Source organism: Streptomyces sp. NPDC002817 (assembly GCF_053592055.1).
This window is the reverse complement of record NZ_JBSFUY010000020.1, coordinates 113718-170519: the sequence shown is the minus strand read 5'-3', so window position 1 is coordinate 170519 and position 56802 is coordinate 113718. Positions and strand designations below refer to the sequence as shown.

Sequence of the window (56802 nt, the reverse complement as noted above, 5' to 3'; positions counted from 1 at the left end):
GAAGGCACACCTCGCGCGCGCGGTGCTGGAGGCGACGAGCTGGCAGACGCGGGAGGTCGTGGACGCCATGTTCCAGGACTCCGGGGTGCACATCACGACCCTGAAGGTCGACGGCGGCATGACCAAGAACAACCTGCTGATGCAGCACCAGGCGGACGTACTCGATGTGCCGGTGGTCCGCCCGAAGGTCTCCGAGACGACCTGCCTGGGCGCCGCCTACGCGGCCGGGCTGGCCACGGGTGTGTGGAACGACCTGGACCAGCTCAAGTCGCACTGGCAGAAGGACGTCGAGTGGACGCCCGCCATGGAGTCCTCGGTGCGGGACCGTGAGTACCACAACTGGCGCAAGGCCGTGGAGAAGAGCTTCGGCTGGCAGGAGGACGGGGAGAACTAGCGGCACGCGTGCGTGCGCTGCAACGACCGCACGCGCGCGTGGTGCTCATGAAACGCGGCCCGTACCCCGGTCGGCGGGGGTACGGGCCGTATCCGTGGGTCAGGTCGTGACCGCGGTCTGGCGACGCTCCGCCGCGTAGGCCATCGCGTGCCGGACCACGCCGATGAGGACCTCCTTGACCGACGCGCGGTCGCGGGCGTCGGTCAGCAGGAGCGGTACGTCCTCATCGAGGTCGAGGGCCTGGCGGACCTCCTCGACGGGGTAACGGGCAGAGCCCTCGAAGCAGTTGACGCCGATCACGAAGGGGATGGAGCGCCGCTCGAAGTAGTCGACGGCGGCGAAGCAGTCCTCCAGGCGGCGGGTGTCGGCGAGCACGACGGCACCGAGCGCACCCTCGGAGAGCTCGTCCCACATGAACCAGAACCGTTCCTGCCCGGGCGTCCCGAAGAGGTACAGCACCAGGTCCTCGCGGAGCGTGATGCGCCCGAAGTCCATGGCCACGGTGGTGGTGCTCTTGCTCTCGACACCGCTGATGTCGTCGACCGGGCGTCCTGCCTCGGTGAGCAGTTCCTCGGTGCGCAGCGGCCGGATCTCGCTGACCGCGCCCACGAGCGTGGTCTTGCCCACGCCGAAGCCGCCGGCCACCAGGATCTTGAACGTGACGGGCTCGACCGGGGGCTTGCCGCGCTCAGAACGCCCGAAGATCATCGGTCTCTTCTCCTGCTTGGTGGGGGTGGGGCGACGGTGGGCCGTAGCCTCCGCCGCCGGGGGTTTCGATGACGAGTACGTCGCCGGGGCCGACGTCGGCCGCGCCGCTCCCGCCGAGGTCGGTGACCGTGCCGTCCGCGCGCTCCACGCGGTTGGCGCCCAGCGCGCCGGGTGCGCCGCCCGCCATGCCGTACGGCGGTACCCGGCGGTGCTGGGAGAGGGTGGAGACGGTCATGGGCTCCAGGAACCGGATACGGCGCACCGCTCCGTCCCCACCGCGCCACCGCCCGGCGCCTCCGCTGTCCTGCCGTACGGCGAACTCGTCGAGCCGGACCGGCAGTCGCCACTCCAGGACCTCGGGGTCGGTGAGGCGCGAGTTGGTCATATGGGTCTGGACGACGGGCGCGCCGGGAAAGCCGTCGCCCGCTCCGGATCCGGAGGCGACGGTCTCGTAGTACTGGTGGCTGGCGTTGCCGAAGGTGACGTTGTTCATGGTGCCGGAGCCCTCGGCCTGGACGCCGAGCGCCGCGTAGAGGGCGCCGGTGATGGCCTGGGAGGTCTCGACGTTGCCGGCGACGACGGCGGCCGGCGGCTGCGGCGCGAGCATGGAGCCGGGCGGCACGACGATCCTCAGGGGTCGCAGACAGCCGTCGTTGAGGGGGATGTCGTCGGCGACGAGGGTCCGGAAGACGTACAGGACAGCCGCGTTGACCACCGCGAAGGGGGCGTTGAAGTTGCTGTCCAGCTGGCCCGAGGTGCCGGTGAAGTCGACAGTGGCGGAGCGGTTGTCGCGGTCCACGCGCACGCGTACGCGGATGACGGCGCCCGAGTCGGTCTCGTAGGCGTACTCGCCGTCGTCGAGGGCGTCGATGACCCGGCGTACGGCTTCCTCGGCGTTGTCCTGGACGTGGCGCATGTACGCCTGGACGACATCGAGGCCGAAGTTCTCGATCATGCGGGCGACTTCGTCGACGCCCTTCTGGTTGGCGGCGATCTGGGCGCGCAGGTCGGCGAGGTTGGTCCGCGGGTTACGGGAGGGATGGCGCGCCTCGGTGAGGAGGCGGCGGGTCTCGTCCTCGCGGAAGCGGCCGTTCTCGGCCAGCAGCCAGTTGTCGAAGAGGACTCCCTCCTCCTCGATGGTGCGGCTGTTCGCGGGCATGGAGCCCGGTGCGATACCGCCGATCTCGGCGTGGTGACCGCGGGAGGCGACGTAGAAGAGGAGCTCCCGGTCACTCTCCGTGCTTTCGGTGTCGAAGACCGGGGTGATCACCGTGACGTCGGGCAGATGGGTGCCGCCGTGGTACGGGTCGTTGACCGCGTAGGTGTCCCCCGGCCGCATCCCGGCGGCGCGCCGCCGGATGACCTCCTTGACGCTGGTGCCCATCGAGCCCAGGTGGACGGGGATGTGCGGGGCGTTGGCCACCAGGTTTCCGTCCGGGTCGAAGAGGGCGCAGGAGAAGTCCAGGCGCTCCTTGATGTTGACGGACTGGGCCGTGGATTCGAGGCGGGCGCCCATCTGTTCGGCGATGGACATGAAGAGGTTGTTGAAGACCTCGAGACGAACCGGGTCGGCTTTCGTGTCGAGATCGGAACTCTCCGTAACCGCCGTGCGTTCCATGACCAGATGCCCGTCGTCTCGCGAAACGGTCTGCCAGCCGTCGTCGACGACGGTCGTCGCACCGGCCTCGGTGATGATCGCGGGGCCGGTGACCATCTCGCCGGGCGGCAGGTCCTCGCGGCGGTGGAGGGGTACGTCGCGCCAGGTTCCGCCCGTGTGGAGGCGGACGGTTCCGGGAGCGGCGGTGCGGCCCTGGTAGGGGGTCAGGGCCGAGAGATCGGGGGGTTGTGTGATGCCGGTGGCTTCGACGGAGAGGGCTTCGACGACGATCGGGCGGTCGAGCGTGAAGGAGTACGTGGCGCGATGACGTGCTTCGAAGATCTGGCGCATCTCGCCGGGCTCGGTCAGCTCGACGGTGAGAGTGGTGTCGGTGCCGTCGTAGCGGAGTTGGGCGCGTCGGGTGATGCGGATGCGGTCGTCGGGGACGTCCTCGGCGAGGAGTTCGGCGCGGGCGGCGCTCTCCAGGTCGTCGGCGGTCTTGAGGACGCCCGGCATCGCGGCGGCCTCCAGGGGGGCCTCGACGGACTGTTCCCTCATGGCGGTGGTGTCGGCGAGGCCGATGCCGAGTGCGGACAGAACACCGGCCATGGGCGGCACCAGGACGGTCCGGATGCCCAGCGACTCGGCCACCATGCACGCGTGCTGCCCGCCGGCACCACCGAAGGTGGTGAGGGCGTAGCGGGTGACGTCGTGGCCCTTCTGGACGGAGATCCGCTTCACGGCGTTGGCGATGTTGGCGACCGCGATCTGGAGGTACCCCTCTGCGACCTGCTCAGGCGTGCGCTCGTCGCCGGTCCGCTCTCCGATCTCGCGCGCGAGGGCGGCGAAGCGGTCGCGGACGAGTTCCGCGTCGAGGGGCTGGTCGCCGTCGGGCCCGAACACCTTGGGGAAGTGGGCGGGTTGGATGCGGCCGAGCATGACGTTGGCGTCGGTGACGGCCAGCGGGCCGCCTCCGCGGTAGCAGGCGGGGCCCGGGTCCGCGCCCGCCGAGTCCGGCCCTACGCGGTAGCGGGAGCCGTCGAAGTGGAGGACCGAGCCGCCGCCCGCCGCGACGGTGTGGATGTCGAGCATGGGGGCGCGCAGCCGGACGCCGGCGATCTGTGTGGTGAAGACGCGTTCGTACTCGCCGGCGAAGTGGGAGACGTCGGTGGAGGTGCCGCCCATGTCGAAGCCGATGACGCGGTCGAAGCCGGCGAGTTGCGACATCCGGGCCATGCCGACGATCCCGCCGGCGGGACCGGACAGGATGGCGTCCTTGCCGCGGAACTGGCCGGCCTCGGCGAGACCGCCGTTGGACTGCATGAACATCAGCCGTACGCCGTGGAGTTCGTCGGCGACGTGCTGCACGTACCGGCGCAGCACGGGCGAGAGGTAGGCGTCGACGACGGCGGTGTCCCCGCGCGGGATCAGCTTCATCAGCGGGCTGACCTCGCTGGACAGCGAGATCTGCGGGAAGCCGATCCGGGCGGCCAGCTGTCCCACGGCCTGTTCGTGGGCGGGGTGGAGGTGGCTGTGCATGCACACGACGGCGACCGCGCGGATCCCGTCGTCGTACGCCTCCTGGAGAGGACCGGTGAGGGCGTCCAGGTCGGGGGCGCGCAGGACGGTGCCGTCGGCGGCGATGCGCTCGTCGACCTCCACGACCCGCTCATGGAGCAGCGCGGGGAGTTCGATGCGGCGGGCGAAGATGTGGGGGCGGTTCTGGTAGGCGATGCGCAGGGCGTCGCGGAAACCGCGGGTGACGATCAGGAGGGTCCGCTCGCCCTTGCGTTCCAGGAGGGCGTTGGTGGCGACGGTGGTGCCCATGCGGACGGCTTCCACGGGGTCCTGGGAGCCGTTCAGCAGTTCACGGACTCCGGTGACCGCCGCGTCGGAATAGCGGGCCGGGTTGTCGGAGAGCAGTTTGTGCGTGAGCAGTCGGCCGTCCGGGCGACGCGCGACGATGTCCGTGAAGGTGCCGCCCCGGTCGACCCAGAACTGCCAGCCTGTCGTCACGTCCGTCTCCCCGATCGCGCTGTTCGGCACCGTATCCGCAGAGTGGCGGCAGACCGTCTGCGGATGGTCGTCGACGATCGGTCAGATCATATCGGGAGCACTGTTGCGACGCCGGTCCGCTCGGCCGGAAGGCGGGCGTGCGGCCGCGTTCCCCCAGGGCCGTCCGTGAGCGGTCGGCGGCGCCGGGGGAACGGCCGCCTCAGTGGGCGGGGCACTCGGTCAGAGCGCCCGGAGGCCGTTGATCACATCGCGCAGAATGCTCTCGTCCGGCAGCTCGGCGGGCGGCACAGGTCGGTTCACATGGACGAACTCCGCGTCCACGAGGTCGCCCACGAGGACCCGTACCACGCCGATGGGCAGGTCGAGTTCGGAGGACAGCTCGGCGACCGACTGCGGGGCGTCGCGGCACAGGTCGACGATGTCCACGTGCTCCGGGGACAGCGTGTGGTCGCCTTCAGGGTCGTCCGCCTGAACCTCCGCGACGACCACCGCGATGAGGTCGAGGCGGTGCTGGGCCGCACTGGTGGTGCGGCCACGCGTCATGGCGTACGGACGGACGACCGGTCCGGCCTCGTCGTCGAACCAGTGACTTCTTCCCTGACCGTCTGTGCTCATGTCATCTCACTACCCGCCCTGAGGCAGATCGGTGCGCGGAGTGGATGCCAGATGTACACCGACCCGCTTGACGAGGAGCGTCATCTCGTAGGCGACCAGACCGACGTCGGAGTCCGCGTCGGAGAGGACGGCGAGGCAGCTGCCGTCGCCGGCGGCCGTCACGAACAGGAAGGCGTCGTCGAGCTCGACGACCGTCTGCCGGACGTTGCCCGCCTCGAAGTGGCGGCCCACGCCCTTGGCGAGGCTGTGGAAGCCGGAGGCGACAGCGGCGAGGTGTTCGCCGTCCTCCCGCGTCAGGTCCTTGGACACCCCCGTCGCCAGCCCGTCGCCGGAGAGCACGACGGCCTTGCGGATGCTTGCGACGCGGTCGACCAGGTCGTCCAGGAGCCAGTTCAGCTCGCCGGAGTTGGTTGTGCTGTGGCCGGTCATCGACCGTCCCCCTTAGTTCCTCGTGGTGCTGTGCCGCTGTGGGTGTCATCGCCCGCGGCGTCGTTCTCCGCACGGCCGCGCTGCCAGCCGCGCTGGAGCGATGCCATACGGCTGCGTACCTGGTCGGCGTCCCGCTCGTCGACCCCCGTGTTGTCGTCGGTGCGGCGCCCGGCCGGACTCTGCTTCAGCTGCGGGGCCAGGTTGGCCTGGCGTACGCGGCGGGGCAGCGGGCCGGTGCCCGGGGCGGTCTCCCGTGGCGTGGCGCCGCGTCCGATCGGCTGGGGCGTGGCCTCGGCACCGCTCTCCTGTGGCACGGGGCGGGAGCCGGTCCGCTCCAGGGCGGCGCCGGGGCCGCTCTGGTGGGGTGCGACGCCTTCTGGAGCGACTTTGAAGGTCTCGCTCGCGCCGCTCGACGCGATCTCGGCGCGCCGGGTGCGTCTGGGGAGGGCGGGAGTGCCGTACGGCGCTCCGCCGAGTTCACGCCCCGTGGTCGTCGGGGCATCGGCGCGCTGCTCGTCCAGGCGGTCGGCGACGCCGGTGGCGCGCCGCTGCGGCCCCGTCGTGCGCCTGCGGGCGGGCAGCGGCGGAGCTTCTTGGGGGAGCGACCGGTTCGGGCCGGCAGGGGCCCCGTCGTCGCTCTGCTCCCGCTGCTCGGTCACCGGGCGGCCGTGCGAGCTGACCAGCTTGGGGGTGTGGCGGCGGGGCAGCGGCACCGGGGCGTTCAGGTCGTGGTCGGGGGCGTCGTGGCGGTCCTCGCCCTGGGTGGCGTCCGGGCGGACCAGGGAGCGGCGCGGGCGGAACAGACCGCCGCGTTCGCTGTCCTCGTCGTCGAGGGCGCCGGGGAAGTCGTCGATGGCGTCCAGGTCGACGGGCGCCTCCAGCTCGACGGGACCGTCCAGGAGCCCTCCCGTGAGACCGGGCAGCGGCACCGCCACGTGGGCGAGCTGGGCCCGGCGGGCCTCCTCCAGCTCGGCCTCCTTGGAGGGCTGGGGGCGGTCCAGGCGGAAGCCGAGGCCGTTGGTGTCCGGGATGTCGTCGGTCAGCAGGGTGTTCGGGATGAACACGACGGCCGTCGTGCCGCCGTAGGGCGACGGCTGGAGCGAGACCCGGACGTTCTGCCGCTGGGCGAGCCGGCTGACCACGAACAGGCCCAGCCGGTCGGTGTCGGACAGCTCGAACTCCGGTGTCTCCGCGAGCCGCAGGTTGGCGTCCAGGAGGGCGTCGGCCGCCATGCCGAGGCCGCGGTCGTGGATCTCCAGCGTGAAGCCGTTGGCGACGCGCTCGCCCAGCACCTGGACGGCGGTGTGCGGCGGGGAGAACACCGTGGCGTTCTCCAGGAGTTCGGCGACCAGATGCGTGAGGTCCGCGACGGCCGGACCGGTGACGGCGACCCGCGGCAGCCGGCGGACCTCGATGCGCTCGTAGTCCTCGACCTCGGCGACGGCGGCGCGTACGACGTCCATGAGCTGGACGGGCTTGCGCCACTGCCGGGAGGGGGCGGCGCCGGAGAGGATCACCAGGCCCTCGGCATGGCGGCGCATACGCGTGGTCAGGTGGTCGAGGCGGAACAGGTCGGCGAGTTCGTCGGTGTCCTCGGTCCGGCGCTCCATCGTGTCGAGCAGGGTGAGCTGCTTGTGCAGGAGCACCTGGCTGCGGCGGGCGAGGTTCACGAAGACCTCGGAGACCCCGGCGCGGAGTTCGGCCTGCTTGACGGCGGCCTCGACGGCGGCGCGCTGCAGGGTGTTGAGGGCCTGACCGACCTCGCCCATCTCGTTCTTGTCGTACTCCAGACGCGGGACCTCGGTCTCCACGTCGACCTGTTCACCCGCGGACAGCCTGCGCATGACGCTCGGGAGCCGTACGCCGGACGCCTCGTGGGCCTCTAGGCGCAGCTGTCGCAGGTCGCGGATGAGACCGCGGCCGATGCGCACGGAGAGGACGACCGAGAAGAGCAGGGCGAGCAGCCCGAGGACGCCGGCGACGGCCGCCTTCACGATGACGCCCATCGCCACGGGCTGCACCCGGTCCTGATAGCGGTCGCCCGCCTGGTCGTTGAGGGTGGCGAGTGATTCGAGCACGCTGGCGGCGGTGGCGTCCCAGCTCTTGGCGGTGATGAAGCGGGGGGCGCCGGGATCGGAGTCGACGACGATCTTCTCGGCGGAGCGCAGCGACGCGGTGGACGCGTTCTTCCAGAACCGGTCGTAGCGCTCGCGTTCCGCCGCGGGCAGCACCGGCAGGCTGACGTCGTACAGCACAGTGCGCTGCGCGATGAGGTCGGAGACCTCGCGAATCTCTCCATGCGTCAGATCGCCGACCACGAGGGCGGAGCCGAGCAGGGCGTCCTCGCGGGAGAGGAGTTCGCGAGCACGGGTGATGTTGACGAGGGCGCGGGCCTGCTTGTCCATCTCCACGCTGTCCACCCCGTCGAGGGAGGCCAGCAGGGCGTAGCAGGGGTCCACGAGGCGGTTGTAGCGCTCGAGGGCCTGGACCCGGTTCACCGCGTCCTCCTCGACGCTGCGGCGCAGGGAGTCCACGCCGTCGAAGGCGTCCAGCACAGCGGTGAGACGTTCCTCGTCGTCCTGGTCCATGCCGTCGCGGACGTCGGGGTCCTTCGCGCTCTGACGGATCTTGGCGATGGCGTCGTCGGTCGCCGTCCGGGTCTCGCGGAGCGCGGCGAGCGCGTCCGAGGCCCGTGGGTCGGCCAGATAGACAAGGGTCTGGCGGCGTTCCTGTTGCAGGACACGGACGGTGTCCTCGGTGGGATAACCGAGGTCCTCGACAGTCGTCGACACCTGGAAAAGCTGGGCGACCGCCCGTCCCGTGAGTACCGTGGCGAAGCCCCAGATCGCTGTCAGGGACACCAGCGGCACGAGAAGCAGCGCCACGATCTTCCGGCGGATCGACTTCCCGCGAAAGCGCATGGCCTCCCCCAGCTCGACCCCCGCCGGCCGGGGGTACACATGTACGTCAACAAACGGCGCGAGCCTACTACCGTCACGCAGTTAACTCGAAGACCCGTCCGGAAGGCGAACTTCCGCACCGGTGAAGCGAGATGGTGAGTTGTCCGGGCATTACGGGAGATTGCCTCCCCGAAACACGCTTCGACGGCTCATACGGATCCGGCCGTAACGGCTGACCAGTTGGCCAGAATTTTTCGTTTCTTGGGAATCTTCAGAGCGTCTCGTTCGTCCTTCTCTTCGGGAAATGGGTGCAGAATCGGCCACACGAGCCGCATCCCGCATCCGGGCGGCGTAAAACAGCGCAAGCCGGGCAGCCACTGGGGAGACGTGTGTTCGCACACGGAGCGAGGGGTCTGCTGGCGGTGGGGAGTGACACGTTGATGGGCACGGCGGAGCGGCAAGAGGCGCTCGTGGACGGCGCTGCGGCGCACTTGGCGGAGGAGCGGAGTCCCGAGGCACTGGATCGCGACATTCCAGCGCACGAGAGCGGGACCGGGTCCGGGACCACCGAACATGCCACGCCGGAAGAGGAGCCGTACTACCGGCCGTTGTGGATCGACGAGGCCGCGCCGCGGCGTCGGATGCCCGATCCCGTGCGCAGGTCGGCGGTGCGGGCGGTCCTGATCATCGCCGTGACGCTGGTCCAGGCGATGGTGGCGTTCCTGTGCACACTGGCCGGATCCTGGCTGGCGTTCCCGATGGTTCTCAGCAGTGTGGCAAGCACCGTGGTGGCCACGTGGGGCGCCCTGGACATCTGGGTGACCCGTCAGGTGTGGAACCAGCGCAACGGCGTCGTGTCGGCCCCGAGCAGCACCGCCCGGGCCCTGCGGCGCGAGCGGCGCAGGGCCCGGCGCCAGGCGCGGTCCGCGGAGCGGGCACAGGCCCGGATACAGCGGCGGGGCGGCGCGGGGCAGTTGTCGCACTCCTGAGAGGCGACACCGGCCCACGCACCGGCCTTGCCCTCAGGACGTCGTCGGCGTCGGCCGCTTGAACATCCGTGTCGCCGTGATCTCGCTGTGGCCCGCTTCCTCCGACCGGGTCTGCTGCGGCAGTCCCGGGCGGAGGTGCTCCTCCACGCTGATGTACTTCAGGCCCGCCCTGAGGTCGGCGTCATTGCGCAACCTGATGACCAGCGGGAACTCGGCGAGTGCGGTGGTGTCGAACAGGCCCGTGGTGTACAGGAGTTGGACACCCAGGGCATCCGAGACCGCCCGCTGGAGCTCCAGCAGATAGGTCGCGTTGGCACGACCGATCGGGTTGTCCAGGAAGAGCGTGCCCGCGTGCCGGTGCTTGTCGCGGCCCCGGTCGTTGGACCGCAGCGCGGCCATGGTGCAGTACAGCGCGATGGCCGCCGTGAGCAGCTGGCCGCCGGAGAACACGTCGCCCATCTGCCCGACCGGCACGCGCTCGGCCCTCAGCACGGCATCCGGCTTGAGGATCTCCACGGCGATCCCCTTGGGCTGCAGTGCGGCCCCGACTCCCCGCAGCAGCAGAGACATTCCGTCGCGCCGCAGATCGGAGTTCTTCTTCACCGCCGCGCGCGTGGCCTCGTCGATGACCTCGCCCAGTCGCTCGGTCAGCGTCGCCTGGTCGGGCTCCTCGAAGCGGATCCGCAGGAACTCCTGCCCGGACCACTCGCCGAGCCCCTCTGGCAGCCGGGACAGCCGCTGAGCGGATCGCAGGGTCGCGAGCGCCGACTCGACGAGCCCGCGCAACCGGTCGACGATCGAGTCCCGGTTCCGCTCCAGCTGCGCCAACTCGTCCGTGAGGACCCGCAGTCGGGGCGCGAAGGCGTCCGCCCACTTCTGGGCGTGCTCGGGCAGCGCGGACGCGGGCAGTTCGCGGATCTGCTGGCGCGCGGGGGTGCGGACCTGCTCGTAGCGCGTGGAGTTGGCATGCCGGACGAGGATGTCGCTCGCCTCGCGTACGGCGGCCTCGGCGGCGGACAGGTCGGCGGCGCAGCCGCGCAGCGACCGGCGGGCCTCGGCGGCGGACTGCCGGGCCTCCTCCGGGCTGCCCGGGTACGGCTCCGTCTCCTCCTGGTCCTCGTCGGGGGTGTGCTCGCGCAGCAGGTCGCGCAGCATCGCGGCGATCTCGTCGAAGCCGCCGGCCGCGTCCTCGGCGGCACGGTGGGCGTCCAGGAGCTCGGCGTGCGCCTCCCTGGCCTGCGTCAACGCCTCGGTGCGGGAGGCGAGTTCGGCGGTCGCCGTACGCAGCAGCGCCTGCGCGTGCTCGGCGTCACGGGGCTCCAGCTCCTCGGACAGCTCGGTGTGCGCCTCACCGACCTCGGGCGCGTGCCGCTCGGCCTCACCGCGCAACCGTCCGAGCTGCTCGCTCGCGGTGGACATCCGCGTCTCCAGAAGCTGCACCAGCTCCTCGGCGCGGGCTGCGGCGGCCTGCCGGGACGGCCCGTCGGAACCGTCGGGCGACTGCAGGAGCTGCTCGGCGCGGGTGCGGACCTTGTTGCTCAGCCGGTCCAGGTCGGCCAGGGCCGCGCTGGACTCGCTCTCCGCGCGGGCCTGCTCGGCTCGCAGGTCGGCGCCGACGCCGACCTTCTCGTACAGCTGTGAGGCGGCCCGGTAGGCCTCCCTCAGGGCGGGCAGCGAGTTCTTCGGATCGTCGGCGTCGCTCTCCGGCACGTTGTCGGGGGCGCCCGCGATCTCCGAGCGCTCGGCGCGCAGCGCACGCGCGGTGCGCCGGGCGTCGTCGGCGGCCCGCTGAGCGGCACGCCGGTCCTCGTCGGCGGCCCGGGCGCGCTCCAGACAGGTCTGGGCACGGGCCTCCGACTCGGTGGCCTCGTCGGCGAGTTCGCGCAGCTTGACCTGCCAGCCGGCCCGCTCACGCAGCCGGAAGGCGAGCCCTGCGAGGGCGTCGGCGGCACGCCGGGCCTTCTGGGCGGCCTCCTGGCGCTCGTCGCGCACCTGCACGCACTCGGCCGCGGTCTCGTCGGCCTCGGCCCGCACGGTCCGCGCCTCGGCCAGCTCGGCCTCCGACTCCTCGGCGAACGCGCGCGTGTCGTGCGCGGTCTGCGCCAGCTCGACCAGCCGCCCGGCCGGACAGCCGGTGCGCCAGGAGGCCAGCCGCGCGGCCAGCTCCCGGTCCTTGGCGAGCCGGGCCGCGAGCGAGCGGATCTCCTCGTCGCGCTCGGTCGCTCGGGCCCGCAGCGTGTGCCGCTCCTCGTCGGCGGCGTGCTCGTCGTGCATGGCCGGGTTCGGCGGTACGAGGAAGACGGCCTCGCTCCCGGTACCGGGCGCCGGAGTCGGGGCGAGCAGGGCGGCGGCCGTACCGACGGCGACGGCGGACCGCGGGAGCAGTGCCGCCTCGCTGAGCGTCTCGCGGGCCCGTGCGTGCGTGTCGGGGTCGGTGATGATCACGCCGTCGACCAGCTCGGGCCGGGCGGCCAGCACACGTGCGTGGTCGGCGGGGTCGACGGCCTGGGCGAGATAGCGCCAGCCAGGGAGCGCCGGGATGCCGTGCTCCCCGAGGAACTCCACGGTGGCCAGCACGTCCGGGCCCGGCGGCAGCAGTCCGCCGTCACCGAGAGCGCCGAGGATCCGGGAGTCGTCGGCTGCGGCGGTGCGCAGCTCGAAGAGGTGGCGCTCGGCGGCGGAGACGGCGTCGTCGAGCAGCTCGCGCAACTCGTCGGCGAACCGGTCGAGTTCCTCGGGGGTGAGGGTTTCCCCGGCCCCGTCGCGCCCGGTCGGACCGTCCTTCCTCGCACTGTCGGCGTCCGTCCGGGGCACCGGCACTCCCCCGTGCCCGGCATCGGAGGCCCCGGTCAGGCTGAGCAGCTCCGCGAGTCGCGGCTCCGCCGCCAGCGCCTCGGCGAGCCGCTTCTCGGCCTCGTAGGACCGCTCGGCGGCCGTGGCCGCGTCCGCGGCCCGTGCTGCCGTCAGCTCGGCGCGGGACTCCGCGGAGCCCGCTTCGCGCGCGTGCTCGCCGGCCCGGTGCGAGGCCTCGCGCGCGGTGTCCCAGGCGGCGACGGCCGTCTTCTCGGCGTCGCTGGCCGCGAGGGCCGCGCGCGCCGGGTCGGCGTCGGGCGCGCTGTCGTCCAGCCAGCCGGCCCGTACGGCCTCGGTGGTCTCCTGCTCGACCTCGCTCAGCCGCTGCCGCAGGTGCCCGACCTCGCTGCGGGCGCGCTGCGCCTCGGTGGCGGCGACGGTGGCGTCCCGGTGTGCGGTCTCGCCGACCTCCTGAAGGGAGGCGGACCGCTCCTCTCCCTCGTTGGCGAGGGTCTCGGCGCTCTCCGCGGCCGCGTGCAGGGCCCGTACGAGATCGACGGCGGCCCTGGCCCGGGCGGCCAGCGCGGGGGCCGCGTCCCGCTCGGCCTCCTGGATCGCAGCGGACACGCGCGCGACGCGGTCGGCGGCGGCACGGTGGCGCAGTACGGCCTCGGCGGCCTGCCAGGCCGAGTGCAGGGTGCGGGCGTCGGCGAGCTCGCGCTTCTGCGCGGCGGCGGACTTCTCGGTGGCGGCCAGCGCCAACGAGGCGTGCCGGAAGGCGAGTTCGGCCGCGATCAGCGCACTGCGCTCCCGCGAACCCTCGGCGTGCGTGACCGCGTACGCGGCGGCCGTGACCCGCTGCGCGAGGTCGGCGGCGCGCACCCGCTCCCGGGCGCCGCGCGCGGAGAGTCTGCGGGCCAGCGTCCGCGTCCGGCGTTCGGCACCGGTGTGGATGTCACGCGCGCGTGAGCGTGCCTCGGCGGCCTCGACGATCCGCCCGAGGAGGTCCACCGACCCGGCGGTGAAGTCCCGTTCGGCGATCAACTCGGCCCGTCGGCCCAGCTTGTTGCCGAAGCCACTGACGAGGTCGGCGAGCCCGTCGGTGTCCCGGGTGTCCGTCACGGCCCGCAGCAGCAGGTCGGTGAAGTCGGAGTCCTTCTTGACCGCGAAGAGGCCGGCGGCCTCACCCTCGTCGGCGTTCATCTCCCGCTGGTAGCGGAAGAGTTCGGGGTCGAGGCCGAGGTCGCCGAGGTGCTCGATCCAGCGGTCGTGGATCTCCTCCCAGTGCACCTCCAGGTGCGGATACGCCTTGCCCGCCTCGGTGATGGCGTCCCGGAAGCCCTTCATGGTGCGGCGTCGGCCGAGTGCTCCGGAGGCGCCCTCGACGGCCGGCCGTACGGCGGTGGACTCGGCGACGGGCAGGTTGTCCAGGGACAGTCCGGGCCCGGGCCGGAAGGAGTACCAGGCCTCGGCGAACTTCCGCGGGTCGTTGGAGACCTGCCGCCCCCGCCACTCGCTCACCTTGCCGACGACGACACACTCGCCGGTCAGCGTGTGCTGCCACTCCAGCGCGACGTGCCCGCAGTCGTCGGCGAGCAGGAACTTGCGCAGCACACCGGAGCTGGCGCCGCCGAGGGTGTTGCGGTGGCCCGGCAGCATGACGGAGAAGATCAGCTTGAGCAGTACGGACTTGCCGCCGCCGTTCTCCAGGAAGAGCACGCCGGCGGGCGCGGGGCGGCGCGGCGGGCCGACGGGCTCGTCTTCGAAGAACTCCGCCTGGGTGGGGGCGGGGTCGGGCACTTCCGCGCCGACGCCGCGCAGGTCAAGCACGGTGTCGGCATAGCGCGCACCGGCGGGGCCGATGGAGTAGAGGCGGACCCTGGACAGCTCGTACATGGCGGACTCTCGTAAGTCTTCGGCAGGTGGGGGGAGTTCAGGAGTGGAAAGGCAGTCCGGCGTCGGCCACCAGCTCGTCGGCGGTGTCCTCGGCGGGCAGCAGCGTCGGCGTGCCGTCGGTGACCGGGACGACACCCAGTTCCAGCAGTTCGGCCATGGCGGCGCTGCCGGCCATGTCCCGTACCTGGAGCTGGTAGCGGGCCGTCGTGCGGTACGTGCCGCCGTTGTCGTCGCCGGTGCGCTGGAGGAACCCGGAGTCGGTGAGGAAGGCGACGGCCTTGCCGACGATGCCGGTCGTGGAACCCGCGAGTCTGCGTGCGTCCTTCGTCGCACCGGTCGCGCTGCGTCTCACCCAGATCCGCCAGGCGGCCTCGAGCCCTGGCGCGTCGGTGGCGGGGTCGGTGTTCTCGCCCAGCTCGTCGGCCCGCTCCTCCAGGCGCCGGCAGGCCTGCCGGACGAACGCGTCGACGCCGTTGACGCTCACCCGCCCGATGTACCCGTCGTCGGCGAGGTCCTCGGGACGCGGGAACGCCATGGCGGCGACGGCGAGATGGGCCAGCCCGTGCAGGAACCGGTCCGAGCCGTCGGCGGACGTGCGTCGCGCGTAGTCACCCATCCGCACGGCGAACACGGAGTCCTCGGCGGCGGTCACGGCCATCCCCGCGCGCGGGGACACTTCGAGCACGACAAGACCGAGGCCGGCGGCCACGGCATCGGCGAGCCGGGCGAACGGAGGGTCCTCTCGGTAGCGCCGCAGCAGCTCGGTGTACTCCTGATCGCGGGCGGGCTGCAGCTTGGGCTGCAACCCGAAGGCGACGAGCCGAGCCGCGTCGGCGGCGTCGGCAGGCGTGACGGCGGTGGGGGCCGAAGGGGCGGGGGCCTCCGCGTCACTCCACTCGACGTGCTCGCTCACGACTTCAACTCCTTGTTCTGGAAAACAACGGCCGGCCCAGCCGACCCAGGGGCGCGGGGCTGTGACATTTGCGGCTCCGCCGCGTGGGCACGACCAGCCACAACGGACCCGCAGTCGCCCACCGGCAGAACCATCACGCGGCCTCCGTCCGATCCGCAGCCATCCCCACCGCATCCAGCAAGGCCATCCCGACAATGAGATCCGCCCCACCGAACTCGGGATCATCCAGCTGAGCCCCGTCGTCCACAGCGAACAACAGCTTCTCCTCGCCCTGCCGATACGCGGTCCCGACCGCCGGACTGGCCGCATGAACCGCCAACAGGGCCACCAGATAAGGCAGCTCAGGATCCTGCCGGCGAGCCTCCGCAAGCAGCCCCGACAACCGACGCGGCGCATCCGCGGGCAGATCGAGCAGCTCCATCGCCGAGGCCAGCTGCTCCTCGCTGAACCGGCTGTCGTCCGGGGTGGCGATGAGGTCCGGCTCGGGCATCTCCGCGCCGAGGTGCTCGCGCTCCACCGGCGGCGTCAGCAGTATGTCGACGAGGTCACCGACCCGCACCGAAACCGGCGTACGCAGTCCGGTCCCGCGTGCGAAGAACGCGTCGGTGACCCGGACCGCCTGCTCCAGGGGCAGCGGGAGCAGGGGCGCGACGAGATGCCCGTAGAGGTCCGTCCCCGACGTCGTCATGGGGGTGGCGAAGGCCTGCCGGTCCTGCTCGGCGCGGAACAGCGGTCCCGCCTCCAGCAGCCGGGACTGCAGCTGCGTATGGCGGCGGATGCAGTCCTTGACGATGTCGACCAGCTCGGCGGCCCGCCGCTTCTGCTCCGGGTCCTCGGACTCGTCCCGGGCCTTGCGGATGTTGGTGAGGATCGCGTTCTCGTGGCGGTAGCGGTCGGCGACGTGGTCGAGCGCCTCGGTGATCATGTCGGGCACGGCGTTGAGCCAGTCCACCGCGCGGACGTTGCGCCGGGTGGCGTCCAGGGCTCGGCGCAGCGTCTCCGAGTACTGCACGGTCCGGTAGCGGGCCTGCTCGGCGGCGAGTTGGGCGTCGGCCAGGCGGCCGCGGCTGATCAGTACCTCCAGCTTGACCTCGGCGGCGATCTGGGCGCTGGTGACGTCGGTGTCGAGGGCGCCGACCAGGACGTTGACGGCCTCGTCCGTCGTACGGAGATACACCGAGCCACCGGGGCCGGGCACCTCCTCGATCAGTTTGAAGTCGTAGTCACGCCGGACATAGGTGCCATCTGTCGCGAAAGTGCCGTAGACCGCCCGGAATCCACGGTCCACGCTGCCGACGTTGATCAGGTTCTCCAGGACCCAACGGGCCACCCGCTCGTGCTCGACGACGGGCCGCTGCGGGGCCTGGGCGGCGATGCGCGGAATGAGGCGGGCGACTATCTGGTCGTGGTCGGCGCCCGTGTCGAAGTCCATGTTCAGGGTGACCAGGTCGATGGCCGAGAGGGCCACCTCCGCCATGCCGTACACCGAGTACTCGCCCGCCAGGTTGGCCTTGCGCGCGTCGAGGTCGTGCAGCGGCGCGGTGCAGGCGAGCGCGCGCAGCCGCCGCGCCAGCCCCTCGTCGGCGGCCGGGCCCGGTGCCGGGCGCGGCCCCGCGCTGAGCTGGGGCGGAACGCTGTCCGTCGTTGCAGGCGAAGTCACGGTGCACAGACTAGGCCCTCGGTCTGACAACGGCCCAAACGTCACAGAAGCGACCCCGCGTCACAGCGACCGGGACGCTAGCCGTCCTCGCCGACCCGTCGCCGGTACACCTCGACCACCCGTTCCAGCGAGTCGTCCAGGTACACGGCGAGCAGCTTCTCGGCCTCCCGGCGGTCCCCGGCCTGCAGGGCCCCGAGGATCTGGCGGTTGCGGGCCAGATACGGCTCGTGGAGCGCCTTCGGGTCGTCCACCACGTGGAAGGCGAGCCGCAGTTCGGCGAAGACGCTGCGCATCAGCTCGTCCGTGCGCTCGCTGCCCGCGAGCGCGACCAGCTCCCGGTGGAAGTGGATGTTGGCGGTACCCAGCGCTTTCCAGTCACCTTCACGCACCGCCCGCTGCCCGGCGGCGACGGCCTCGGCGAGCCCTTCCTTGGCGTACGGCGGCTCACCCAGCCCGCGCACGACGGCGCACTCGACGAGGCGGCGGGTGCGGTAGATGTCCTCGACGTCCTCCACCGTCAGGACCCGGACGAAGACGCCCCGGTTCAGCTCGTGGACGAGCAGACGTTCATGGGTGAGCAGGCGGAACGCCTCCCGCAGGGTGTTGCGGGACACCCCGAGCGCGCCTCCGATGCTGTCCTCCGACAGCCGGGTGCCGGGTGGGAAGTAGCCCTCGGCGATGCGGCTTCTGAGGATGTCCGAGACCCGCTCCGCCGTGCTGGTGCGGCCCAGGAGGGCACGGTCGTCGGCCAGGCCGGTCAGCTGCTCTGCCATGCCCGGAATTCAACCGCAGACACGAGAACGAAACAACACGGGTATTGAAGGATCGTTGAACGATCCTCTACCTTGCTGCTCACCGCACGGCTCAATCCCGCACCCTCCGTCCTCCCACTGCGAGGTGCACATGAGCACGACTCCCCCGCCACAGGCCATGACCGACCGGCCCACGACGACCGAACGCCCCGCCGACGACGGGGCGTTGGGCTGGTTCCGCGCCCTCGGTCCGCGCGGCCGCCGCGCCTTCGCCGGCGCGTTCGGCGGCTATGCCCTCGACTCCTACGACTACTTCACGCTCCCGCTGAGCATGGTCGCGCTGGCCGCGTACTTCGGCCTGGACAGCGGCCAGACCGGCCTCTTCACCACCGTCACGCTGCTGGCCTCCGGGCTCGGCGGCGCCCTCGCGGGCGTGCTGGCCGACCGCGTCGGCCGGGTCCGGGCCCTGATGATCACGGTGATCACCTACGCGGTCTTCACCGTGGCCTGCGGCTTCGCGCCGAACTTCGAGTCACTGCTGGTCTTCCGTGCGCTGCAGGGGATCGGCTTCGGCGGCGAGTGGGCGGTCGGCGCGATCCTGGTCGCCGAGTACGCGAGCGCGAAACACCGGGGCCGCACACTCGGCGCGATCCAGAGCTCGTGGGCCGTCGGCTGGGGCCTGGCGGTGATCGTGTACACGCTGGTCTTCTCGGTCTTCGACGACGACGTGGCCTGGCGCGTGATGTTCTGGACGGGCGCGCTGCCCGCGCTGCTCGTCGTCTGGATGCGACGGCGGGTGCAGGACGCGCCCGAGGCCATCGCGGTCCGCGAGAAGAGCGCCGGGCAGACTTCCTTCACGGCGATCTTCAAGCCCGGCCTGCTGCGTACGACGATCTTCGCGGGCCTGCTCTCCACCGGTGTCCAGGGCGGCTACTACACCCTCGCCACCTGGGTTCCGACGTATCTGAAGAGCGATCGCGGACTGTCGGTCGTCGGCACCGGCGGATACCTCACGTTCCTGATCTCCGGCGCCTTCCTCGGCTATCTCACCGGCGGCTACCTCACCGACCGTCTCGGCCGCCGCCGCAACATCTGGCTCTTCGCGCTCCTGTCGGCCGTCTGCATCCTGGCGTACGGCAACATCCCGGAGGGCTCCAACACCCTGCTCCTCGTGCTCGGCTTCCCGCTCGGGTTCTGCATGTCGGCGATCTTCAGCGGTTTCGGGTCGTTCCTGGCCGAGCTGTACCCGACGGCGGTGCGCGGCACGGGACAGGGCTTCACGTACAACGCCGGGCGCGCGGTGGGCGCCGTCTTCCCGACCACGGTCGGCTTCCTGGCCGACAGCTGGGGTGTGGGTGGCGCGCTGGTCTTCGGCGCGATCGGCTACGGCATCGCCGCGCTGGCGCTCTTCGGCCTGCCGGAGACCCGCGGGAAGGAGCTGGTGTGAACCGCACGGAGGACCGCCCCCTGACCCTCGTCGACGAGCACGCGCACGCGTGGAGCCCGCGCAACGCCCGGATGCGCTTCCGCGCGGGCCTGACCGGCCCCACCTCCGGGGTCTCGGCGGGCCACACCCAGGTCAACCTGATCTCGGTGCCCGCGGACTGGGCGTACGACATGCTGCTGTTCTGCCAGCGCAATCCGAAGCCGTGTCCGGTGCTCGACGTCACGGACGCCGGTTCCCCCACGACCGTCCTGGCCGACGGTGCCGACCTGCGCACCGATCTGCCGCGCTACCGGGTGTGGCAGGACGGCGAGCTGGTGGACGAGCCGACCGATGTGCGTGCGCACTGGCGTGACGACCTGGTGTCGTTCCTGATCGGCTGCAGCTTCACCTTCGAGTGGGCCTTGACCGAGGCCGGCGTCCCGATCCGTCATCTGGAGCAGGGCCGCAACGTCCCGATGTACGAGACCAGCTGGCAGTGCCGGCCGGCGGGACGGCTGCACGGCCCGATGGTGGTGTCGATGCGTCCCGTGCCGCCGGAGCACCTGTCGGCGGCGATCCGGGAGAGCAGTCTGCTCCCGGCGGTGCACGGCGGCCCCGTACACTGCGGCGACCCGTCGACCCTCGGCATCGATGACCTCGGTCGCCCCGACTTCGGGGACCCGGTGGACATCCAGCCGGACGACATCCCGGTGTTCTGGGCCTGTGGAGTGACCCCGCAGGCCGCGGTGACGGCCTCGCGCCCGCCGTTCGCCATCACCCACGCGCCCGGCCAGATGTTCCTCACGGACGCCCGCGACCAGCAGTACCGAGTGGCCTGAGAAGTGGCCTCGGAAGGAGACTCGGAAATTCCATGGCCTCGATCGATCTGAACGCCGACCTCGGCGAGGGCTTCGGCCGCTGGCAGCTCACCGACGACGAACAGCTGCTGTCCGTCGTCACGAGCGCCAACGTGGCCTGCGGGTTCCACGCCGGGGACGCGGCGACCATGCGGCGGGTGTGCGAGCAGGCGGCCGAGCGCGGCGTACGGATCGGCGCCCAGGTCTCCTACCGGGACCTGGCCGGATTCGGGCGGCGCGCGATGGACGTGCCGCCCGCCGAACTGGCGGCCGAGGTGGCGTACCAGATCGGTGCCCTGGAGGTCTTCGCGCGCGCGGCGGGCACACGCGTGTCGTACGTCAAGCCGCACGGCGCCCTCTACAACCGGGTCGTGCACGACGACGAGCAGGCCGGCGCGGTCGTCGACGGTGTGCTCCTCGCGGACGCGACCCTGCCCGTCCTCGGCCTGCCGGGCTCGCGTCTGCTGGAACTGGCCGCGAAGGCGGGCCTGCCTGCGGTCACGGAGGCGTTCGCGGACCGCGCGTACACCGATGGCGGCACGCTCGTGCCGCGCGGTGAGGAGGGCGCGGTCGTCACCGATCCGGACACCGTCGTGGAGCGGTCGGTGGGGCTGGCCCGGGACGGCGCGGTCACCGCGCACTCCGGTGCGCGCATCGAGGTGCGGGCCCGCTCGCTGTGCCTGCACGGGGACACCCCGGGCGCCGTGGAGCTGGCCCGCCGGGTCCGGGAGCGGCTGACGGCGTCGGGCGTCCTCGTGGCGGCCTTCGCATGAGGGCGCTGCCCGTCGGCGACGGCGCGCTGCTCGTCGAGGTCGCCTCGGGCGAGGAGGCGCAGTCGCTCCACGCGGAGCTGCTGCGCCGCCGCGCGGAGGGCTCCCTGACCGTGGCCGAGATCGTCCCCGCGGCCCGCACGGTCCTCCTGGACGGCCTGGCCGACCCGGCCCGGCTGGCCTCCGAACTGACCGCCTCCGCCGTACCGCCGTCTCCCCCACGCGCGCGTGACGCCGTCGAGCTCCCCGTGCGCTACGACGGTCCGGACCTGGCCGACGTGGCCGCGCACTGGGGCGTCGCACCGCACGAGGTGGCCCGCATCCACGCGGCCACCGAGTTCACCGTCGCGTTCTGCGGGTTCGCCCCCGGCTTCGGCTACCTCACCGGCCTTCCGCAGGAGTACGACGTCCCGCGCAGGGCGACCCCGCGCACGGCCGTCCCGCCCGGTTCGGTGGCGCTCGCGGGCCCGTACACGGGCGTGTACCCGCGTTCGTCGCCGGGTGGCTGGCAGCTGATCGGTACGACGGACACGGTTCTGTGGGACCACGCGCGCGTGCCGGCGGCGCTGCTGTCGCCGGGCACGCGCGTGAGGTTCGTGCCGGTGGGTACGGCATGACCGACCGCGCACTCGCCGTCGTACGGTCCGGGGCGCTGACCACCGTGCAGGACCTGGGCCGTCCGGGCCACGCCCACCTGGGCGTGCCCCGCTCGGGGGCGCTGGACGGCCCCGCCGCGGCCCTCGTCAACCGCCTGGTCGGCAACGCCCGGGACGCGGCCGTCCTGGAGACCACGCTCAACGGCTGTGCCGTACGCCCCCGTTCGGCGGTCCTCGTGGCCGTCGGCGGCGCCCCCTGCCCGGTGACGGTGGACGGCCGCCCGGTCGCCTGGGGCGCCCCGGTACCGGTGCCCGCGGGCGCCCTCCTGGACGTCGGCTCGGCCGTCGCCGGTCTGCGCACCTATGTGGCCGTCTCCGGCGGCATCACCGTCGACCCGGTCCTCGGCAGCCGCTCCACGGACCTCCTGTCGGGCCTAGGCCCACCCGCGCTCACGGACGGCGCGGTCCTCCCCCTGGGTGCCCCGACACACCTCCACGCACGCGTGGACGCCGCCCCGCAGCCGGCGCCCCCGGCGGAACTGGTCCTGCATGTGACGCGAGGCCCTCGCGACGACTGGTTCACACCGGAGGCGCTGCGCACCTTCACGTCCCGCACCTACCGGGTGTCCTCCGCGAGCAACCGCATCGGCCTGCGCACGGAGGGCCCTGCCCTGGAACGTGCGGTCCCGGGCGAACTCCCGAGCGAGGGCATGGTCCTGGGCGCGGTCCAGGTCCCACCGGACGGCCGCCCGGTCGTGTTCCTGGCGGATCACCCGACCACCGGCGGCTACCCGGTGATTGCGGTCGTCCGCACGGCAGACCTCCCGGCGGTTGCCCAAGCGGTACCAGGCACCCCGGTGCGCTTCTTGGAGGTACGCCGACGCTGACCCGCCCACGGGGCGCGGGGAACTGCGCGACCGACCCCCACGCACCCGCAGCCGACGACCGGCCTCTCACGGCGCCCTAGCTACGTCCGCCGACAACGCGGCCAATGCCGCCGACACCGCAGCCGACGCCCGCAGATCGAGCCGCACACTGGTCCCCCGGGCCCGATGCCCGACCTCGTCCGCCGCAAGCCTCAACAACTGCGGCAACAGATCGGTGCACCGCCGGGCCACCCATCCCGTACCCGCCGTGGCCAGCCACCACAGACTCGCCGACGTCGTGGGCACCGGAAACTCGGGCTCGGGCGAGGGCGCGCCCCCTGTCGCCAGCCCCGCCTCCGCCAGCAACGCGTGAAACCGCACGGCCAGTTGCCGATGCCCCCGCTCCCCCGGGTGGAGCCGATCCGCGCTCCACATCGCCCGATCCATGAGCCACGCCCCCTCGGCAGCGTGCAAGTGCACCGCCCCGTACCGCTCGGACAGCGCGTGCACCACCGTGTTGACCGCCCGTTGCCGTCGAGCCAGCGGCCGCGCCAACGCCCCCGGCAGCCCCAACATGGCGCCGGGGTCGGGCAGACACGCCGTGAGCACCACCGAACCCTGTGAGGCGAAGGCGGCGTACACGGCGTCGAGTCGCGAGGCCACTGCATGGATGTCGAAGGTGCAGCGAAGGGTGTCGTTGACGCCGACGACGACGGACACGACGTCCGGACGCAGCGCGAGCCCGGCGGGCAGCTGCCGTTCCAGCACGTCCCGCGTCTGCGACCCGCTGACCGCGAGGTTGGTGAACTCCACGCACTCGCCGATCCCGTCGGCGAGGAGCGCGGCCCAGCCGCGCCACCCCTCGCCGACGGGATCGCCGACGCCCTCGGTCAGCGAGTCACCCAGGGCGACGAACCGGACCGGTCTCATCGGACTCCCCCGGGCACCGTGACCGACGCGTCGTGCGCGGCGAGGAACGCCTCCACCGCCGTACGCCATCCGAAGCACTCCGCACGCGTGCGTGCGGCTTCCCGGCGCGCGGCGGAGGGCCGCTCCAGCAGCATCTCCACGGCGTCCGCGAAGGCACCCCCGTGGTCCGCCGCGACGGCCCCCGCGGAACCGATCACCTCGGGCAACGCCGAGGACGCGCTCGCCACGACCGGCGTCCCGCACGCCATCGCCTCCAGCGCGGCGAGTCCGAAGGTCTCGGCCGGTCCGGGCGCCAGGCACACGTCGGCGGAGGCCTGGAGCGCCCCGAGCAGCCCACGGTCGGAGACATGGCCGAGGAAGACGACCGGCAGCCCGCGCGCCCGCTGTTCGAGCCGCGCCCGCAGCGGTCCGTCCCCGGCCACCACCAGCACCGCCCGCCGCCGACGCCGTACGAGCGCCTCCAGGGCGTCCAGCGCCGTGCCGGGCCGTTTCTCCACGGAGAGCCGGGTGCACGTCACGAGCAGCGTCTCGTCCACCCGCGCGTACCGGGAACGCACCCCCGGGTCCCGCAGCGCGGGGTGCCGCTCCACCAGATCGACGCCCAGCGGCGCCCGTACGACGTTGCGCGCCCCGATGCGCACGAACTCCCGCTCGGCGAACTCGGTGGTGCACACGACGCGCGCGTACATGTGTGCCGTCCGGACGTTCAGGGCGTCCGCGGCTCGCCTGGCCGCGCCCTCCGGGACACCCCAGGTGCGCAGGACACCGTCGGCGGTCTCGTGGGAGACCATCACGGCGGGTACCCGGGCCCGCCGCGCCCACCTGCCGGTCCACCTGAGCGTCGTACGGTCGGAGACCTCCAGTCGGTCGGGGGCCAGTTCCTCCAGCAGCCGGGCCACCCGCCGCTTGTCGGCGAGCACCCGGTAGCCGCCGGTGCCGGGCAGCAGCGGGCCGGGCAGGGTGATCACGCGTCCCTGTTCGGTCTCGACGTCACTGACCCGCTCGCCCGGCACGACGAGCACGGACTCGTGTCCGGCCGCCCGGTATCCCTTGCCCAGCTCGCGCAGCGCTGTGCGCAGGCCTCCCGAGGCGGGCGCGACGAAGTTCGCGAGGCGGACGATCCGCAACGGGGCGGCACCAGCGCCACCGTCGATACGCGACACGCTCATGCCGCCACCGCCGTCCGCCGTGGGGCGAGCACGCTCGCGTAGTGGCCGATCAGCTGATCGCCGACGGCCGCCCAGGTGCGTCCCTCGACCATGGCGCGCGCGGCGCTGCCGTACGCGGCCCGCAGCCCGGGGTCGGCGGCCAGGGCCCACACGGCGTCCCGTACGGCGGCCGCGTCGCGTGGCGGGACCAGCAGGCCGGTGCGCCCGTGGGCGACCAGGTCCAGCGGGCCGCCGGCGGCGGGCGCGACGACGGGCACCCCGCTGGCCATGGCCTCCTGCACGGTCTGGCAGAAGGTCTCGAAGGGACCGGTGTGCGCGAAGACGTCGAACGAGGCGAAGATCCGGGCGAGTTCGTCGCCGGTCCGACGGCCGAGGAAGACCGCGCCAGGGAGCGCCTCCGCCAACCCGGTCTGACTCGGCCCGTCGCCCACGATGACGACCCGCACGCCCTCCAGGCCACACACACCGGCGAGCAGTTCGACCTGCTTCTCGGGGGCGAGCCGCCCGACGTAGCCGACGATCAGCTCACCGTTCGGGGCGAGTTCGCGGCGCAGCGCCTCGTCCCGGTGCTCGGGGCGGAAGCGGACGGTGTCCACGCCGCGCGGCCACAGCTTCACCCGGGGGACGCCGTGGGTCTCCAGGTCGTGCAGGGCGGCACTGGACGGGGCGAGGGTGAGGTTCGCGGCGGCGTGGACGGAGCGGATGCGGCGCCAGGCGGCCGCCTCACCCGCGTGCACATAGGTACGGGCGTATCCGGCGAGGTCGGTCTGGTAGACGGCCACGGCGGGGATGCCGAGCCGGGCGGCGGCGGCCATGCCGCGGACGCCGAGGACGAAGGGACTGGCCAGGTGGACGATGTCGGCGCGGTGCTCGGCGAGGGCCGCGGCGACGCGTCGGCTGGGGAGGGCGACGCGTACCTGGGGGTAGCCGGGGAGAGGGAGGGAGGGGACACGGACGACGGGGCAGGGCGCGAGGGTGTCCACGCCGGGCCCACTGCCGGCCGCGGTGGCCGGTGCGACGACGAGCGGAGAGTGACCGCGATCTACGAGGTGCCGGGCGGTCTGGAGCGCGCAGTGGGCCACGCCGTTCACATCGGGGGGAAAGGATTCGGTCACGATGACGACACGCATAAGGGTGTTGTCGCCGTGCTGGGCGTGCTCGCGTCAACGTCGATCTTTCCGGACGAGGAACGTCCCATGAGCGTTCCCTCGCACCCCCGTGCAGGTCAGGCCGTGTCCATGCGTGCCTGACCCGCGGGTCACCCCGAGTTCACCCTGAGGGCAGGCCTTCACATCATGGTGGCGTCCGGTCCGATCCGGCTGCGTACGGCTGTCTGGACCTCTGCTTCCTCGGCCGGATCGGCGGCGAGGCGGCGAAGCTGTTCGACGACCCTGGCGTCACCGGTCTCGGCGTGCCGGGCGGCGATCTCGCGGGTGGTCTCCTCGCAGTCCCAGAGGCATTCGACGGCGAAGCCGGTGGGGTAGGAGGGGTCGGTGGCGGCGAGGGCCCGGGCGGCCCGGCCGCGCAGATGGGAGGAGGCCGTCTCCCGGTAGATGTGGCGGAGCACGGGTGCGGCGCAGGCGATGCCGAGCCGTCCGGTGCCGTCGACGAGGGTCCACAGGGTCGGTGCGTCCGGCCCTTCGCCTCGTACGGCCTCACGCAGGGCCGCGAGAACCAGGTCCGTGTCCTGCATGCCGCCGCGGCAGGCGAGCATGCGTCCGGCGGCGGCGCCCAGCGGATCGGGCCGGTGGGCCCAGCCGCGGGCCCGGTCGACGGCGGCGACACTGCGCATACGTTCGAAGGCGTCGACGGCGGCCTCCACGACCGGCGCCGATCCGGTGACCACGGCCGCCTCGATCAGATCGAGGGCGTCCGGATCATTGCCGTCGGCGAGGTAGCGCAGCGCGGTGCTGCGGGCTCCCTCGGTGCCGTCCTTGGCGGCGGCAACGATCTCGGCCCGGTCCTCCGGGCCCGCGACGGCCATGAGGCAGCGGGCGGCCGGCACATGGCGCGCGGTGCCGCGTTCGATGCCCTGCTCGGCCCACTCGAAGACCGCCTGCACGCTCCACCCCGGACGGGGCCCGCTAGGTCGCATCTGACGTTGCCAGCGGTCGAAGCAGCCGGTCTCCTGGGCGGCACGCACGCGTGCGGCGATGGATTCGCGCGGATCCTCGGCCCACAGCCGCCACGGCCGTGGTTCGAAGGCATCGCGCACGGTGGCGGCCAGTTCGGCCTCGCCCTCGGCGTCGGTGCCGAAGCGGGCCAGCACGGGGGCGGCCAGGGCGCGCAGCCCGGCGTCGTCGTCCCTGAGAGCCAGTTCGTCCAGGGCCCAGGCCCAGTTGGTGCCCGAGGCCGCGTACCTGCGCAGCAGTTCGAGCGCGTCCCGCCTGCCGTAGGAGGCGAGGTGCCCGAGGACCGCCAGGGCGAGCCCGGTGCGGGACTCCTCGTCGTCCAAGTGGTCCTCGACGTCGAAGAGGTGGGCCTCGATCTCGTCCAGTTCGCCGTTCAGGTCGAGGTACAGACGGGCGTAGTAAAGGGAGCGGTTCTCCACCTGCCAGTCGTGGCGGGGGTCCCGCAGCACACAGTGGTTCAGAGCCGCGAGCGCCTCGGCGCGCGGTGCGGTGAGCGCGTGCAGTGTTCCGTCGCCGCGGCCCCTCTGGAGGAGGCCGAGCAGCGTACCGCTGGGCGCTATGACCGGTTCGAACATGGGAAACAGCCTCACATCAAGCGTCGACGCAACCGGGATCTTGCTTTACCTGGCCGCGTGACAACACGTCGGGGCGCCCGCCGTTTCCTGCTTGCTGTAGACCATCTTCCTCTGCCTCTCGTCGGTGGCCCATGCGGACCGCATCACGGCCCGCGCGGTGCGGCAACACCTGCCCAGCCATCGCGTCCGTGAATCACGACGTCATGATGACTCGGCACTTACATCTGCCGCGACCGAAATTTCGGCGGCCCTGTACCGCCTCCCCCGTTTTCCGTGTTTTTACTGGTCAGAACATCCGGATCAGTGTGCGCCGAACAAGTCGAGCAGTTCCGTCTTGGCGAACATCCGAGCGGTGTCGAGCGCCGACGGGGTCCCCGCGGCCGGGTCGGCACCGCTCTCCAGAAGAGCCTTGATGACTTCCGTCTCACCCTTGAAGACGGCCCCGGCGAGCGGGGTCTGGCCCCGGTCGTTGATCCGGTCGGCCTCGGCGCCCCGGGCGAGCAGCGCGCGGACCGCGTCGGCGTGGCCGTGATAGGCGGCGAGCATGACGAGGGAGTCGCCACGGTCGTTGGTGAGGTTGGCCGGAACACCCGCGTCGACATACGCCACGAGCGCCTCGGTCTGACCCCGGCGGGCCAGATCGAAGATCTTGGTCGCCAGCTCCACGACCTCGGGGTCGGGGGCTTCAGTCATCGGCCGGACCGCCTCTCATACAACCGTTCAGGTGAATCGCCAGGGTACTGGCTCGCGCCGCACATGACCCGATGTGCCGGAGGTAAAGATCACCACTGACCCGGTCGGACGCAAGTCCCCTGCTCATCCGGCCGAAGCCGACCCCGCCGAGCGAGTGAAATCAATAGAAATTCACCCAGTTGCACCTTTTATCGTATGGATACATCCTGTGATCCTGGAAGTACTCATGGTGACTGTCCCCACCTGAACCAGGAGCACTCACATGATCTTCTCCATCTCAGGCGTCGTGCTGCTCGGCATCGTCGTCTTCATCTTCTTCCGCAAGGACGGCCTCAAGGCGTCGCACGCCCTGGTCGCCGCCCTGTTCGGCTTCTACCTGGCAAGCACGGCCATCGCCCCCAGCATCAAGGCGGGCGGCGAGAGCCTCGCGAGCCTCCTCGGCGGCATCAAGTTCTGACGCCGTTCCTCCCGTCCGTACGCACCTCCAGGAGACAGCAGTGGTCCGGCGCCCCCTCCCCCGCATCCTGAGCACAGGCAGCGCGCAGATCGCCCGGAGCCGGGAGCTGGCCCGGACGGCGGCCGACAGCGCCACCGACGTCCTCCACCCGCTGATCACGATCACTCGCGGTCTGCGCCGGCTGGCTTCGGCCGGGCGGCGCAGGTGGGCCGACACCCCCAAGGACAAGCGCGGCCCGCTGCTTTTCCTGGTGGCGTCGGTGGTCCTGGTCGTGGCGCTCGTGCCGTACGGTCCGCTGCTCGCCGTCATCACCCTGATGGCGGCGGCGGCCTGGCAGGGCCGGGACCGCACCCCAGCGGCCCCGGAGGGCCCCGACGAGTCGCAGACCCAGCGTCTGCGGTCTCTGTACGAGGCCCTGGTGCCGTACTTCTCGACCGCCGAGGACCCTGATCCCCTCTTCACCCACGGCGGCGAGTGGGACAAGGCGTTCCCGGTGTACGAGTTCGACGAGACGGGGCGGATCACACAGCTCGTGATCCGCTACCCCGCGTACTTCACCGACGGCGAGGCCGACTCCCGCGCGCGGATCGAGCAGCTGCTGCACGCCAAGTCGGGCCGCGGCCGTGAGTACCGCTTCGCATGGGACGAGGAGGGCAACCAGCTCTCCGTCACCGTCCTGCCGCCGCTGCCGACCGACATCGCCGCCCAGCGTTTCGTCACGTCCCCCGGCGAGACGGTCCTCGGCTTCACCGATCCCACCGAGGTCCAGCGCACGCTCCCGCTCACCTACGGCGAGGAGCAGCGCGACGTACCCCCCGTCGTCTGGCGCACCGGCGTCCGCTCCACCGAGCCGCACCTGCTGGTCATGGGCCAGCCGGGCAGCGGTACCTCGACCCTGCTGCGCTCCATCGCGCTCCAGGCGCTCCTCCACGGCGACGTGGTGATCGTCGAGGGCGGCGGCACCGGTGAGTACGCCTGCCTCACCGGCCGGGACGGTGTCCTGGCGGTCGAGTGCGGGCTGACCGGGGCACTGGCGAGCCTGGAGTGGGCCGCCACCGAGACGGAGCGGCGCCTGATCGCCATGAACCAGGCGCGCCAGGCGGGCCACCAGCCACCGGACGACACGAAGCGTCCGCTGTGGATCCTCCTGGACCGCCCGAGCGCGTTCACGCACCTGGCCGCCTCCGACGGCCATCGCGATCCGCAGTCCCTCCTCCAGGTCCCCCTGCGGCACGGCCGGGCGGCGGGTGTCACCGTGGTCGTGGCCGACCAGTTCGACAGCGCGGACGCGCTGAGCGACGCGGTACGCCAGCACACACGCGCGCGTGTCGTCCTGGGCCCGGCGACGCCCGAGCAGCTGGCCGCGGTCCTGGGCGCTCCCCCGCGCACGACTCCGGCCGCCGACGTACCGCCCGGCCGTGGATACGCCCGCCTGGGCACGGGGCCCGTCCATCGCCTTCAGGTACCGGCGACGCCCGACCCGCACGACGAGGCGACGAGCGACACGGCCCGGCAGGCGGTGCTGGCGTTGCTGCCGCCGCGGACGACACCGGCGGATTCGGTCCCCGTGGAAGCGGTGGTCGCCGACGCGCCGTAGACGGTTGCGGTAGTCGTGCGGGTGCGTGAGGGCTGATCGCGGCCCGCGGCGGTAGCCGCGAATCGATACAGCCCCGCACCCCTCAGGTGGATCCGGTCGGCGTCATGCCACGAATGTGCGCGGCACTTCGCCGCCTCCGGTCCCCCCGCTCTCCACAACCCGAGCCGCGGCAGCCAGCCTCGCCGCCGCCTCCTCCGCCACCGCTCCCCCCACGGTGAACGGCAGCCGCACATACCCCTCGAAGGCGCCGTCCACCCCGAACCGGGGCCCGGACGGCACCCGAACTCCCACCCGCTCACCGGCCTCGGCGATCCGCGACCCGGACAGGCCCCCGGCGCGCACCCACAACGTCAGCCCACCCATGGGCACCTCGAACTCCCACGTCGGCAGTTCCCGGCGCACCGCCGCGACGAGGGCGTCCCGGTTCTCCCGTGCCTGTCCTCGCCGTACGTCCACGGCCTGCGCCCAGCCCCCCGTGCTGAACAGCCAGTTCACGGCCAGCTGTTCGACCACGGGCGTCCCTAGATCGGCGTACGCGCGTGCCGCGACCAGGCTGCGGATGATGTCCGGGGCCGCGCGGACCCATCCGATGCGCATGCCCGCCCAGAACGCCTTGCTGGCCGAGCCGACCGTGATCACCGTGGACCCTGCGGGATCGAACCCGCACACGGGTCGCGGCATCTCGACCCCCTCGTCCAGCCACAGCTCGCTCATCGTCTCGTCGGCGACCAGTACCGTCCCCGCCGACCGGGCCGCGTCCACCAGTTGGCGCCGCTGGTCGTCGTCGGCGAGGGCACCGGTCGGGTTGTGGAAGTCGGCGACGATGTACGCGAGCCGCGGCGCCGCGTCCCGCAGCACCTGCCGCCAGCGGTCCATGTCCCAGCCGGCCAGCCCCTCGGCCATCGCGACGGGCACGAGCCGCGCGCCGGCCTCACGCATCAGCTGGAGGATGTTGGCGTACGACGGCGACTCGACGGCGATGCGCTCGCCGCGGCCCCCGAAGAGATGGCAGATCGCGTCGATGGCGCCCATCGCCCCGGTTGTCACCATGATCTGCTCGGGCATCGTCGGGATCCCGCGCGCGGTGTACCGGTCGGCGATCATCGAGCGCAGCGCGGGCAGCCCCGCCGGGTAGTCGCCATGGGTGTGGGCGTACGGCGGCAGCTCCTCCAGGGCGCCCTGGACGGCACGGGTCAGCCACGGCTCGGGCGCGGGGAGCGCCGCACAGCCCAGGTCGATCACCGAGCCGAGCGCCTCGGGCGGCAGCGGCTCCAGGCCCCGCGCCGGCAGCGGGTTGCCGGCCGGAACGGCGGTCCAGCTGCCGGCCCCGCGCCGCGACTCCAGGAAACCCTCGGCGCGCAACGCCTCGTACGCCGCCGCCACCGTCGTACGACTGACGGACAGGGACAGGGCCAGCTCGCGTTCGGCGGGCAGCCGGGCGGCCACCGGGACACGGCCCTCGAGCACCAGCAGCCGGATGCCGTCGGCGAGCGCCCGGTAGGCGGGCGGGCGGCGCGTGCCGGGGCCCGCGGGGCGGTCCTGCTGGGAGTTGAGCAGCCGGGCGAGCTGCGCCGCTCCCACCGCCGAGGTCCACTGCGCCATGAGAATCAGTCCACCTTCCCCGAATTGGCCATGGATGATGCTTCCACCCAAGCCACAGGGTGTCATGCACCAGGCCACCACGACCACAGGGGGCACCACTTGTCCGCACAGAGCCGGCTCGGGCGCCGGCTGATCCAGCTGTACGTCGGTCTCGCCCTCTACGGAGCGAGTTCCGCACTGCTCGTCGAGGCGGGCCTCGGACTGGAACCCTGGAACGTGCTGCACCAGGGCCTCGCCGAGCTGACGGGCCTCACGATCGGCGTCGTGTCGATCTTCGTGGGCGCGGCGGTGCTCCTGTTGTGGATCCCGTTGCGCCAGCGCCCGGGCCTCGGCACGGTCTCCAACGTCTTCGTGGTCGGCATCGCCATGGACGGAATGCTCGCCGCGATGCCCGAGGCCCACACCCTGGCCGTGCGGATCCCCCTTCTCCTGGCGGGCGTCCTGCTCAACGGGGTGGCCACCGGTCTCTACATCTCCGCCCGTTTCGGGCCGGGACCCCGGGACGGTCTGATGACCGGCCTGCACCAGCGCACCGGCCGCTCGATCCGTCTGATGCGGACCGCCGTCGAGATCGCGGTCGTGGCCACCGGCTTCGCCCTCGGCGGCACCATCGGCATCGGCACGGTGCTCTACGCGGTGTCCATCGGCCCGCTCGCCCAGCTCTTCCTCCGGCTGTTCGACGTCCCTTCGGCATCGGACAGCAGCACGGTCGTTGCCACCGGGCAACCCCGGCGCGCGATACTGCGTCGGTGAGCACCCGGATACGCCACCCCTACCTCGACCACCCCGGCCCGATCCCCTTCGCCCACCGGGGCGGGGCGGCGGACGGTCTGGAGAACACCCTGCTGCAGTTCCGGCGGGCGGTCGAGACCGGATATCGGTATCTGGAGACCGACGTCCACGCCACGGCGGACGGGAAGCTCGTCGCCTTCCACGACGGCACCCTGGACCGGATGACCGACGGGGCGGGCCGGATCACGGACCTGCCCTGGGCGGACGTGCGCCACGCGCGCGTGGCGGGCAAGGAACCGGTGCCGCTCTTCGAGGAGCTCCTGGAGACGTTCCCGGAGGCCCGCTGGAACGTCGACATCAAGGACGAGCCGGCGCTCCACCCTCTCCTGGAGCTGATCGAGCGCACCGGCGCCTGGGACCGGATCTGCGTCGGCTCCTTCTCCGAGGCCCGGGTCGTACGCGCCCAGCGCCTGGCCGGCCCGCGCCTGGCGACCTCGTACGGCACCCGGGGCGTCCTCAATCTGCGGCTGCGCTCCTGGGGTGTGCCGGCCGCGCTGCGCGGCTCCGCGGTCGCCGCCCAGGTTCCCGAGGCCCAGAACGGCATCCAGGTCGTCGACCGTCGCTTCGTGCGGACCGCCCACGCGCGCGGGTTGCAGGTGCACGTGTGGACCATCAATGATCCCGATGCCATGCACCGGCTCCTGGACCTGGGAGTGGATGGCATCATGACCGATCACATCGACACGTTGCGCAAGGTCATGGAGGACCGGGGCGTCTGGGTCTGACAGGCCTCGCTCCCCTGGAACCGCGGACTGGGCGCGGGACCAGCAAGGGGGCCGGGTTGGGCACCGACGCCATACGGACAACGGACGCCGACGAGGCCGCCGAGCGACGGCGCGAACAGCGCGGCTGGTACTTCTACGACTGGGCGTGCTCCGTCTACTCGACGAGCGTGCTCACCGTGTTCCTCGGCCCGTATCTGACCTCGGTGGCGGAGAAGGCAGCCGACGCGGACGGTTACGTCCATCCGCTGGGCATTCCGGTGCGGGCCGGTGCCTTCTTCGCGTACTCGGTGTCCCTGTCCGTGATCGTGGCCGTGCTGGTGATGCCCCTGGTCGGCGTGGCGGCCGACCGCACGGGCCGCAAGAAGCCGCTGTTGGCGGCTGCCGCCTACACCGGGGCCACGGCGACGGCGGCCATGTTCTTCCTCGGCGGCGACCGCTATCTGCTGGGCGGCGTCCTGCTCATCGTGGCGAACGCCGCGTCGGCCGTCGGAGCGATGCTCTACAACTCCTACCTCCCGCAGATCGCCCCGCCCGAGGAACGCGACGCGGTCTCCTCCCGGGGCTGGGCCTTCGGCTACGCGGCGGGCTCACTGGTGCTGGTGGTGAACCTGGTCCTCTACACCGCCCATGACTCCTTCGGCCTCTCGGAGGGCATGGCCGTCCGGATCTGTCTGGCGTCGGCGGGGCTGTGGTGGGGCGCCTTCACCCTCGTACCGCTCCGAAGGCTGCAGGACCGCCGGATGCCGCAGAAGGAAACGACCACGCCCGGCTTCCGCCAACTGGCGGCCACCGTCCGCGACATGCGCCGCCATCCGCTGACGCTCTCCTTCCTCCTGGCGTACCTCGTCTACAACGACGGCATCCAGACCGTGATCTCCCAGGCGTCCGTCTACGGCTCCGAGGAACTCGGCCTCGGCCAGTCGACGCTCATCGGTGCCGTCCTGCTCGTCCAGGTGCTGGCGGTGGCGGGCGCGCTGGGCATGGGCCGACTGGCCCGCGTGTACGGCGCGAAACGCACGATCCTCGGTTCGCTGGTGGCCTGGACGCTGACCCTGGCTGCCGGCTACTTCCTGCCCGCCGGGGCGCCGGTGTGGTTCTTCGTACTGGCCGCCGGGATCGGCCTGGTCCTCGGCGGCAGCCAGGCTCTGTCGCGCTCCCTGTTCTCCCACCTCGTCCCGCCGGGCAAGGAGGCCGAGTACTTCTCGGCGTACGAGATGAGCGACCGCGGCATGAGCTGGCTGGGCCCGCTTCTGTTCGGGCTCACCTACCAGCTGACCGGAAGTTATCGGGACGCGATCATCTCGCTGGTGATCTTCTTCATCCTGGGGTTCTGCCTGCTCGCACGGGTTCCGGTGCGCCAGGCGATCAGCGACGCGGGCAATCCCGTTCCGGAGAAAATTTAGCGTTCAGCGCGAAAGGGCGGTAGTGTACGCGTTTGGCCTGCCAGGCGTACCGTTACTGCGCGTCAAAGATGCCGAAACGCTGGGTGACATCTGCTAGCAGATGTGACAAACCGGGCGCAGGTGGGTACAACAAGGGGCGGCTACGACGGCGACGCATGACCCGGAACGGGAATCTTTACCGCCGACCGGACGTTGACCGGATGACGACGACAGCGACACCTGTCCTGTGGGCGACAAGCCCGGGAGGCACGATTCATGAGTGAGCGAGCTCTTCGCGGCACGCGCCTCGTGGTGACCAGCTACGAGACGGACCGCGGCATCGACCTGGCCCCGCGCCAGGCCGTGGAGTACGCATGCGAGAAGGGACATCGCTTTGAGATGCCCTTCTCGGTCGAGGCGGAGATCCCGCCGGAGTGGGAGTGCAAGGTCTGCGGGGCCCAAGCACTCCTCGTGGACGGCGACGGCCCTGAAGAAAAGAAGGCCAAGCCCGCGCGTACGCATTGGGACATGCTGATGGAGCGGCGCACCCGCGAGGAACTCGAAGAGGTCCTCGAGGAGCGCCTGGCCGTTCTGCGCTCAGGGGCGATGAACATCGCGATTCACCCCAGGGACAGCCGCAAGTCCGCGTAGTCCCGCCGCGGTTTGGGCGGAACACAACGCAATATCGAGACCGCGGGCGCCGTACTTCCTGTACGGCGCCCGCGGTCTCGTGCGTTCGGCGTGAGCCGAGCGGGGCTCAGCCCATCAGCGGAGGACGCGGCTCCTGGGGCGCGTCCCGGGGCTCGTCCCGGATGACCTCGCCCTGGACGACCTTGCCGTCGGGGCGCTGCATACGGGCCTGCTGGAAGGCGTCGCCCAGGGTTCCCGGGCCGGCTTCGCGGAGCTTGCGCTCGAAGGTGCGCTCCGCACGGCGGGCGATGACCTTCTGGACCGGCGGGATCAGCAGAGCCAGGCCCACCGCGTCCGAGATCAGACCGGGGAGCATGAGAAGCAGCCCGCCCAGCATCAGCAGACCGTTGCCCCCGCCGCCGGAGGGGGCCGTGCCACGCTGCAGGGCCTCGTTGAGGTTCTGGAAGGCCCGTCGGCCGGCCCGCTTGATGACCACCGCGCCGAGCACGAGGCCGGCGAGCAGCAGGAGGAACACCAGGAACCCGCTCGTGGCGCCTGCCACCACGGTCAGCAGCCAGATCTCCAGCACCAGCCACGCGGCGATCCCCAGCGGCAGGAAGGTGCGCAGCCGGGAGCGCGGGGGCCGGGCGGGGTACGTCGGGGTCGGAGCGCCAGTCGTCATGTGTCCAGTGTGCCTGGGCACGGCTCAGCGCGGGATAAGGGGACGATCAGCGGGGCCTGTGCGGCCGTACGGCTGCCGTCAGGCCTTCTTGTCGCGGCCCAGCACCTTGCCGACCCGCTCCCCCACGCCCCACGTGGTGACCCGCCACAGGGCCTCCACGAGGATGTCGCGGCTCATCTTGGAGTCGCCGTGCTCGCGCTCGACGAAGGTGATGGGGACCTCGACGACGTGGTAGCCGGCCCTGACCGCGCGGCGGGCCAGGTCGACCTGGAAGCAGTAGCCCTGCGAGGCGACCTCAGCGAGGCCGAGGCCTTCGAGGGTCTCGCGGCGGAAGGCGCGGTAGCCGCCGGTGACGTCCCGGATCGGAACGTCGAGCAGGACGCGCGAGTAGAGGCTGCCGCCACGGGAGATGAACTCGCGGGACTTGGGCCAGTTCACGACCCGGCCGCCGGGCACCCAGCGGGAGCCGAGGACCAGGTCGGCACCCTTGAGGGCGGTCAGCAGGCGGGGCAGTTCCTCGGGCTGGTGGGAGCCGTCGGCGTCCATCTCGACCAGGACGCCGTAACCGTGCTCCAGACCCCACGCGAAGCCCGCGAGGTAGGCGGCGCCGAGGCCTTCCTTGCCCTTGCGATGCAGGATCTGGACATGATCGTCGGTGGCCGCCAGCTCGTCGGCGAGCTTGCCGGTGCCGTCGGGGCTGTTGTCGTCGGCGACGAGGACGTGTGCCTCGGGGACGGCCTTGCGCACCCGGCCGACGATCGCCTTGATGTTCTCCGCCTCGTTGTAGGTCGGAATGATCACCAAGGCGGTGCCGAGCGGGCCGAACTGCCTCCCGTGGCCCTGTGCCGCGAGGGTCCCGTCGCCGTCGTTCACTGCTGCCCCTTCAGGTTCGTACGCAGGCGTCCACCATAGTGGTCGCCGCCTGGGCCGACGTGACAGGACGTTCGTATGGTGGTGTCGTTTTAACAAAAGCGGGGTAAGACCGCGCTTCTCGGCAGCCGTGCGTACTGCGGATGGGGGCCCGGCGCCCTTCGGGCCGACCTGGGACCCGCTGGCTGCGGATCGACCGAAAGCCGTTGTCTACTGAGCGCCCGGGCCCCACCCGGGTCACACCTCCCCGACCGGCCGGAACGTTCCCTCGCGGCGGCGCGGGCGCTGAGCCTGGCTGCCAGTGGCGGTGCCCGGTGCGGCACACCGTCCCTGACCCAGCGGCGCGGCGACGAGTTGACGGACGTTCCCCGGTCGGGCGTCCGGTGGTGGACTGGGCCGAACCTACCGGCCCCCTGCCGTCGGCTGTCAACAGCTGTTTGACCTGCGCATCTTCACTCAAAGCCCTGGTCAGTGCGGAGGATACGCAGGTCGCGAGACGGGGCGGCGGCGCCCGATCGGAGCCGCGCCACCCCGGGAGATCACTCGCCCGGCCGTACGAACACGGTCCGGCCGCCCACCACGGTGCGCAGGCAGACCGGGAGGTCGGCGCCCGGAGACAGGTCGGGCAGGCCGGGGGTGCCGGAGCGGGGGTCGGTCGACCAGCGGGCGACCCGGTCGTCGGGAGCCTGGACGACGAGCTCGTCCGTTCGCCACACCGCGTAGTCGGCGGGCGCGCCCGGCACCAGGACACCCGCGTCGTCCCGGCCGATCGCCCGCCAGCCGCCCCGCGTGTGGGCCGTGAACGCGGCGCGCACGGAGACCCGGTGCTCGGGCGTGCGATGGAAGGCGGCGGCACGGACCGTGCCCCACGGATCGAGCGGGGTGACAGGGCTGTCTGAGCCGAAGGCGAGCGGCACGCCGGCCTTCAGGAGGGCCGCGAAGGGGTTCAGGGCGCGCGCCCGCTCCACGCCCAGTCGCTGGGCGTACATGCCGTCCTCGCCGCCCCACAGCGCGTCGAAGGCGGGCTGCACGGAGGCGGTCAGGCCCAGGTCGGCGAAGGCGGCGATGGACTCGGGGGTGAGCATCTCGGCGTGCTCGACGCGGTGCCGGGCGCCGCGGAGACGGGCCGGGCCGACCTTCTCGGCGGCGGCGCGCATGCCCTCGATGACGGCGGTCACGGCTGCGTCGCCGATCGCGTGGAAGCCCGCCTGGAGGCCCGCCTCGGTGCAGGCGACGACATGTGCGGCCACGGCGGCCGCGTCCAGGTAGGCGGTGCCGGTGTGCCCGGCGTCGGTGTACGGCTGGTGCAGACAGGCGGTGTGGGAGCCGAGGGCGCCGTCGACGAAGAGGTCGCCGGCCGCGCCCAGAGCGCCCAGCTCCCGCACCTTGTCGACATCCTGCTCCGCCCAGTAGCCCACGACCCGCGGCCCGGTCTCCTCGGCGGCGAGCCGCACCAGGCCGGTGAAGTCGTCCTCGGAGGAGATCTCGGGGCCGGCACACTCATGGACCGAGCCGATGCCGAGGGAGGCGGCCCGGGCGAGCGCGGTGCGCTGCGCCCCGACGCGCTGGGCCGGGGTGATCGCGGCCAGGGCGGTGGCGCGTACGGCGTGGTGCGCGTCGGCGGTGAGCGGGCCGTCGGCGCGCCCGAGGGACGTCATGTCGAGCAGGGCCGTGGTCACGACCGCGGAGTGGACGTCGATGCGGGACAGATAGAGCGGGCGGCCTCCGGTGGCCTCGTCCAGCTCCGCGCGCGTGGGCGGCCGTCCGCCGGGCCAGCGGGCCGCGTCCCAGCCGTGCCCCAGCAGGACGCGGTCGTCCGGGCGGGAGCCGGCGAAGTCCCGCACAAGCGCGAGAGCAGCCTCCAGAGAGGGTGCGTCGGACAGGTCCAGGCCGGTCAGGGCGAGCCCGGTGGACGTGGTGTGCACATGCGCGTCGGTGAACGCGGGCGTGACCAGGGCACCGTCCAGATCGACGACCTCGTCGACCCCGTCCGAGAAGGCGTCGGCGGCCCCTTCCGAACCGACCCAGGCGACTTGGCCACGCTCGACGACCATCGCGGTGGCGAAGGGATCGGCGGGGCTGTGGACCTCTCCTCGACGGAGCAGGACAGTCTTGGGCGCGGGGCTGGACTCACTCATGGGGAACAGTCTCGCGTGTTGTCCGGACCGTCCGGGACAGGGGGCGCCTTCAGCGCCCCTCAGGGGCGCGGGGCTGTGTCGATCTGCGGCTACCGCCGTATGGGCGCGACCAGCCACAGCCGACCCGCACCCGCCGACGAACCACCACTCAGATCCTCGGAGGGCGCGCCTCGTACGGCGTCGACAGCACCACAGTCGTCCGCGTCGACACCCCCGCCAGCGACCGCAGCCGAGCCAGCAACTCCTCCAGCTCGTGCGGCGTGGCCACCCGGACCTTGAGGATGTAGTTCTCGTCGCCCGCAACGCTGTGACAGGCCTCGATCTCCGGCACGCCCGCGAGGCGCTCGGCGATGTCGTCCGGCGCACTGGGATCGAACGGTTTCACCGAGATGAAGGCGGTCATGGGCAGCCCGACGGCCTCGGGGTCGACGACGGCGGCGTACCCACGGATGACGCCACGCTGCTCCAGCCGACGCACCCGTTGGTGCACGGCCGACGTGGACAGGCCCGTGGCCTTGCCGAGGTCTGTGTAGCTCATCCGCCCGTCCTTGACGAGCAGCTGCACGATCTGACGGTCCAGCTCCTCCATGGCGCAAGAACCTACAGTGCCCTTGATCTCCTCGGATACCTGAGCGGCGCAGGTCATACCCGGTTCGTGATGTGGCCGAGAGCTACCTGTGAGCCATCTGAGGGACAAAGCGGCCGCCCCGGGCATCTGCAAGTGGCATGTGACGAACGCCACAGCGCCCGAACGGTCTCCGTGATGTTCTCGTGATTACCGCCGAGACGGGGCGGGAAGTGCTTGCTGTGGTCGAGGCCGCAGTGCCTTCACGGCCCAGCCCGAGGGGGAGAATCCAATGCAGAGTCTTAAGCGCCCTGGTCGTACCGCACCCAAGCGACTCCAGGCGGTCGTCGAGCCCGAGCCGGAGGGCGTCGAACCCGACGCCCTCGACGACGAACTCGACGCGTACGACACCTTCGAGATGTTCCGGGTGGTCTGCCCGGACTGTGCGCAGCCCATCGCGCTGCTGGCGGACGAGGAGGTCCTGCCGGAGCACGCGCTGTGCGTCTCGCCCTGGAACCCGTTCGGGCTCACGGTCTGCGCCGGCACCGGCCGCCGCGCCTCCGACGCGCGTGCCGCGGACGAGGACCTGGAGCCCCAGGAGCAGGACACCGCCCTGCTGTTGACGCTCCCTCAGGGCCTCGACTGGAGGACCCAGCCCTTCTCGCACGTCGGCGGACCGGGCTCGCGCCCCATGAGGGTCCCCGTCATGCGGCGCCACGCCGCATGAGCGTGTCCCGGTAGCGCGGACCGCGTCGCTCAATCCCAGTAGCTGCCCTGCACCATGGCTCGCAGGCTGCCGTGGTGCAGGATCAGTGTGTCCGGGTCCGCCGGGACGACGGCTTCACCGAAGTACACCTGCCGATAGGCGACACGCAGCATGACGACGGCGTGCCGCAGGGCGGCGTACAGGGTGTGGAAGTCCATGTCCCGCGGTGTGTGGCCGGTCAGTCGGGCGTAGCGCGTCTCGACCCGGTCGCGGCGGAAGAAGTCCGGCAGGCCGCGCTGCCCGAAGCCGACCGTCAGGTCCTGGAAGAAGCGGTGCAGGTAGATCGTCCAGCCGAGGTCCACCTCGCGCGGGGCGAGTGCCGCCATCTCCCAGTCGAGGACGGCCGCGGGTTCGAATCCGTCGTAGACGACGTTCCCGATGCGCGCGTCACCCCAGTCGAGGACAGGCGTGCCCGGATCGGCGGGCCAGAGGTGCTCCAGCCGGTCGAAGGCGTCCTCGATGAGCGGTGAGCGGGCGACGCCGTCAACGACCCATTCGTAGTAGGCGCGTTGGGCGGCGACATGGCGGCGCAGGGCGTCACCCTCGCCGGGGAGCGCTAGGAACTCGGCCTCCCACAGCGGCACTTGGTCATGGAGCCGGGCCAACAGGCCCACGGAGGCCGCCTCCAGGTGCTCGCGCTCCGCGTCGTTCGCCGCGTGCAGCCAGTTGCCCTCGTACGTGTAGGGCATGACGTCCGGCGGCACCCGCCCCTCGACGCGCTCCATGACGAAGAAGGGCGCGCCGAGCGGACCAGGGTCCTCCTCCAGCCACAGCACCTTCGGCACGGGCAGGTCCGAGTGCTCCGCGACGACGCGCATCGTGCGGTACTGGCGGACCATGTCGTACACCGGGAAGACCGTGTACGCCGCCGGGTCCGCGGCGAGCCGCAACGCGCAGGCGTGCAGCGGGGGTTCGGGGTGCTCGATGTCGAAGAGCAGGGTCTCGCTGGACATGCCGTTGGACGCGGGGACGGTGACGCCGACGGCCTTGGCGCCGGGCAGGCGGGTGCCGAGCCAGGCGGTGAGGCGGCGGGCGATGTCCTCCGGGTCGCGGGTGCTGGTGCGCGGGCGAGGCGCCGTCGTCATGTGTCAACCCCCTTGTGGTGCAGCCGACTTACGGTGCGACCGAGTCGAAGCCGGTGAACCCGCTCGGATCGTGCCGTCCGAACGAGCCGTGCTCGAAGATGCCGTGGCCGATCCGGCCGTCGAGGCGGAAGCGGGCGGCGTGGTCGGTGACCCCGTACGCGGCCAGGGTGTGCGGCTGCGTGAGGTCGTAGGTGCGCCGGTCGGTCCAGCCGTGGCCGCGCCAGGTGCCGTGCTGCCAGTCGTCGGCGGGCGGGTAGCCGGCGCCGATCGCCAGCGGGGAGGAGGTGAGGATCTCGACCTCCAGCTCCTGCGGTTTGCGCACGTCGCCGAGGTGGACGAGGGCGCGTTCGGGGTGGCGGGTGCCGGGACGGTAGGTGATCTCGGGCTGGGGCCAGCCGAGTTGGCGGTCGGGGTGGCCGGGGCGGACGAGGGTGGCGTCGTTGAGGACGCGGTAGCCGTCGGCGTCCTCCTGGACGATCACCATCAGGAAGCGGTCCTCGAAGCGGACGGGGCACCAGAGCCAGTGGAAGCCCTCGGTGGGGTGCTCCTCGGCGAGGCGGCCGCCTTCCTCGCCGGGGACGGGGCGGACGCCCCAGCTGCGGTCGCGGGTGCCGGTCCACTCCGTGGCGGTGACGCGGAACTCCTCGCCTTTGGCGCGCACAGAGCCCGCCACGCCGCCCGCCTGTACGAAGCGACGCCCTTCCAGGGTGAGCCGGCCGCCCCGGCGCTGCACATGGTGGGGTTCCCACAGTGCGGGGAAGGCGGCGGTCCAGGTCAGATCGAAGGACAACGAGTCGTCGTCACAGACGAGGCGCAGACGGTGCAGCGGCTGCTCGACCTCGATCCTCAGCGGCCCCACCGCGAGCCGCATCCGGTCCTCGCCGAGGGCGTCCGAGGCCCGCACCGCGTGCAGGGTGTCCCCCACCCGCAGCGTCGCGTACGCATCGATCACCCCCAGGTTCGGGTACACCCCGAGCCCCACTATCAGCAGCGCCCGCCCCTCGTGATCGAGGACATGGAAGATGCACCGGTCGTAGGCGTTCCGGTCCCCCGTCGCCACGTGCTTCATGGAGAGCGGCACCTGGTGCACCGGGTACTCGTCGAGCGGTACGGGACGGTCGTCGGCCACGGCAGACCTCCCTGGAGGCGGCTGGGCTGACGGTACGTCAGACCGCGACAGGTGGCCAGATACCGTGCTGCACGACGTCCGCGAACTCACGGTCGATTCCATCGGCGGGTGACCTGTCCGGCCGTCACCGCGTTGCCCTGGTATGACCCCCACATACACGGCGACCGGGCGTCAACGCCGGGTGTTCGTCCCGCCGCCCGCAGAATCGGTTCCGCCGCCGCAGGACCCGCCCATCTACCGGGATCTGATGCGTACCTGGGCCGACCGGGGCCGGACCCTGCCGGGGCGCCACGACCCGGAGTGGGTCCGGCTCGCGGCGCCGCAGGTCAGGCCGGGGCAGTTCAGCGCGTCTCCGGACCCGCTAGGTGACGGGCGATGACCATCCGCTGGATCTGATTGGTGCCCTCGACGATCTGGAGAACCTTGGCCTCGCGCATGTAGCGCTCGACCGGGAAGTCCGCGGTGTAGCCGTATCCGCCGAGGACCTGGACGGCGTCGATGGCGACCTTCATCGCGGTGTCGGTGCAGTGCAGCTTGGCCATCGCGGCCTGCTTGGCGAAGGGCCGGCCGGAGTCCCGCAGCCGCGCCGCCGCCAGGTACAGCGCGCGGCCCGCCTCGATCTGGGTCGCCATGTCGGCGAGCATGAAGCGCAGGCCCTGGAAGTCGGCGATCGGCTTGCCGAACTGCCGTCGCTCGGTCGCGTACGCCACCGCGTGGTCCAGCGCCGCCTGAGCCACGCCGATCGCGCAGGCCGCGATGCCGAGCCGCCCGGAGTCGAGCGCGGCCAGGGCGATCGCGAAGCCCTGACCCTCCTCGCCGATGCGCCGGTCGTCGGAGACCCGGACGCCATCGAGGTGGACCTGGGCGGTGGGCGAGCCCTTCATGCCCATCTTCTTCTCCGGCGCCGCCCCGCTCAGCCCCTCGGCGTCACCGGGCACGAGGAACGCGGTGATCCCGCGGGCGCCTTCCTCGCCGGTCCGCGCCATGACGGTGTAGAAGTCGGCGACACCGCCGTGGGTGATCCAGGCCTTGGTACCGGTGATGACCCAGTCTCCCCCAGTCTCGGCTGCGCTCGAGCGGGAGGGGCCCCCGTCCTCCCGCACGGCCTTGGTGCGCAGGCTCGCGGCGTCCGAGCCGGACGAGGCCTCGGAGAGGCAGTACGCGCCGAGGAGGCCGCCGCCGAGCATGGCGGGCAGATGCTCGATCTGCTGCTCCTTGGTGCCGTAGGCGGCGAGTGCGTAGGAGGCGAGCGTGTGCACGCTGACGCCGAGGCCGACGGTGAGGCGGGCCGCGGCGAGTTCCTCGAGGACCTGGAGGTAGACCTCGTAGGGCTGGTCGCCGCCGCCGTACTCGGAGTCGTAGGGCAGTCCGAGCAGTCCGGACCGCGAGAGCAGGGTGAACACCTCGCGCGGGAAGCGTCCGGCGTCCTCCTCCTCGGCCGCCTTCGGGGCGATCTCCTGCTGCGCGATGTCGCGGACGAGTGAGATCAGCTCCCGGGCCTCGTCCGTGGGCAGTTGACGATCCACCGGCTGCGGGGCGCGGTCGGGCATGAGGACGCTCTCCTCCCTGTGTAGGGCACATCGGCGTGCGCCTTTGGATGGGGGCGGCTCCGCCGGGTCTTGCTGAGGGCTTGGCCGATGGTCGCACTTTCGGGTCTCGGAAGCTGTTGACCAGCGGCTCTGCGCTGTGAGTATGCCCGATCGGAGCCATCGCGTCACCAGTTAACGACCGCTTACTTCAGGAAACCTACCCGGAATCCAGCACTCCTCGAAATTGGTCCGAACCATTGACGGACTGGTCTAGTCCTCCTACTGTTCCGAACCAACGCTTTACCGCGTTCATGCCAATCGGCGCCCGTTCCCTCACCCCCCACGAGGAGACACTCGATGCACGACTCCCCTCGTCCCCGCGCCCGGTTCCGGGCGCTTGTGTCCGCCGCGTGTTGCGCGGTCCTCGGTGCCGGGCTGCTCGCCGGCGCGGGCACCGCGACCGCCGAACCCGCGGCGAAGCCCGCAGTGAAGGCCGGCTCCAAGGTCGTCGGCTACTTCACCGAATGGGGCACCTACGACCGCAAGTACTACGTCAAGAACATCGAGACCTCCGGCTCCGCGGCGAAGCTCACGCACATCAACTACGCCTTCGGCAACGTCACCGGCGGCAAGTGCGCGATGGGCGACTCCTACGCGGCGACCGAGCGGACCTACACCGCGGCCGAGTCCGTGGACGGTGTCGCCGACACCTGGGACCAGCCGCTGCGCGGCAACTTCAACCAGCTGCGTGAGCTCAAGAAGAAGCACCCCGGCCTCAAGGTCATCTGGTCCTTCGGCGGCTGGACCTGGTCGAGCGGCTTCGGCGAGGCCGCGAAGAACCCGGCCGCGTTCGCGCAGTCCTGCTACGACCTGGTCGAGAACTCCAAGTGGGCCGATGTCTTCGACGGCATCGACATCGACTGGGAGTACCCGAACGCCTGCGGCAACACCTGCGACACCAGCGGCCGGGCGGCCTTCAAGAACCTGATGTCGGCGCTGCGGGCCAAGTTCGGCTCCGGCAACCTGGTCACCGCGGCGATCACGGCCGACGCCACCCCGGGCGGCAAGATCGACGCGGCGGACTACGCGGGCGCGGCGCAGTACGTCAACTGGTACAACCCGATGACGTACGACTACTTCGGCGCCTGGGCGGCGACCGGGCCGACGGCCCCGCACTCGGCGCTCAACTCGTACAGCGGCATCCCCCAGGCGGGCTACTACACTTCGGCGACCATCGCGAAGCTCAAGGGCCTCGGCATCCCGGCCTCGAAGCTGCTGCTCGGCCTCGGCTTCTACGGGCGCGGCTGGACCGGCGTCACCCAGTCGGCACCGGGCGGCACGGCGACCGGCCCGGCGGCCGGGACGTACGAGGCGGGCTTCGAGGACTACAAGGTGCTCAAGGCGAAGTGCCCGGCGACCGGCACGGTGGGTGGCACGGCGTACGCCAAGTGCGGGAACAACTGGTGGAGTTACGACACCCCGTCGACCATCGCCACGAAGATGACGTACAAGAACCAGCAGGGGCTGGGCGGCACGTTCTTCTGGGAGCTGAGCGGGGACACCACGGGCGGTGAGCTGATCAAGGCGATCAACTAGTCGGACCCGAGCGGCACTTGGGGCGGGGGGACCACGAGCCCTCCGCCCCTCTCCGCCGTCCGGCGTCAGGTGTCGCGGCGGGCCGGGGCGGGGGCCGGGAAGGCGGGGTCCAGCTCCTCGATCGCGCGCATGGTGGCGCCGAGTGTCTTCACCAGGAGTTCGCGCATGGTGTCGCGGGTGAGCTGGGCCGGGCGGTCGATCCAGTCGAGCGTGGCGCCCTCGACGCTGCAGACCCAGGCGAACAGGCCCATGCGGGCCAGCGGTGAGATGTCGGTACGGCCGTACGCCCCGTCGGCGATGGTCGCGACGATCGCCTCACGCACACTGTCCCGGATGGCGTGCACCTCGGCGTCGAAGCCGACTCCGCCGCTGACGACGGTGCGGTACGCGGCCTGGTTGTGCTCGGCGAAACGCAGATAGCTGTCGATCGTGCGCTGGACCCGGTCCACCTGGGGCAGTTGGAGGCCGCTCGCCGCGAAGGTGACCAGGTCGGCGACGGAGTCCTGGATGATCGCCAGGTAGTAGCCGCGCTTGGACTGGAAGTAGTAGTAGATCAGCCCTTTGGCGACATGCGCCTGACGGGCGATGTCGTCCATCGAGAGCGCGTCGTAGGACGTGTCGGCGAACAACCTCCGCCCGATCGCGATGAGTTCGGCTCGGCGCGCAACCGAGCGATCAGTTCCGCGCGCCTTGGGACGAGCGCCGTCACGCTGTTGGCTGATATTCAATTTCGACCCTGGTCTCAACGGGGCGGGACACCCGCAGTATGTCAGGTCAACTATGGATCAGGTCACAGCAGGCCGAGCTGGGTCACGAGCATCGCGACCACCACGACGAGGGTCCAGCCCATGACGTGCTCGAGGGCCTTCGGGCCGTCTTCCTTGGGCCCGCCGGTGCGGACACGGGTGGCGGTGGCTGAGTTCGCAGTCATGTGTCCACCTTGCCACCGGGCAGGGCTTTTGCGGCAGAGACGTCGGTCACAGGGGAAAGGCCCCGGTTTCCCGGGGCCTTGACCCGCTCAGTGTGTGACTCAGCGCACACCCACCGCCGCGAGGGCCTTGCACTGCCGTGCGGTCGGCTTCGCCGGGAAGTAGAGGTAGCAGACACCGCCGGTGCCGGAGACGACCTTGCCGCTGGCGTTGTACCGCTTGGTACGGAGCCAGATGTTCTCCCACTCGGCCCGCTTGTAGACCCGTCGCACCGCCTCGTCGTCGGGCGAGGCCGGGTCGTTGGCGATCACGTCGCCGTCGGCGGTGAAGCCGATCACGGTCATCAGGTGGCCGGAGGTGCCGTAACCCGCGCCCGTCAGCTCCTCCTTGAGGAAGGACTGGGACGTTATGGCCGGGATGCCGGCCGCGATCAGCGTCTCCAGGTCGGTGAGGGAGCCGAGCCGGGTGACCACGCCCTGGAGGTCCTTGAAGGTGGCCGCGTAGGCCGCGTTGAACGGCCAGTTTCCGCAGCCCGCGTACTGGTGGTCGAACGTGTACCGGGCCGCGTGGCACACCTGCGGATCGGCGTAGGTCGGATCGACCCAGGCGAGCTGCTCCGGGGTGAGGCGGCCGCCCCAGTACTCGATGATCATCTGCGAGGAGGTGGGGCTGCACCAGGCCTCGCCGCCGTTGTCGTACTCCGGGTACTGGCCGGCGTGGATCTCCTGCGAGTAGCGCGGGACGATCAGCTCCTGGGCGAGGCCGGGCGTGGAGGCCGGGACGGTGAAGCGGTCCGGGATGTCGGAGCCCATCGCGCCGAGCCGCCACACGGTGGGGGTCTTCTTGGTGCCCGGCTTGCGGTAGAGGGTCAGCCGCAGACGGTACGAGGTGAGGCGCAGGCCCGTCGCCGGGTCGTCGACGGCGAAGGTGTCCGTCCAGATGCTGCTCTTGTCGTCGGTCTGGTCGTCGACCGAGGTCCGCCGGATGTCCTGGTCGCCGGCGGCCCAGCGGCCCATGACGTACCAGGGGGTGTCCGTGCCGTCGGAGTAGGTGCCCTTCAGCTCGACCTGGAGCCAGGTGCCGTCGGGGGTGTGCGCGTTCCAGGACGCGATCGCCTCGGTGGAGGGGACGGCGAGCCTGTGCACGGGGGACGTCCAGGTCGCGTACTCCCAGGCGGCCGTCTTCCCGGTGTGCGGGTCCGTGTAGTCGACACTGCCCGCGGCGGCGCCGATCACCACGCCCGGCCGGGGACCGGCAACGGCACGGGCGCCCTTCGCGCTGCCGCCGCGCCAGTCGGCGTACGTGGTCCAGAAGCGGTTGTCGACGAGGCGGCGTTGCGCCCGGTCGGTGTCCGCTGCGTCGGTCGTGCCGTCGGCGGCGGCCGGGCTCGCCGCGCCGGCCACCGCTGCGGCGACCGCGGCGGCCAGGACGGTTCTGCGGGACGGCTGTTCGGCTCTGCTCATGGGCGGAATGACCCCCAAGTTGTCCGAGTCTGGGCAGGTCCACTGCACGGTTGTGCGCCAACTATGGCCAAAGCCGCACCGTCCTGCCAGCACTTCGGGCCATGCCACGCCCACGAATATGGGACTGGACCACTGACATGACCTGCGACGGCGTACCCGCGCACCGCCGCTAGAGTGCTGACCGCTCCCTGCCGGACTCGTGAAAGCTCCAGAAATCGTCCATGCGCGCCCTCGCCGACCACCTCCGCGCCCTCCCACCGTCCTGCGGCCCGGTCCGCCTGATCGCCGTCGACGGTCACGCCGGCTCCGGAAAGTCCACGTTCACCGGACAGCTGGCCGCCGCGCTGGGTGACCCGCCGGTACTGCACCTCGACGACATCGCGAGCCACGACGAGCTGTTCGGCTGGACCGGCCGACTGCTGACCCAGGTGATCGAGCCGCTCGGCCACGGTGAGACCGCGCACTACGCCCCCTACGACTGGCACACCCGACGCTTCGGCCCACCCCGCGCCCTCCCGGCGGCACCCGTGGTCCTCGTCGAGGGCGTCGGCGCGGGCCGCCGCGCACTGCGCCCGCACCTGGCGCGGCTGCTGTGGATGGAGTTGCCCCGCGAGGAGTCCTGGACGCGTGGCCGGTCACGGGACGGGGAGGAACAGCGGGAGTTCTGGGCCGGGTGGGTCCGGGCCGAGGCCGAACACTTCGCCGGGGACCCCTCGCGCCCCCACGCCGACCTTCTGGTTCGGCAGGGACAGAAGGGGTACGAGGTGCTCCCGGGGCCTGCCGGGACGGTTGGACCGGACCGCAGAATCACTCTGGGTGACGGACCATCCGCTGTGTGCTGAACTTGTGAAGACCCTTGCTTCCGAACTTTCCGGAGTGCCTCAACTCGGCTTGACCGGGGGGCCGTACAGGACTTACGTTCTGAATGTGCGGCCTTTCGAAGCCGCCCTCAGACGCGAAGCCCCCGGTTGTTCCCCCGTGATCGGGGGCTTCGTTCTGCCCTCGACTCCTTTTCCGGGCGCTACGAGCCGTGATTCGCTCACCCTCGGTCACCATCGCGTGTGCGCCCCGTCTGCTCCCACCTCGCCAAACGGCCTGTGCGGCACCCTTCGGCGGCCGCACCCCCGCAGGTACGATGCCCTCGGTGCGACCTACGGACGGGCGGCTCTGCGCACCGTTGCAACTCCGGTCCGCAGCAAGGCGGTTCGATCAAGGCGGTCGGCGGGCGACGGCCCGGTGACCAACCAACGGGGGCACGGTTTGTGGGGGACGTGATGGACTTCGGCATGCAGGGCCCGCAGGCCCCGGCCGACCTCGCCTGGCTGCGAGGTGTGGATGCCTACACGATGGGCGCCTATCCGCAGGCGGAGGAGGAGTTCCGCGCCGCGGTGCGGATGGACCCGGGGATGGCCGACGGCTGGCTCGGGCTGCACGCGTTGCGCGTCGACACGACGACCGCGCTGCTGCGGATGTTCCGGCACCGGGAGCGCTTCGGGGAACAGCGGGCCCGGCATCGTCGCACCCTCAACTCCTGGTACTGGCTGGGCTGGTGGGTGCAGCCCGTGCTGGAGAGCCCGCGCGACCTGCTGCTCGCGCACGCCTCGCACTGGCTGGACGGACGCCATGTCCCGGAGCTGGACCGGGCCCTCGCGAGCCTGCCACCCGTGGACACCGACGCCCAGGTGCGCTTCCTGCACGCCTGTCGCTCCTATCTGGTCAAGGACTGGGACCAGCTCGTCCGGCACACCGACCCGCTGATCGACGATTCCCTGCTGGGCATCGAGGCGGGTCTGTTCGGCGGCATGGCCCGGGTGCGCCTGGAGATGTTCGGACAGGCCGAGCCGCTTCTCTCGGCGGCCCTGATGCGCTGTCGCAGCGAACAGCCCCAGCGCAAGGAGCTGCGCTACTGGCTCGCCCGCGCGCACGAGGGCACCGGCCGCTCCGCCGCCGCCCTCCCCCTCTACCGTGCCGTGCACCGCGTCGACCCGGCGTTCATGGACACCTCGGCCCGGCTCGCCGCGATCGCCGAGGGCGACGGCTACGACGACGCCGCGGCGGACCTCGCCTCGATCGCGCTCTCCGGCGCCCAGGACGTCCTGGAGGGACCGGACGGCCTCGACCCGCTCTTCGGCGGCACCGACGGACGTGACCTCAAGTTCTCCGACCCCGACCTGCCGCCCGCCGGCCCGCTGCCCTCGGTGACCGACCCTTCGGTGCGCGAGAAGATCATCCCGACGCAGGCGCTGCCCGCCGGCCCCACCGACCCAGTCTTACTGGAGGAGGCGCTCACCGAACTCGAGCGCATGGTGGGGCTGGAACCCGTGAAGCGCCAGGTCAAGGCGTTGTCGGCTCAGCTGAACATGGCGCGGCTGCGCGCCGGGCAGGGTCTGCCGGTCCAGCCGCCCAAGCGGCACTTCGTCTTCTCCGGCCCCTCGGGCACCGGCAAGACCACGGTCGCCCGCATCCTGGGCCGCGTCTTCTACGCCCTCGGGCTGCTCGGCGGCGACCACCTCGTGGAGGCCCAGCGCGCCGACCTCGTCGGCGAGTACCTCGGACAGACCGCCGTGAAGGCCAACGAGCTCATCGACTCCGCGATCGGCGGGGTGCTCTTCGTGGACGAGGCGTACTCGCTCTCCAACTCCGGTTACGGCAAGGGTGACGCGTACGGCGACGAGGCGCTCCAGGTGCTCCTGAAGCGCGCGGAGGACAACCGGGACCACCTCGTGGTGATCCTCGCCGGCTATCCCGAGGGCATGGACCGGCTGCTGGCCGCCAACCCCGGGCTCTCGTCGCGCTTCACGACCCGGGTGGACTTCCCCTCGTACCGCCCCCTCGAACTCACCTCCATCGGCGAGGTGCTGGCCCATGAGAACGGTGACGTGTGGGACGAGGAGGCCCTCGACGAGCTGCGGTCGATCGCCGGGCACGTGGTGGACCAGGGGTGGATCGACGAGCTGGGGAACGGACGGTTCCTGCGGACGCTGTACGAGAAGAGCTGCGCGTACCGGGATCTGCGGCTGTCGACGTATCCGGGGATGCTGACGCGGGACGACTTGTCGACACTGCGGCTGCCGGACCTCATGCAGGCGTACGGGGAAGTACTGTCCGGGCGTGGGCCCCAGGATCCGTCGGCGACGTAGGGGACGCCTACGAACTCGGGAGCTCCTGGTTCGTCGGCGGGTGCGAGCAGGCCGTGGTTGCTCGCACCCACGCGGCGGAGCCGCAAATCAACACAGCCCCGCGCCCCTGAGGAGCGCGGGGTGCGGCCTGCGTCAGCTCGGTACCGTTTCCTTCTGCTCGGCCGCCCTCGGCAGCGGCGGCGTCTCCCGGTGTGCCGGGTCCGTCACCTCGCCCACCAGGAGTTCCAGTACGTCCTCCAGCGCCGCCAGGCCCAGGACCTTGCCCGCCGCGTCCGTCACCTGGGCGAGGTGCGTGGCAGCTCGGCGCATGACCGTCAGGGCGTCGTCCAGGGGGAGTTCGGACCGCAGGGTCGTCATCGGGCGCCAGAGCTGCTGGGGCACCGCCCGCTCCGATTCCTCCAGGTCCAGTACGTCCTTCACATGCAGGTAGCCCATGAAGGCGCCGTTGTCGGCCACGACCGGGAAGCGGGAGTAGCCGGTGCGGGCCGTGAGCTCCACGACCTGGCCGGGTGTGACCGAGGGCCCCACCGTCACCAGTGACTCGCGCCTCAGCAGGACGTCCGTGACCGGGCGGGAGCCCAGTTCCAGGGCGTCCTCGAGGCGTTCCTGCTCCTCGGGGTCCAAGAGGCCCGCCTGGCCGGCGTCCTCCACGAGCCGGTTGAGCTGCTCGCTGGTGAAGACCGCCTCGACCTCGTCCTTGGGCTCGACGCGGAAGAGGCGCAGGATGCCCTGGGCGCAGGCACCGAGGGCGATGGTGATCGGCTTGCAGACGCGGGCGAAGGCGACCAGACCGGGGCTCAGCCACAGTGCGGCCTTCTCCGGGGCGGCCATCGCGAGGTTCTTCGGGACCATCTCGCCGATGACGAGGTGGAAGAAGACCACCGCGGCGAGGGCGATGACATAGCCGAGCGGATGGATCATGCCGTGCGGCATATGGATCCACTCGAAGACCGGCTCCAGCAGCTTGGCGACGGTCGGCTCGGCGACCGCGCCCAGCGTCAACGAGCAGATGGTGATGCCGAACTGGGCCGCGGCCATCATCTGCGGCAGCCGCTCCAGGCCGTACAGCACCTGGCGGGACCGGGCGGTGCCGAGCGGCTCGATCTGGCTGCGCCGGACGGACACAAGGGCGAACTCGGCGCCGACGAAGAAGCCGTTGGCGAGCACGAGCAGCGCGGCGAACAGGAGTTGGAGCACGCTCATCGGGCGGCCTCCACAACCGCGGGGGCCGTTCTGACCAGTCGTACGCGTTCGGCGCGGTAGTGCCCGACCTGGCGTACCGAGAGCCGCCAGCCGGGAAGTTCGGCCCGGTCGCCCACGGCCGGGATCCGGCCGAGCAGGTCGGCGACGAGCCCTGCGACCGTCTCGTACGGTCCCTCGGGCACGTCGAGGCCTATGCGCTGGAGGATGTCGACACGGCAGCTGCCGTCGGCGTCCCACGCGGGCTTGCCGTCCTCCGACGGGGCGGCGGCGAGTTCGGGGACGTCCAGACCGTCGTGCTCGTCGCGGACCTCGCCGACGATCTCCTCGACGATGTCCTCCAGGGTGACCACACCGGCCGTGCCGCCGTACTCGTCGACGACGACGGCGATGGGCTGTTCGCTGCGCAGCCGCGCCAAGAGCGGCTGGACCGGAAGGGTCTCCGGCACGAGCAGGGCCGGGCGGGCGATCCTGGCGACCGGGGTGCGCAGCCGGTCGTGGTTCGGGACGGCCAGCGCGTCCTTGAGGTGGACCATGCCGACGATCTCGTCGATCTTCTCGCGGTAGACGGGGAAGCGGGACAGGCCGGTGGCGCGGGTCAGGTTGACCACGTCCTCGGCGGTCGCGGACACCTGGAGCGAACTGACCTTCACGCGCGGGGTCATGACGTGCTGCGCGGTCAGCTCGGCCAGCGACAGGGTCCGTACGAAGAGGTCGGCCGTGTCCTGTTCCAGGGCGCCGGCCTGCGCCGAGTGGCGGGCCAGGGAGACGAGCTCGCCGGGGGTGCGGGCGGAGGCCAGCTCCGCGGTGGGCTCGACACCCATGGCACGGACCAGACGGTTGGCGACGGCGTTCAGCGCGGCGATGACCGGGCGGAACAGACGCGCGAAGGCGTGCTGCGGGCCGGCCACGAAACGTGCGACCTGCAGGGGCTTGGACACCGCCCAGTTCTTGGGCACGAGTTCGCCGATCACCATCTGCACGGCGGAGGCCAGCAGCATGCCGACGACCACGGTGACACCGGAGACGGCCCCCTCGGGGACACCGACCGCGGTGAACGGACCGTGCAGCAGCTCCGCGAGCGCCGGTTCGGCGAGCATGCCGACGACGAGGGAGGTGATGGTGATGCCGAGCTGGGTGCCGGAGAGCTGGAAGGAGAGCTCCTTGAGCGACTCGACGACCGTACGGGCTCGCTTGTCGCCCTCGGCGGCGGCCCTCTCGGCGTCCGGTCGCTCGACCGTCACGAGGCCGAACTCGGCGGCCACGAAGAAGCCGTTGGCGAGAATCAGCAGGAAGGCAGCTGCCAGGAGCAGCAGGGGGATGGTCATGCCGCCGCCTCGGTATGCCGGGAGGGGGCGGCGCAGGTACTACAGGACGATCCGTCCATCGCTGGAGGGAATCACTCCTCGGATAGCAGTGGGCCTCTGAAGACCGGGGGGAACATCAGCGGCGGAGGCGCCACGAAAACGCCTCCGCCAACAGATTAATCAAGACATGGCCCTCTACGGCAGATCCCCCGGGCCGCGGGACTCGACGAGCGACCGCAGTGCGCGGGCGTCGGCGATGGCCTGCTGCTTGGCGATACCGGGCTGGATGCCAAGAGCGGGCAGGCTGGTGCCGTCGGTGAGGTTGAGGAACACCCAGGGGTCGCCCGGCCGGAGATTGACCTGGACGATCTCCGCCCAGTCGAGATGCCGCCGGCCGGCAATGTTCACGACGGTGACGCCGGACTCGTCGGCGACCACCTTCACTCGGGCGAGCAGAGCCAGCACACCGGCCAGGAGCGCCGCGGTGAAGATGAAGCTCAGGCGCTCGCCCGGGCCGAGCTTCTCCAGCAGCAGCGCGATCGCCGTGATGACCACGAAGAGCGCGACGGCGGCGGTGAGCAGGACGGCCCTGGTGCGGCCCGGCCGGAAGGTGACGGGGAGGGTGGGAACGTCGGACATGGCTGCGCGGCCCCTCAGAGACGGCAGGCGTGGATGGACGTCGTCAGGATGGCCCGCGCGCCGATGTCGTACAGATCGTCCATGATCCGCTGCGCTTCCTTGGCCGGGACCATGGCGCGGACGGCGACCCAGCCCTCGTTGTGCAGCGGGGAGACGGTCGGGGACTCCAGGCCCGGCGTCAGGGCGACGGCCTTCTCGAGCTGCTCGACCCGGCAGTCGTAGTCCATCATCACGTACGTCCGGGCCACGAGGACGCCCTGGAGGCGGCGCAGGAACTGCTGCACCTTGGGCTCGTTCTCCGAGGAGGTGTCGGCGCCCACGCGGCGGATCACGACCGCCTCGGACTTCATGATCGGCTCGCCGAAGACCTCCAGGCCCGCGTTGCGCAGCGAGGTGCCGGTCTCGACGACGTCCGCGATGACCTCGGCGACACCGAGTTCGATGGCGGTCTCGACGGCGCCGTCCAGGTGGACGACGGAGGCGTCGACGCCGCTGTCGGCGAGGTGGCCCTCGACGATGCCCTCGTAGGAGGTGGCGACCGTCTTGCCCTTGAGGTCCTCGACGCCGCCGGCCGTGCCCGGCTTGGCGGCGAAGCGGAACGTGGAGCGGGCGAAGCCGAGCGGGAGGATCTCCTCGGCCTTGGCGCCGGAGTCGATCAGCAGGTCACGGCCGGTGATGCCGATGTCGAGGCGGCCGGAGGAGACGTAGATGGCGATGTCGCGGGGGCGGAGGTAGAAGAACTCGACCTCGTTCACCGGGTCGACGATCCGCAGCTCCTTGGACTCCCGGCGCTGCTGGTAGCCGGCCTCATGCAGCATCTCCGCCGCAGGGCCTGACAGGGAACCCTTGTTGGGGACGGCGATGCGCAGCATGAGGTCGGCTTCCTTCGCGTGATGGGGTGGGTGCGGAACTGACGGATTCACAGGTGGGCGTAGACGTCGTCCAGGGAGATGCCGCGGGCGACCATCATCACCTGGACGTGGTACAGCAGCTGCGAGATCTCCTCGGCTGCCGCCTCCTTGCCCTCGTACTCGGCGGCCATCCAGACCTCTGCGGCCTCTTCGACGACCTTCTTGCCGATGGCATGGACGCCCTTGCCGACCAGCTCTGCGGTGCGGGAAGTGGCGGGGTCGCCGGTGGCGGCCTTCTGCTGGAGCTCGGTGAAGAGCTCCTCGAACGTCTTATTGGACATGGTGACGCTCAGCCTATGCCACACCCGGGTTCCGTCAGCGCCACGGTTCAGATACTGAGCGGAGGGTGGCCGCCGTCGCCACGGCCGCCGTCACCGCCTCGTGCCCCTTGTCCTCGTTGGAGCCCTCGATGCCCGCCCGGTCCAGAGCCTGCTCCTCGGTGTCGCAGGTCAGCACGCCCATACCGATGGGGACACCGGTGTCGACGGAGACCTGGGTGAGGCCCTGGGTCACGCCCTGGCACACGTACTCGAAGTGGGGAGTGCCGCCGCGGATCACGACGCCGAGGGCGACGATCGCGTCGTAGCCGCGGCCCGCGAGGACCTTGGCGACGACCGGGAGCTCCCAGCTGCCGGGAACCCGGAGCAGGGTCGGCTCGTCGATCCCCAGGTCGTGCAGGGCGCGCAGGGCGCCGTCCACCAGACCGTCCATCACCTTCTCGTGCCACTGCGCCGCGATGACGGCGACCCGCAGGTCACCCACGTTGCGTACGGACAGCTCCGGTGCACCCTTGCCGCTCACGTTCTCTGATCTCCTCGTTACTGGTTGCTGCAGGTGGACGTCGACGCCGCCGCGGGCGTGTCCAGCCAGGGCAGGTCGTGTCCCATCCGGTCCCGCTTGGTCCGCAGGTAGGTGAGATTGTGCTCGCCCGCCTGTACCGGCATCGGCTCCCGTCCGTTGACCTTGAGGCCGTGGCGCAGAAGGGCGTCGGACTTGTCGGGGTTGTTGGTCATCAGGCGCACACTGCGCACACCGAGGTCCTCGAGGATCTGGGCGCCCGCGCCGTAGTCCCGGGCGTCGGCGGGCAGGCCGAGCTCCAGGTTGGCGTCGAGGGTGTCGCGGCCGCGCTCCTGGAGCTCGTACGCGCGCAGCTTGGAGACCAGGCCGATGCCGCGCCCCTCATGGCCGCGCAGATAGACCACCACTCCCCTGCCCTCGTCCTGTATGCGCTCCAGGGAGGCGTCCAGCTGGGGTCCGCAGTCGCAGCGCGCGGAGCCGAAGATGTCGCCGGTCAGGCACTCGGAGTGGACGCGCACCAGGACGTCCTCGCCGTCGCCGATCTCGCCGTGGACGAGGGCGACGTGCTCGACGCCGTCGACGGTGGAGCGGTAGCCGTACGCCGTGAACTCGCCGTGGGAGGTGGGGAGGTGGACCTCGGCCTCGCGGCGGACGGTGGGCTCGGCGGTCCGGCGGTAGGCGATCAGGTCCTCGATGGAGATGATCGTCAGGCCGTGCTTGCGGGCGAACGGGATCAGCTCGGGCAGCCGGAGCATACGGCCGTCCTCGCCGGCGATCTCGACGATGGCGCCGGCCGGGCGCAGGCCGGCGAGCCGGGCGAGGTCGACGGCCGCCTCGGTGTGGCCGTTGCGGGTCAGGACCCCACCGGCCTTGGCACGGAGCGGGAAGACGTGGCCGGGGCGCACGAAGTCGGTGGGCTCGGCGTCGCCGCTCGCCAGCAGCCGGAGCGTGGTCGCGCGGTCGGCGGCCGAGATGCCGGTGCTCACCCCGTGGGCGGCGGAGGCGTCCACGGAGACCGTGAAAGCGGTCTTCATCGACTCGGTGTTGTCCGCGACCATCTGCGGCAGTTCGAGGCGCTCCAGCTCCTCGCTCTCCATGGGGGCGCAGATCAGGCCACGGCACTCGCTCATCATGAAGGCGACGATCTCGGGGGTCGCCTTCTCGGCGGCGATGACGAGGTCGCCCTCGTTCTCC

Annotated in this window: 49 protein-coding genes (2 of these 49 running past the window's edge); 17 read left to right on the top strand and 32 right to left on the bottom strand. The window is 71.5% G+C overall.

Annotated features, from left to right (window positions below; translation table 11 throughout):
• Positions 1-394, top strand: partial view of a glycerol kinase GlpK gene (glpK, locus tag ACWD3I_RS31500; RefSeq protein WP_365405891.1) — the 3' end only. 1118 nt of this gene lie to the left of the window's left edge; the window shows 394 of its 1512 coding nt (coding positions 1119-1512); the start codon falls outside the window, past its left edge; its stop codon occupies positions 392-394.
• 99 nt (positions 395-493) lie between these two features.
• On the opposite strand, the gene ACWD3I_RS31495 is transcribed toward glpK, so the two are convergent.
• From ACWD3I_RS31495 to ACWD3I_RS31475, 5 genes are all read right to left on the bottom strand, one after another.
• Positions 494-1102 carry a GTP-binding protein gene (locus ACWD3I_RS31495; RefSeq protein WP_046262093.1) on the bottom strand — a complete coding sequence of 203 codons (609 nt, stop codon included), beginning with the start codon at positions 1100-1102 and terminating at the stop codon, positions 494-496.
• The gene (locus tag ACWD3I_RS31490) at positions 1083-4715 is read right to left on the bottom strand and encodes a hydantoinase B/oxoprolinase family protein (protein WP_365405887.1); all 3633 of its coding nucleotides are present in this window, start codon (positions 4713-4715) and stop codon (positions 1083-1085) included. Before ACWD3I_RS31490 ends, ACWD3I_RS31495 begins: the two co-directional genes overlap by 20 nt.
• 219 nt (positions 4716-4934) lie before the next feature.
• Positions 4935-5330: a DUF742 domain-containing protein gene (locus ACWD3I_RS31485; protein WP_361487482.1), complete on the bottom strand. Its 396-nt coding sequence runs from the start codon at positions 5328-5330 to the stop codon at positions 4935-4937.
• 9 nt (positions 5331-5339) lie between these two features.
• Complete coding sequence (locus ACWD3I_RS31480) at positions 5340-5759, bottom strand: roadblock/LC7 domain-containing protein (RefSeq protein ID WP_266895195.1); 420 nt, start codon at positions 5757-5759, stop codon at positions 5340-5342.
• Positions 5756-8680, bottom strand: a complete 2925-nt coding sequence (locus tag ACWD3I_RS31475) for a nitrate- and nitrite sensing domain-containing protein (RefSeq protein ID WP_365405884.1) — start codon at positions 8678-8680, stop codon at positions 5756-5758. The genes ACWD3I_RS31480 and ACWD3I_RS31475 overlap by 4 nt, the downstream gene beginning before the upstream one ends.
• 419 nt (positions 8681-9099) lie before the next feature.
• On the opposite strand from ACWD3I_RS31475, the gene ACWD3I_RS31470 reads away from it, so the two are divergent.
• Positions 9100-9648 carry a hypothetical protein gene (locus tag ACWD3I_RS31470; protein ID WP_365405922.1) on the top strand — a complete coding sequence of 183 codons (549 nt, stop codon included), beginning with the start codon at positions 9100-9102 and terminating at the stop codon, positions 9646-9648.
• A gap of 33 nt (positions 9649-9681) precedes the next feature.
• Here ACWD3I_RS31470 and ACWD3I_RS31465 read toward each other — a convergent pair whose 3' ends face one another.
• From ACWD3I_RS31465 to ACWD3I_RS31450, 4 genes are all read right to left on the bottom strand, one after another.
• The gene (locus ACWD3I_RS31465; protein ID WP_365405881.1) at positions 9682-14337 is read right to left on the bottom strand and encodes a hypothetical protein; all 4656 of its coding nucleotides are present in this window, start codon (positions 14335-14337) and stop codon (positions 9682-9684) included.
• A 37-nt stretch (positions 14338-14374) separates the two neighbouring features.
• Positions 14375-15250 carry a hypothetical protein gene (locus ACWD3I_RS31460; RefSeq protein WP_365405878.1) on the bottom strand — a complete coding sequence of 292 codons (876 nt, stop codon included), beginning with the start codon at positions 15248-15250 and terminating at the stop codon, positions 14375-14377.
• Positions 15251-15383: 133 nt separating this feature from the next.
• Positions 15384-16910, bottom strand: coding sequence for a hypothetical protein (locus ACWD3I_RS31455; RefSeq protein WP_365405875.1), 1527 nt, complete (start codon positions 16908-16910; stop codon positions 15384-15386).
• Positions 16911-16987: 77 nt separating this feature from the next.
• Entirely contained in the window at positions 16988-17683 is a 696-nt protein-coding gene (locus ACWD3I_RS31450) for a GntR family transcriptional regulator (protein WP_266895185.1), read from the bottom strand.
• 130 nt (positions 17684-17813) lie between these two features.
• Here ACWD3I_RS31450 and ACWD3I_RS31445 point away from each other — a divergent pair, with 130 nt between their 5' ends.
• From ACWD3I_RS31445 to ACWD3I_RS31425, 5 genes are read left to right on the top strand one after another with little or no spacing between them, the layout of a single operon-like run.
• Positions 17814-19109, top strand: a complete 1296-nt coding sequence (locus ACWD3I_RS31445) for an MFS transporter (RefSeq protein WP_365405871.1) — start codon at positions 17814-17816, stop codon at positions 19107-19109.
• On the top strand, positions 19106-19927 hold the full coding sequence (locus ACWD3I_RS31440; protein WP_365405868.1) for a putative hydro-lyase: 822 nt from the start codon (positions 19106-19108) through the stop codon (positions 19925-19927). The genes ACWD3I_RS31445 and ACWD3I_RS31440 overlap by 4 nt, the downstream gene beginning before the upstream one ends.
• A gap of 32 nt (positions 19928-19959) precedes the next feature.
• Complete coding sequence (locus ACWD3I_RS31435) at positions 19960-20718, top strand: LamB/YcsF family protein (RefSeq protein WP_365405865.1); 759 nt, start codon at positions 19960-19962, stop codon at positions 20716-20718.
• Entirely contained in the window at positions 20715-21332 is a 618-nt protein-coding gene (locus tag ACWD3I_RS31430) for a 5-oxoprolinase subunit B family protein (RefSeq protein WP_365405862.1), read from the top strand. The genes ACWD3I_RS31435 and ACWD3I_RS31430 overlap by 4 nt, the downstream gene beginning before the upstream one ends.
• A complete protein-coding gene (locus ACWD3I_RS31425; protein WP_365405859.1) occupies positions 21329-22198 on the top strand; it encodes a 5-oxoprolinase subunit C family protein in 870 nt (289 codons plus the stop codon). Before ACWD3I_RS31430 ends, ACWD3I_RS31425 begins: the two co-directional genes overlap by 4 nt.
• 66 nt (positions 22199-22264) lie before the next feature.
• Here ACWD3I_RS31425 and ACWD3I_RS31420 read toward each other — a convergent pair whose 3' ends face one another.
• The 5 genes from ACWD3I_RS31420 to ACWD3I_RS31400 all read right to left on the bottom strand — a co-directional run bounded on the left by ACWD3I_RS31420 (position 22265) and on the right by ACWD3I_RS31400 (position 27676).
• Positions 22265-23107, bottom strand: coding sequence for an SGNH/GDSL hydrolase family protein (locus ACWD3I_RS31420; protein WP_365405856.1), 843 nt, complete (start codon positions 23105-23107; stop codon positions 22265-22267).
• A complete protein-coding gene (locus ACWD3I_RS31415; RefSeq protein ID WP_365405853.1) occupies positions 23104-24276 on the bottom strand; it encodes a glycosyltransferase in 1173 nt (390 codons plus the stop codon). Before ACWD3I_RS31415 ends, ACWD3I_RS31420 begins: the two co-directional genes overlap by 4 nt.
• Positions 24273-25406: a glycosyltransferase family 4 protein gene (locus tag ACWD3I_RS31410; RefSeq protein WP_365405851.1), complete on the bottom strand. Its 1134-nt coding sequence runs from the start codon at positions 25404-25406 to the stop codon at positions 24273-24275. Before ACWD3I_RS31410 ends, ACWD3I_RS31415 begins: the two co-directional genes overlap by 4 nt.
• A 158-nt stretch (positions 25407-25564) precedes the next feature.
• On the bottom strand, positions 25565-26983 hold the full coding sequence (locus tag ACWD3I_RS31405; protein WP_365405848.1) for a HEAT repeat domain-containing protein: 1419 nt from the start codon (positions 26981-26983) through the stop codon (positions 25565-25567).
• A gap of 300 nt (positions 26984-27283) precedes the next feature.
• A complete protein-coding gene (locus ACWD3I_RS31400; protein WP_361487446.1) occupies positions 27284-27676 on the bottom strand; it encodes an ankyrin repeat domain-containing protein in 393 nt (130 codons plus the stop codon).
• Positions 27677-27938: 262 nt separating this feature from the next.
• On the opposite strand from ACWD3I_RS31400, the gene ACWD3I_RS31395 reads away from it, so the two are divergent.
• Positions 27939-28133 carry a hypothetical protein gene (locus ACWD3I_RS31395; protein WP_046262076.1) on the top strand — a complete coding sequence of 65 codons (195 nt, stop codon included), beginning with the start codon at positions 27939-27941 and terminating at the stop codon, positions 28131-28133.
• A gap of 40 nt (positions 28134-28173) precedes the next feature.
• The gene (locus tag ACWD3I_RS31390; RefSeq protein ID WP_365405844.1) at positions 28174-29730 is read left to right on the top strand and encodes an ATP-binding cassette domain-containing protein; all 1557 of its coding nucleotides are present in this window, start codon (positions 28174-28176) and stop codon (positions 29728-29730) included.
• A 102-nt stretch (positions 29731-29832) separates the two neighbouring features.
• Here ACWD3I_RS31390 and ACWD3I_RS31385 read toward each other — a convergent pair whose 3' ends face one another.
• On the bottom strand, positions 29833-31332 hold the full coding sequence (locus tag ACWD3I_RS31385) for an SCO1417 family MocR-like transcription factor (protein ID WP_365405842.1): 1500 nt from the start codon (positions 31330-31332) through the stop codon (positions 29833-29835).
• Between the two features lie 99 nt (positions 31333-31431).
• On the opposite strand from ACWD3I_RS31385, the gene yczE reads away from it, so the two are divergent.
• The 4 genes from yczE (at position 31432) to ACWD3I_RS31365 (ending at position 34882) form a co-directional block, all read left to right on the top strand.
• Positions 31432-32085 carry a membrane protein YczE gene (gene yczE, locus ACWD3I_RS31380; protein ID WP_365405839.1) on the top strand — a complete coding sequence of 218 codons (654 nt, stop codon included), beginning with the start codon at positions 31432-31434 and terminating at the stop codon, positions 32083-32085.
• Positions 32082-32849 carry a glycerophosphodiester phosphodiesterase gene (locus tag ACWD3I_RS31375; protein WP_365405836.1) on the top strand — a complete coding sequence of 256 codons (768 nt, stop codon included), beginning with the start codon at positions 32082-32084 and terminating at the stop codon, positions 32847-32849. The genes yczE and ACWD3I_RS31375 overlap by 4 nt, the downstream gene beginning before the upstream one ends.
• A 56-nt stretch (positions 32850-32905) precedes the next feature.
• Positions 32906-34252, top strand: a complete 1347-nt coding sequence (locus tag ACWD3I_RS31370; protein WP_365405833.1) for an MFS transporter — start codon at positions 32906-32908, stop codon at positions 34250-34252.
• Between the two features lie 255 nt (positions 34253-34507).
• A complete protein-coding gene (locus ACWD3I_RS31365; protein ID WP_010046329.1) occupies positions 34508-34882 on the top strand; it encodes an RNA polymerase-binding protein RbpA in 375 nt (124 codons plus the stop codon).
• A 106-nt stretch (positions 34883-34988) separates the two neighbouring features.
• On the opposite strand, the gene fxsA is transcribed toward ACWD3I_RS31365, so the two are convergent.
• From fxsA to ACWD3I_RS31345, 4 genes are all read right to left on the bottom strand, one after another.
• The gene (gene fxsA, locus ACWD3I_RS31360) at positions 34989-35543 is read right to left on the bottom strand and encodes an FxsA family membrane protein (protein ID WP_365413381.1); all 555 of its coding nucleotides are present in this window, start codon (positions 35541-35543) and stop codon (positions 34989-34991) included.
• A gap of 78 nt (positions 35544-35621) precedes the next feature.
• A complete protein-coding gene (locus tag ACWD3I_RS31355; protein ID WP_365413379.1) occupies positions 35622-36416 on the bottom strand; it encodes a polyprenol monophosphomannose synthase in 795 nt (264 codons plus the stop codon).
• Between the two features lie 536 nt (positions 36417-36952).
• Positions 36953-38551: an amidohydrolase gene (locus ACWD3I_RS31350; protein WP_365413377.1), complete on the bottom strand. Its 1599-nt coding sequence runs from the start codon at positions 38549-38551 to the stop codon at positions 36953-36955.
• A gap of 148 nt (positions 38552-38699) precedes the next feature.
• The gene (locus ACWD3I_RS31345; protein ID WP_030677853.1) at positions 38700-39140 is read right to left on the bottom strand and encodes an Lrp/AsnC family transcriptional regulator; all 441 of its coding nucleotides are present in this window, start codon (positions 39138-39140) and stop codon (positions 38700-38702) included.
• A gap of 268 nt (positions 39141-39408) precedes the next feature.
• Between ACWD3I_RS31345 and ACWD3I_RS31340 the strand changes: the two genes are divergently transcribed.
• On the top strand, positions 39409-39843 hold the full coding sequence (locus tag ACWD3I_RS31340) for a hypothetical protein (protein WP_365413375.1): 435 nt from the start codon (positions 39409-39411) through the stop codon (positions 39841-39843).
• 29 nt (positions 39844-39872) lie between these two features.
• On the opposite strand, the gene ACWD3I_RS31335 is transcribed toward ACWD3I_RS31340, so the two are convergent.
• The 3 genes from ACWD3I_RS31335 to ACWD3I_RS31325 all read right to left on the bottom strand — a co-directional run bounded on the left by ACWD3I_RS31335 (position 39873) and on the right by ACWD3I_RS31325 (position 43646).
• Positions 39873-40967: a phosphotransferase family protein gene (locus ACWD3I_RS31335; protein ID WP_365413373.1), complete on the bottom strand. Its 1095-nt coding sequence runs from the start codon at positions 40965-40967 to the stop codon at positions 39873-39875.
• A gap of 28 nt (positions 40968-40995) precedes the next feature.
• On the bottom strand, positions 40996-42096 hold the full coding sequence (locus ACWD3I_RS31330; protein ID WP_365413371.1) for a hypothetical protein: 1101 nt from the start codon (positions 42094-42096) through the stop codon (positions 40996-40998).
• A 341-nt stretch (positions 42097-42437) separates the two neighbouring features.
• Positions 42438-43646, bottom strand: coding sequence for an acyl-CoA dehydrogenase family protein (locus ACWD3I_RS31325; protein WP_365413369.1), 1209 nt, complete (start codon positions 43644-43646; stop codon positions 42438-42440).
• Between the two features lie 336 nt (positions 43647-43982).
• On the opposite strand from ACWD3I_RS31325, the gene ACWD3I_RS31320 reads away from it, so the two are divergent.
• A complete protein-coding gene (locus ACWD3I_RS31320; protein WP_451084225.1) occupies positions 43983-45221 on the top strand; it encodes a glycoside hydrolase family 18 protein in 1239 nt (412 codons plus the stop codon).
• 65 nt (positions 45222-45286) lie between these two features.
• Here ACWD3I_RS31320 and ACWD3I_RS31315 read toward each other — a convergent pair whose 3' ends face one another.
• The 3 genes from ACWD3I_RS31315 to ACWD3I_RS31305 form a co-directional block, all read right to left on the bottom strand.
• Positions 45287-45949, bottom strand: a complete 663-nt coding sequence (locus ACWD3I_RS31315; RefSeq protein ID WP_365403162.1) for a TetR/AcrR family transcriptional regulator — start codon at positions 45947-45949, stop codon at positions 45287-45289.
• A 62-nt stretch (positions 45950-46011) separates the two neighbouring features.
• Entirely contained in the window at positions 46012-46152 is a 141-nt protein-coding gene (locus tag ACWD3I_RS31310) for an SCO1431 family membrane protein (RefSeq protein WP_266895135.1), read from the bottom strand.
• Between the two features lie 99 nt (positions 46153-46251).
• Positions 46252-47613 carry a peptidase C39 family protein gene (locus tag ACWD3I_RS31305; RefSeq protein ID WP_365403165.1) on the bottom strand — a complete coding sequence of 454 codons (1362 nt, stop codon included), beginning with the start codon at positions 47611-47613 and terminating at the stop codon, positions 46252-46254.
• Positions 47614-47834: 221 nt separating this feature from the next.
• Between ACWD3I_RS31305 and ACWD3I_RS31300 the strand changes: the two genes are divergently transcribed.
• Both ACWD3I_RS31300 and ACWD3I_RS31295 read left to right on the top strand, forming a co-directional pair.
• Complete coding sequence (locus tag ACWD3I_RS31300) at positions 47835-48455, top strand: uridine kinase family protein (RefSeq protein ID WP_365403168.1); 621 nt, start codon at positions 47835-47837, stop codon at positions 48453-48455.
• Positions 48456-48887: 432 nt separating this feature from the next.
• Positions 48888-50753: an AAA family ATPase gene (locus ACWD3I_RS31295; RefSeq protein WP_365403171.1), complete on the top strand. Its 1866-nt coding sequence runs from the start codon at positions 48888-48890 to the stop codon at positions 50751-50753.
• Positions 50754-50885: 132 nt separating this feature from the next.
• Here the strand turns inward: ACWD3I_RS31295 and ACWD3I_RS31290 are convergent, their stop codons facing one another.
• The 7 genes from ACWD3I_RS31290 to ACWD3I_RS31260 form a co-directional block, all read right to left on the bottom strand.
• Positions 50886-51956, bottom strand: a complete 1071-nt coding sequence (locus ACWD3I_RS31290; RefSeq protein WP_365403174.1) for a hemolysin family protein — start codon at positions 51954-51956, stop codon at positions 50886-50888.
• The gene (locus ACWD3I_RS31285) at positions 51953-53281 is read right to left on the bottom strand and encodes a hemolysin family protein (protein WP_365403177.1); all 1329 of its coding nucleotides are present in this window, start codon (positions 53279-53281) and stop codon (positions 51953-51955) included. Before ACWD3I_RS31285 ends, ACWD3I_RS31290 begins: the two co-directional genes overlap by 4 nt.
• A gap of 174 nt (positions 53282-53455) precedes the next feature.
• On the bottom strand, positions 53456-53899 hold the full coding sequence (locus tag ACWD3I_RS31280; RefSeq protein ID WP_365403180.1) for a PH domain-containing protein: 444 nt from the start codon (positions 53897-53899) through the stop codon (positions 53456-53458).
• 14 nt (positions 53900-53913) lie between these two features.
• Positions 53914-54771, bottom strand: coding sequence for an ATP phosphoribosyltransferase (gene hisG / locus ACWD3I_RS31275; protein ID WP_267017921.1), 858 nt, complete (start codon positions 54769-54771; stop codon positions 53914-53916).
• Between the two features lie 47 nt (positions 54772-54818).
• Entirely contained in the window at positions 54819-55091 is a 273-nt protein-coding gene (locus ACWD3I_RS31270; protein WP_018534786.1) for a phosphoribosyl-ATP diphosphatase, read from the bottom strand.
• A gap of 34 nt (positions 55092-55125) precedes the next feature.
• A complete protein-coding gene (gene ribH, locus ACWD3I_RS31265) occupies positions 55126-55611 on the bottom strand; it encodes a 6,7-dimethyl-8-ribityllumazine synthase (RefSeq protein WP_086764975.1) in 486 nt (161 codons plus the stop codon).
• Between the two features lie 17 nt (positions 55612-55628).
• Positions 55629-56802 carry the 3' portion of a bifunctional 3,4-dihydroxy-2-butanone-4-phosphate synthase/GTP cyclohydrolase II gene (locus tag ACWD3I_RS31260; protein WP_365403185.1) on the bottom strand. Its footprint extends 125 nt past the window's final position, so only the last 1174 of its 1299 coding nucleotides appear in the window; its start codon lies beyond the right edge, outside the window; the stop codon is at positions 55629-55631.

Bases quoted from the DNA above. Each gene is read 5' to 3' on its own strand.
- ACWD3I_RS31295 (WP_365403171.1), top strand. From the start codon at position 48,888: ATGGACTTCGGCATGCAGGGCCCGCAGGCCCCGGCCGACCTCGCCTGG.
- ACWD3I_RS31400 (WP_361487446.1), bottom strand. From the start codon at position 27,676: ATGACTGAAGCCCCCGACCCCGAGGTCGTGGAGCTGGCGACCAAGATC.
- ACWD3I_RS31415 (WP_365405853.1), bottom strand. From the start codon at position 24,276: ATGAGCGTGTCGCGTATCGACGGTGGCGCTGGTGCCGCCCCGTTGCGG.
- ACWD3I_RS31365 (WP_010046329.1), top strand. From the start codon at position 34,508: ATGAGTGAGCGAGCTCTTCGCGGCACGCGCCTCGTGGTGACCAGCTAC.
- ACWD3I_RS31470 (WP_365405922.1), top strand. From the start codon at position 9,100: ATGGGCACGGCGGAGCGGCAAGAGGCGCTCGTGGACGGCGCTGCGGCG.
- ACWD3I_RS31350 (WP_365413377.1), bottom strand. From the start codon at position 38,551: ATGAGTGAGTCCAGCCCCGCGCCCAAGACTGTCCTGCTCCGTCGAGGA.
- ACWD3I_RS31340 (WP_365413375.1), top strand. From the start codon at position 39,409: ATGCAGAGTCTTAAGCGCCCTGGTCGTACCGCACCCAAGCGACTCCAG.
- hisG (WP_267017921.1), bottom strand. From the start codon at position 54,771: ATGCTGCGCATCGCCGTCCCCAACAAGGGTTCCCTGTCAGGCCCTGCG.
- fxsA (WP_365413381.1), bottom strand. From the start codon at position 35,543: ATGACGACTGGCGCTCCGACCCCGACGTACCCCGCCCGGCCCCCGCGC.
- ACWD3I_RS31285 (WP_365403177.1), bottom strand. From the start codon at position 53,281: ATGACCATCCCCCTGCTGCTCCTGGCAGCTGCCTTCCTGCTGATTCTC.
- ACWD3I_RS31480 (WP_266895195.1), bottom strand. From the start codon at position 5,759: ATGACCGGCCACAGCACAACCAACTCCGGCGAGCTGAACTGGCTCCTG.
- ACWD3I_RS31445 (WP_365405871.1), top strand. From the start codon at position 17,814: ATGAGCACGACTCCCCCGCCACAGGCCATGACCGACCGGCCCACGACG.
- ACWD3I_RS31435 (WP_365405865.1), top strand. From the start codon at position 19,960: ATGGCCTCGATCGATCTGAACGCCGACCTCGGCGAGGGCTTCGGCCGC.
- ACWD3I_RS31320 (WP_451084225.1), top strand. From the start codon at position 43,983: ATGCACGACTCCCCTCGTCCCCGCGCCCGGTTCCGGGCGCTTGTGTCC.
- ACWD3I_RS31395 (WP_046262076.1), top strand. From the start codon at position 27,939: ATGATCTTCTCCATCTCAGGCGTCGTGCTGCTCGGCATCGTCGTCTTC.
- ACWD3I_RS31450 (WP_266895185.1), bottom strand. From the start codon at position 17,683: ATGGCAGAGCAGCTGACCGGCCTGGCCGACGACCGTGCCCTCCTGGGC.
- ACWD3I_RS31270 (WP_018534786.1), bottom strand. From the start codon at position 55,091: ATGTCCAATAAGACGTTCGAGGAGCTCTTCACCGAGCTCCAGCAGAAG.
- ACWD3I_RS31335 (WP_365413373.1), bottom strand. From the start codon at position 40,967: ATGACGACGGCGCCTCGCCCGCGCACCAGCACCCGCGACCCGGAGGAC.
- ACWD3I_RS31475 (WP_365405884.1), bottom strand. From the start codon at position 8,680: ATGCGCTTTCGCGGGAAGTCGATCCGCCGGAAGATCGTGGCGCTGCTT.
- ACWD3I_RS31485 (WP_361487482.1), bottom strand. From the start codon at position 5,330: ATGAGCACAGACGGTCAGGGAAGAAGTCACTGGTTCGACGACGAGGCC.
- ACWD3I_RS31325 (WP_365413369.1), bottom strand. From the start codon at position 43,646: ATGCCCGACCGCGCCCCGCAGCCGGTGGATCGTCAACTGCCCACGGAC.
- ACWD3I_RS31420 (WP_365405856.1), bottom strand. From the start codon at position 23,107: ATGAGACCGGTCCGGTTCGTCGCCCTGGGTGACTCGCTGACCGAGGGC.
- ACWD3I_RS31305 (WP_365403165.1), bottom strand. From the start codon at position 47,613: ATGAGCAGAGCCGAACAGCCGTCCCGCAGAACCGTCCTGGCCGCCGCG.
- ACWD3I_RS31425 (WP_365405859.1), top strand. From the start codon at position 21,329: ATGACCGACCGCGCACTCGCCGTCGTACGGTCCGGGGCGCTGACCACC.
- ACWD3I_RS31385 (WP_365405842.1), bottom strand. From the start codon at position 31,332: ATGGCGCAGTGGACCTCGGCGGTGGGAGCGGCGCAGCTCGCCCGGCTG.
- ACWD3I_RS31345 (WP_030677853.1), bottom strand. From the start codon at position 39,140: ATGGAGGAGCTGGACCGTCAGATCGTGCAGCTGCTCGTCAAGGACGGG.
- ACWD3I_RS31300 (WP_365403168.1), top strand. From the start codon at position 47,835: ATGCGCGCCCTCGCCGACCACCTCCGCGCCCTCCCACCGTCCTGCGGC.
- ACWD3I_RS31430 (WP_365405862.1), top strand. From the start codon at position 20,715: ATGAGGGCGCTGCCCGTCGGCGACGGCGCGCTGCTCGTCGAGGTCGCC.
- ACWD3I_RS31405 (WP_365405848.1), bottom strand. From the start codon at position 26,983: ATGTTCGAACCGGTCATAGCGCCCAGCGGTACGCTGCTCGGCCTCCTC.
- ACWD3I_RS31280 (WP_365403180.1), bottom strand. From the start codon at position 53,899: ATGTCCGACGTTCCCACCCTCCCCGTCACCTTCCGGCCGGGCCGCACC.
- ACWD3I_RS31495 (WP_046262093.1), bottom strand. From the start codon at position 1,102: ATGATCTTCGGGCGTTCTGAGCGCGGCAAGCCCCCGGTCGAGCCCGTC.
- ACWD3I_RS31410 (WP_365405851.1), bottom strand. From the start codon at position 25,406: ATGCGTGTCGTCATCGTGACCGAATCCTTTCCCCCCGATGTGAACGGC.
- ACWD3I_RS31290 (WP_365403174.1), bottom strand. From the start codon at position 51,956: ATGAGCGTGCTCCAACTCCTGTTCGCCGCGCTGCTCGTGCTCGCCAAC.
- ACWD3I_RS31310 (WP_266895135.1), bottom strand. From the start codon at position 46,152: ATGACTGCGAACTCAGCCACCGCCACCCGTGTCCGCACCGGCGGGCCC.
- ACWD3I_RS31465 (WP_365405881.1), bottom strand. From the start codon at position 14,337: ATGTACGAGCTGTCCAGGGTCCGCCTCTACTCCATCGGCCCCGCCGGT.